Below are 57,671 nucleotides of genomic sequence, written 5' to 3' on the forward strand. Positions count from 1 at the left end.
CGCTGCCCGATCAGTTCGGCGCGGTAGCTGCTGAGGCGCAACACGGCGTAGAGATCGGACATGTGGGTGTCGGCAACGGTGAGCACACCGCGATAGCCGGCGGAGGCCGAGCTGGGGATCTTGACCCAGGCCGCCAGGGTCAGCGCGGCGGCACTGCGTCCGATGCCGGACGCGTTCGCCATGTCCACGTGGGCGGCAGTGCCGTCGAACTGCCAGACCGGACCACGATCCTCCATGTGATCGAAACTCCACCAGGCGGTGGGCGCGGGCAGACTGGCACCGCTACCACCGGAGGTGAGCGCTTCCTGGGTCAGCCCCTCACTTTCGTTATCCGAACCGTCGATCGACGTAAGTCGCAATTGATAGGTGGTGCCCGGCTCGAGACCGGTCAAGGTGTATTGCGTTTCGTTGGTGAGCGACGCGACCGGATTGGCCGAGCCATCGAGGAAGAGCCGATATCCGGCGAGATCTGCGTCCGGATCCTCGGGGGCGGTCCAGCTCAGGTCCAGGCTGGTGTCACCGGGCGTCACGATCAGGTTCTGCGGGTTTGCCGGAGCCGTCACGTCGCGCACGAGCACCGACCGCGTCACGTCGACCCGGTTACCCGCCAGATCGATCGCCGTAAAGGTCACATCCATGGTGCGGTCGCCACCGCCGACCGGCGCCGTCCAGGTCTGTTCCTCGGTCAGGCTTGCCTGGGGCGGATCGAGCGGGTTCACGCGCGTTTCCTCGGCGAAGGTCGTGTGCACTTCGCTCAAAGCGCGGTTGTCGCTGAATTGGACACGGGTCGTCAAGTCCGCGCCGCCGTCCACTTCGGCGTTCTCCAGCGGCGCCTCGATCTGCACTGCCGGCAGCGTCTGGTCGGCGGGCACGACGGACAACGTCAGCGCGGATATCGCCTGGTTGCCGCGCGCATCCACGGCAGTCGCCCTCAGTTCGAACGAGGTCGTCTCCGTCACCGACGGCGCCTGGAGATCGAACACGAAGGGTCCGGCACCGGCCAATTGATGGTCGGACCCATCGAAGTGCAGCGTCAGGCCGGTGACCGCGACGTTGTCGACGGCGGTCACGGTGACCTCGAAGGCCTGGCCGGATTCCACGCTGTTCTCGAAGGCGGGGCGAACCAGGATGTCGCCCGTCACGGGCGGCTCCAGGTCGACCCCCTCGACCACTTGGTAATCACCCTCGGCCGGGAACTGCAACGTCACGCGTGCATGCTGTTGGTACACCGTCGCGATCGGTGCCCGGCCGCGGAAGGACCAACCGGCCGTTGGCACCGGATCGACGGGCCGATCCAGCACGAGCCGGTCGGGTGTCGCTTCCATCACGATGTAGATCGCGCCGTTGCTGTCGTCGATCACCTGGAGACCTTCCACGCCGATGCGCCAATCGGCGTTCGGCACGGCGATCACGCGGGGATCGGCCGAGGCCTCGGCGAGGACGTGGGTTCCGATACCCCAGATCGGCGTATCCAATACCGTCGCGTTGCCCGGATCGCCGTTGACCAGGTACAGGTCGCCGTCGCCGGCGGCGCGGTCGCGCAGGTAGAGCGTGCCCGCGCCGAATTGCCGGTTGTTGCGGATCGGGCTCTTGGCGCTGGGCATCCCGATGAAGTCGTTTTGGTCGTAGTGGATGGCGATGCGTCCCGCCGAGGCGGCGATGCCGTCGGCCGAGCCGCCGTCGGCCAGGATCTGGCCACTGCCGCTCCATTGGCCGATCTCCAGCCAGATGCTGCCGCCCATGAAGCCCGAGGCGTCGATGGTGCCGTCCAATTGAGCCGTTTGCGCGGCCACATGAACGCGCCCGGCACCGCCGAGAAAGCCCGGCGTTTGGGGATGGAAGGCCGACCCATAGGGGTAGCCGCCGTTCTGGTTGTCCGACTCGCCGCCGTGGCCGCGACCGAAGTCGATGCCACTGAGGCCGATCAAGGCCAGATAGTCATCGGGTTTGGAAGCGTAGCCCTTGCCGCGCACATCGATGGCCGAGGTCGCATCCAAGAGGAGCTCCTGCACGGTCAGGTCGATACCCGCGAGGCGGGTGTAGGGCGAGAAGTTGAGCGAGAACAAGGGCGAATGCGTCAACACCGAGCCGTTGGTCAGCTCGAGCCGATCGACCGCGAAGGGTTGGTCGAGCATGAGGCTGGCCCCGTCCAGTTCGATGTCCGTCAGGTTGTGGGTTTCGTCGACCACCAGGCCACCGTGGCGCCCGGCCAGGGTCAGGGTCGTGCTCGGCAGGGTCAAGCGCCGCGCCCACAGGGTGGCGGGGCGGTCGCTGCGATCGCCGAAGGTCAGCGCATCGTGAACCACCAGGTGATCCTCCGTACGGAACTGGGCGAAGCCGTCGAGATGCAACTGGTCCAGGTGCAGCGTCGCGCTGATTTCCACGCCTGGCGTCAGGCTGGGCAACGACTCCGAGACCGTGATCGAGGTCGGCGTGTTGGCCAGGATCTCCAGCTCGCGCTCGCCGGCGCCATCGGGGACCCTCAGGTACAGACCCGCCAGACTGAACGGGAACTGGGCGTCGGGATCGTGCAAGGTGGCGCCGTCGACGGAGGCGTTCGCGCCGAGCGTGTGGCGGCCGAGCGAGACCATCGGCGTGGTGCCGTGGGTGGTGGCTTCGCCGTGACCGTGCACGATCAGGTCGCCATGAGGCTGATCGGGTCGCTTCAGGAAGATCGTGCCCGAACCCGAGACGTAGGTGAATCGGTCGCTGTCGCGATCCTTCAGGCCCAACGCCTCCAGACTTCCCTGCCACTGGGCCATGTCCGTGTAGTAGAGAGCGATGCGGCCGCCGCCGTTGACCTTGCTGGCGTACACGCCGCCGTTGGCCTGAATTGCGCCGGTACCCGACAGGGTTCCGGTCTCGATCCAGAGCGCACCGGCCCGCGGCTGGGTCTCCACGGCGGCAGGCGCCAGCAGGCCGTCGACACGCAATTGAGGCGTTTCGACCTTGAGTCGGCGACGCAGGTAGCCGACCGCGAACGGGCGCTTGAAGTCGCCGTAGGTGGGCGACCAGACATACACCGCGTAACTCTTGGGTTGGCCGATGCCGCCGAAGCTGGTGCCCCAGTCATCGCCGTCCAGGGTCGTGTTCCCCCAGGCCAGGCCCTCGGCCGACTCCGAGAAGCCGGTCAGTTTGCCCGTCGTGTCGATTTCGATCGAGACGTTGGCCTTCAGGTGATCCACTTCCAGAGTGCCGTTCTGGATGTGAACGCGATCGGCGTGAAGCGTTGGCGTGACGCCGTCGGCCGGGCCGGCCACGCTCAGGGTGCCGTCCTCGATGGTGATCTCGCCAATGCGGTTGCCCGCCTCGGTCGCGGCGATCACCAGCGAAGCGCCGTTGCTCAGCGTGACGCGGTCGTAGTCGACCGGCGCCTGGATGGTCATCTGGAAGTTGTCGAGCATCAGGTGGCCGTCGGCCACTTCCGGAGCGCTCGGGAAGGTGCGTTCCCCGTTTTCGAAACGGTGTCCGGCATCGAACTGGCTGTCGTAGATGAAGATCAGGTCGGTCGTATCCAATCGGCAACCGGTACAGAGATCCAACTCGGCCAGTCGAACGGCCAGTTGCACTTGGTCACCGATTTGGATGGTACCGGTTCCCGCCAGGCGGAATACCGCGTCGTCGCCCACGGTCCAATTCGCCAGGATCGGCATACCTTGGGTCCTGTCGTCGTTGACGATCAGCTCGTAACCGCGGAACCAGGGGCCGACCACCAGACCGGGTACGGTCAGTGTGGTTTCGCCCGCAGCGCCGTCCACCTGCACCTCGGTTCCGGCGGGCAGGGTCATCGGCGGGAACGACGGCAGCGGTGTGATGGTCTGGTCGTCGGCGGGCACCTGGTTGTCAATCTCCAGACGACCCAGCGCGGCGTCCTTTTGCTTGAGGAAGACCGTGCCGGAGCTGTAGTGACCCCGACTGTCGAAGGTCAGGTGGGCCGCCGACCGGTCGTCGTAGTGGACCGCGATGCGGCCGCCCCCGGTTTTGATTTGGTCGGCGGTTCGCGCGGCCGAGAGATGGATGTCGCCGGCCAAGGTATCGACGTCGAGCCAAATGGAACCGGCCGCCCCGCTCTCCGAATCGGCGTGGAAGGCGCCGCCATCCACGCGATTGGCGCGCAGGTAGATGCGGCCGCCGACCTTGGAACCACTGCCCGGCATGTCGGGGTGGAACAAGGAACCGTACACCTCGCTGTTTTCCACGTCGTTGAGGCCGCCGTGGCTGATTTGCCCGGCCCGATCATGAGGCACCCAGAAAGTCTCGATGCCCGTGACATCGAAGCGCGAGGAGGCATCCATGATCACGTGATCGGCTTCCACGTGCAGCCAGGGCAGGTAGGCCACCGAGGACTTCACATAGGTGGGCGTGTGCCGCAACCGGCTGTTGGTCAGGGTCACGTCGCCGAAGCGAATCGGCTTGTCCAGGTAGAGCACGCTGTCGGTCAGACTCAGGTCGAGCCCGTCGAGGCCAGGTTCGTCGAGCGTCAGGCGCAGGTTCTGTCCCGTCAGGGTGAGCGTCTCACCCAAACCGTGGATGTCCTGGGCCCAAATACTGTTGACCGCCTCGCCGGCTTCCAGGTCGAGTTGGCCCACTTCCAAGATACCGTCGAAGCGGAGCATGGCCCCCCGATTCAGCGCCAGACGGTCCAGCTTGAGCACGAAGTCGAGCCGAGTACCGGCGGGCACGGTCGCGGGCAGGGTGCCCGAGGTCGGCGGTGCCAGAAACAGTGTCGAGTGGCTGTTGTTCACGATCCGCGCCTCGTACGGGGTGGCGTCCACGGTGAACCGCACGAAGAGACCGGCCAGACTGGGCGGCAGATCGAACCAGGTGGCGTCCTTGATCACCAGCGGATCGGGGTCCTCGTCGGCCAGAGCCAGGTTACGCCGGCCGGGCGAGGCCACGCCGGTCAAGGCGTAGCGGTGGGTCAGCCGTTCCTCCTGGCTGACATTGGGGTAGTCGCGTTGGTTCACGATCAGCTCACCGTGGGCCTGCGCGGCGCCTTTGACGAACAGGGTGCCGCTACCGCCCCAGTAGGCGATGTGATTGGTGCCGGTATTGGGGTTGTCGAGGCGAACGGTGAAGCGATCCATGAAGGAGCGATCGTTGCCGTAGTGCACGGCGATGCGGCCGCCCCCGAACTGGTGGTCCTGGCCGGACTGGGCCGAGAGCGTACCGGCACCGGTGATGACGGGCGCGCCCAGCCAGATGGAGCCGCCGGTACCGGGACCCTCACCGTCCGCGCGAATGGTGCCCGCCAAGTCGAGGCTGCCCGCTTCGAGCCGGATCACGCCGCCGCCTTTCACCGAGCCCGGCCACTGCGGGTAGATGGCCGACCCGACGGTGGGCACGTCGGTGTAATGGGCGAAGTCTCCGAACTCGTTTTCGCGAGCGCCGAAACCGCCGTGCGAGCGCAGGTTCAGCGCTTCGTCGGCCCAGATGGGCGCCTGGTGGGTCACGCGGTCCACCCCGGAGGTGGTGATTTCACTGGTGGCGTCCACCACCAGGGCGCCGGTGACTTGGGCCTCGATGGTGTGGGCGGTGAAATCGGCGCGCCGGTCGGCAATGGTCCACGTCGATGCCGAAGTCAGGCTCACCGCGTCGGCCCGCAGGTGGGGATGGCCGGCGTCGACGCCGTCGATCAGGGTCGAACCTTCCAGGGTCAGGGTTTCGACCTGGAGCGGTTGGGTGAAGGTCAGCGAGGAACCGTTGCGCAGCGTGAGGCGTTCGACATCCATCGGGAAGTGTACGATGAGCTGGTAGTTGTCCAGTTCGTAGACGGTGGTGCCGTCGTCGTTGAACAGCTCAGCCGATCCGTCATTCAGCGTTTTGATGGTGGTCGGCGCGACCAGTTCGGTCTCGGCGTTGAGCGTGCCGCCATCGACGATGACCTCGTCGTGGATCAGGAAGGGATCGGGGGAGTAGAGGCTCGCCCCGCCGCGCACTTCCAGGACGTCCAGCACGTGCAGGCCGCTGTAGCTCGCGCCGGCCGCCAACGACGGGAAACTGCCGTCGGCGCTGAGTTGATCTTCGGTGTTGGCGGCAATCGGAATCGGCTCGTGTTCCGGCACCACGACGTGGAGCCCCACCAGGCTGTCGTGGCCGCGGAAATCGCCGCCCTCGATGGTGACGCCGCCCGTGGCTGTCGCAGCGGTGCGCTGTCCCAGCCCTGGCAGCGGCGTGCTGTCCGCGGGCGCGGCGTGACCGCCGTTGTCCACCAACAGCCTGCCCAAGGGCCACTGTTCGGTGCGGAAGAAGATGGTGCCGGCACCGCCCTGGGCGTAGGGATCTACCACGTCGTAGCCGTAGGCCGTGATCGATCCGGTGAAGGATTCGGTACGGTCGACCAGGATAGCGATACGTCCACCACCACTACTGTAGAGGTTGTTGGGGACGCCGAACCTGCCGTTGGCGCGGAGGTGACCGCTACCCGCGAGCTCCTCGCCTTCGAGACGGATCGAGCCGCCCGAAACGTAGCTGCTCGTGCTGCCGACATCGACGAGGCCTTCGATGTTCAACACGCGGGCGGCCAACTCGACGCGACCGCCGCCGAGCGCGATCCCGTTGTCGCCCCCGAAGCTGCGCGCTTCGTAGAAGCTGCCATAGCTGCGATGCAGGTTGGGCGACGCGGTGGTGAGCCCGCCGTGGTGGCCGGCCGCGTAGCCGAGCGCCACCCCGTTGGTGGTGGCCGCCACCTCTCCGTGGACATTCAGCGTGTCCGCTTCGAGCCGCAGCCAAGCGCCGCTCTGGTTGGGCGGTGCGGTCAGGCGGCTCCCGGTCGGAACGGTGAGATCGTGCCCGCGCAGGGTGCCATCGAGGTACAGGGTCTCGCCTTCCCCAACGGTGAAGTCGTGGGCGTGGAAACGTCCGGTCAGGGTGTTGGCGCCCACACGTTGCACCTCGAATCCGTCGAGATCGATCTCGTGCACGCCGCCACTGAGCTTGGCGTCCTCGAGATGGATCGGACCCGGAACGCGGTGCCCGGTCAGGTGGAGCCGGCTCTCGGCGCTGACCTCGATGCGATCGAAATCGAATTGGACGTGAACTACTTCGCCGTCGGCGAAGTCGGGGAAGGATTCGCCCTCCCGCGAAAGCAGGGCCGAGGGCATGCTGGCGCCGATGGGATAGCGCTGACCGGGATCGTTTTCCGGAACCAGCGCGTAGCCGGTGTAGCGCCCCGGCGGCACGAACTGGTTCAGCGCCAGGCGGTCGACGAAACGGCCGTCGATCTGTTCGTTGTGGAAGATCTCGAAGTCGGTGCCGGCCACCAGGCGCAGCTCGGCGACCGGGGTCTTGTTGGCTGGATCTGCCGCGGCGATCTGGGCCACGCGCAGCAGGTCGAAGGTTCCGTCGGGTCGCGCGGGATCGACCTGGCGGATGTAGATGGTGCCGGCACCGGCGTCGTCGCCGCCGAATGCCTCGAGGTTGATGCTTCCGGGATCGCCGTACACGGCGAGCCGTCCACCGCCGCCGCGCAGGGCCGGTCCGGTTTCGAAGGGACCGCTGAAGCCGTTGGCACGCGCGGTGCCGTAGCCGTGGATCGCGGTCCCGGCGAGCAGGATGCTGCCACCGGCGCTGCCGTAGTTGGTGTTGGGACCGTCGGCCGAGACGGTGCCGGACAGCCACAGGTCGGCGGCATCGAGGTCCACGGCGCCACCGCCGTTCATCGCGCCTGGCAAACCGGGGGCGACCACGGAGCCATAACTGTGTTCGGCATCGTCCTCGTCCCGTTCCAGGCCGCCGTGGCTGCCGCTGGTGCCCTGGGGATACTCGAACGGCGCACCGGGATAGCCCTTGCCGTCGACGTCGACGCGACTGCCTGCGTCGACCACCAGGTGGCCGGCCACGCGAAGCTCGGTGAAGGCCACGTCGTTGATGTTGGTGCCGGTTTGGGTTTGGGTCAGCACGGCGCCGTTGACCAGAACGAGGTTCGCGTATTCGTGGCGGCCGTCGATCGTGTGGGTGCCGCCGGCCAGGATGTGGGTGGCGCCGTCGAGGGCCAGGTCGAACCGACTGACCGTCAACGGAGCGGCCTCGTTCCAAACGGTACCGGAAATGTTGTCGATGCGGGCCTCGGCGTCGGCCGCGTTCCCGCCCAGGTCGGTCACCCGCAACGTGGCGGTCAGGCTGGCCTGCTGGCGCATGGACTCGGGAACGTCCACGGCGAACGCCAGCGGGAGCTGGGTCCCGTTGAGCGTCTCACGATACACTTCCTGTCCGTCCAGCAACAGGATGCAGGACTGAAGTCCGTCAGGATCGGTCGCTTCCGCGCGAACCTCGAGCCGGAGTCCCGCTTCGAGGCTCAACGGCAGCGGCATGCCTTCGAGCGGGGACTGCAGCACGAGCGACGGCGCGCCCGAGGTCACCACCGCACGAATGGTCAACGGGTGTTGCACGCTGGTGGCGTTGCCGCGCCGGTCGTAGGCGGTCACCGTGAAATCGAGGATTTCGGCGGCATCCACGGGCGGCGCGGTCATCGTCAATTCGAAGGGCGCATCCGTATCGGTGGCCCAGGTGACGCCCTGATAGGCCAGCTCGACGCGGTCGATCCCGCTGGGATCGTCGGCCGTGACCGCGAAGGTGATCGGTTGGCCCTCGTCGAATGCGGTCTCCGCCGCCGGGCTCTGCACAGTCAGGCTCGGCCCCTGCAAATCCCGCTGCACGGTGAAACTGCCCGTCGCCACATCGGTCTGGTCGCGATGGTCGCTGAGAACCAATTCGTAGTTGAGCACGCTGCCGTCCGGGATGTAGTAGGTCGGCAAACGGTGGGGTCGGTCCGTATCGAGGATGGCACCATCGAGGGCCTCCTCGAACGTCAGGTCCCAGTCGCCGCTGAAGGTCAGCCGATACTCGCCCAGCGCGCGGTCGTCGCGCACCTGCAGGGCGAACCAGCGGTCCAGAAGCGGATCCAGGGGGTTGGGGAATTGGACCAGGTCGATCTCGGGCGGTTGGTCGACCGCCATCGTCAGCGTACCCAATTCCATAGAGGTGCCTTCGACCGTCAGTTCGCGGTACAGGTACTCGCGGGTCGGCAGGTGGTCGCCTTCCAGTTCGAGCGGTCCGTGTGGCACGTCGGCCAGGGTGAAGGATCCGTCGGCGGCGGTCACCGCTTCGGCGTAATCGTGGTTTTTGTCGAAAACGCGGAGCGTGACACCGTTGGCCGGGGAACCGTCCACGTGGTGCAGGACCCCACTCAGGTCGGCCGCGGGCGCCAGGAGAATGTCGCGTTCCAGGACCTGACCGGCCGTGCCGAGCTGGCCCGAGACCAGGCCACGGCGCTTGCTGACCGGTTCATAGGCCTCCAGCTCGAACGGCCAAGTGGCGGTTTGCTCGAACAGGTAGCTGCCATCGCCCTGGGTGAGCGTGGTGCGTTCGAAATAATCGGTCTTGCCGGGAAACGACAGGGTGACCTGGACACCCGGTACCGGCTGAACCCCTTCGTGATCGTAGACCACGCCGCGCAGGGTCCCCTCACCCACGAGGTGGATGTCGGTCCCGTCGAGAATTGCCTGGTTGACCGTCAGCCGAGACATCTGCATGGTGCCGACCATGTCCGCACCCTCGGCGTAGACGCGGTGAAAGCCGAGCGGCAGCAGATCGAACAGGTAGATGCCGTCCGTGTCGCTGATCTCGCGCTCCGCGCCGATCTCGAGCACCACGCCGGAAACGGGCTCGCCGTCCGGACCGTAGACGGTGCCGCGGTAGCCGCCGTGTTGGGTCATTTCCAGACCGAGGTTGTAGGCCGGACGACTCAAATCCGTCTGAACCCGGATGCGGGCCCCCAGCAAGCCGCCGCGCGCCCTGAGCGTGTGGTCGCCAGGCGCGACGTCGTAGAAGATGGCGCGGTCCTGGGCGTCGGTGGCGACCGGCTCGCCCCGATCGAGCGTCACGCTGCCCGCGTAGGGTTGGCCGCCCACCGTGGGCCAGGCCACCACGACGCCGGCGGTCAATTGCACGTCGACGGAAATCTCCGTCGACGCGGTAGCGCCGTCCCGGTTACCGACCTGAATCACCAGGCGGTTGTCGCCCGGGGTCGCGCTGTCGGGCAGCAGGTCCAGCGGCGTGCTCAGGCTGTCGGCACCCGTCGTAAAGAGGTAGCTGATGTCCTCGTCGTTCCACCACACGCGGGTCCGCGCGGGATCGACCGCCGAATCGGCTTCGTTCTCCACCAACGGAAAGGTCAACGGATGCGGCAGGCTGGTGATCTGCACCTGGGCCGGGGCCTGCAGCTCCGGCGCGATGCCGTCGAGGTACAGGGTGCCCAGGTCGATGTCGGCCGTCACCATGCCGAAGTCGAACTCTTTCAGGAGCCGACCGCTCTTCAACACACCGGTGAGCGTGCTGCCCACGGGCACGTGATCGATGAGGAAGTGGCCGCTGGCGTTGAGCTGCACCATACGCCAGAGCCCGTCCTTGATCAGGTACAGGGCCGGCTGTCGGGCGGGCAGGATTTGAAAAATCGCCTGGCCGCTGACTTCCGCGGTGGCCGCGGTTTGAATCGGAAGGTTGTTCAACCCGGCGATCAGGGTAATGTCGTGGTCTTCCTGGATCCAGCCCGCTTCGGCGTACAGCGAGACGCGGTAATTGCCCGGCGTCAGGTTGTCGAACCGGAATTCGCCGTTGGCGTCGATGCTTTCGGTGCCCAGGCGGGCGCCGCCGCTGTCGAACAGGGTCACCCTTCCGGAACTGTAGGGCACCGTGTCGGCATCCACCACGCGACCCAGCAAATTGGATTGGGCCTGAAGCAGGACGTCGAAATCCAAGCGATCGCCGCTGGTCATGTCGAATTCGAATTGGGCCACCAGATCGGCCAGCGGGTCTTTGGCGATCAACCGGTAGGATGCCGGATACACGTGCTGGATCCGGTAATGGCCGTTGCTGTCGGCGGTGGTGGCGTACACTGGGTGGAAGCGGGTCGTGCCGGGTTCGCGACGCCAGAGTTCCACGATCGCGTCGGCGACCCCGCTCAGGTCACCGCGAATCACGTCGCCGGCGAGATCGAAGCTGGGCTGGAACTGGATATCCTGGGTGATCGAGGCGCCGTCTTCGGGGCGCGCCACCTCGAACACCGGACTGGTTTCCGTCAGGTTGGCGTCATAGGCGCTCAGGCGATATTCGCCCTGCGGCACGTGGGTGAAGAAATAGGATCCGTTGGCCATGATGGTGCTGGTGAGCACGGCGCCGAGCTCTTCGACCTCCAAGCGCACATGCCCGGCGCGAACGGGCGTGCCGTCGCTCAGGGTCACGGTGCCGCTCACATTGGCGATCCCGCCGAGGGGCAGCGCGAGGTTGAATCTCGGCTCCAGCGACCCGTTGGGACCTGGCTCGATGTTCAGGGTCTGGGCGGTGCGCCGCGGCGAGAAGCGGTCCTTGGCGAACAGCGTCACCTCGCCCTGAACAAGCGGGTAGAACTGAAAATCGCCGTTGTCGTCCGCCTGGATCTTGATCTTGGTCGGCGTCTCGACCCAAACCTCGGCATAGGGCGCCGGGCTCCCGTCCTGATAGGTCACCTGACCGGTTCCGTGGGTCGTCGCCGTGAGGATCAGGTTCTCCTCGTGGTGCTCTCCCGTGTGGGCGAGGACCACCTCGTAGACACCCGACACGAAGGTTTCGGGGTCGGTCGTCGATACGCGAACGCGCTCATTGAGCGGCACGCCGCTCTTGTAGAACCGACCCTCGGCGTCGGTGGTGATGGACCAGCGTTTGACGCCGATGTCGCCCCAGCCCCAGGTGAAGGTCACGGTCACCGGACGCGAAAGCGTTTCACCCAGGCTGTCGCGTACCTGGCCGCCGATGCTGCCCCAACCCGGAAACCGCACGGTTTGTTCTACCGGCGAGACCGAGGCTTCGCTGATCGAGAAGGAATCGCGCAATTCCAAGCGCAGCTCGGGATGTTCGGCATAGGTGTAGTAGCGACCCTTGATCAAGCCGTTCAGGCGGGCCTGGCCGTTGGCGTCGGTGAAGACGATCTGTTGCAGATGGTTGTCGGTGCCGTCGACGATCAATCGCACATTGTCCGCCGGGGTTTCGTCCGCGTGACGCACCGTGAGCAAGGCCTCGTAGACCGGCTCGTAATGGAGGTCGCGGGTCACGGTCTCGTCGGCGAGCGCCAGGTGCACGCCATCCGCCGCCCGCGCCGGTGTCGACGGGGTCTGGCTGGTCAGTTCGTATTCGCCCAACGCCAGGTTCCGGAAGCGGTAACGCCCCGCGCTGTCGGTACCGGTGACCAGCGAGAAGTCGCCGTTTTCCAGCCGCACCGTGGCGCCGGCCAGGGGTTGACCGTCCCGGTAGACGATGCCCTCAAGGTGTGCCAGCGGATCGAGACGCAGGACTACGTCCGGGTTCGGCAGAAACGGCGACGTGGTCACTTCCATGTGGCTCTCGAACGCGGTGCGCGGATCGGTGCCCTTCAGCCGGTAGGTGCGCATGGGCAGATCTTCGAAGAGGAAACGGCCGGCCTGTTCGCCTTCGTTGCCCGTGACCTTCTGGTGCAGCAGGGATCGCTGTCTGAAGAGTTGGACTTCCGCATCGACCACCGGCAGTTCGTCGTGATCGATGAAGGTCCCGGCAATGCTGGAGGCGGCTTCCAGTTGGACGGTCAGGTCCAGGTCGCCGCCCGCCAGAGGCAGCGAATAGCGCCGCAGCCCGGTCAAGCCGTTTTGACCGAGCGCCTTCACCGTGAACTGGCTGACCGGGAGGTCCGAAAAGTGGGCGATCGGCGCGTCCGGGGTGATTTGGATTTCCCGCTCCACCCAGTTCAGGTTGAAGTGGGCGCCCTCGCCCGTGTCGGGCTGGTACACCACTTCCCGGTAGCGCATTTGGACCACCGCAAAATCGGCCTGGCTGCCGTCGGCGTGCTGCACGCCGATGTGCACGTTGCCCTTGCGCCGCAGGATCATGTCGTGGCGGAAGTGAAGGTCCTGGTGCAGTTGCAGGTTCTCGACGGCGAAGTGGTTGTCGTCCGGGCGGTACGCGGCCAGGTGGATGAAGGTGGGTTCGCTGGTGTTGACCAAGTCCTCGAAATGGTAGAAACCCTCCGGATCGACCGCTACCGTCGCGGTCAGGCCCGTGGAGGCGATACGGGCCATGACGAGCGTGCCCGCCGGCGCCGGTGAGACACCGTCCACATCGAAGATCTTGCCGAACAGGTTGGCCGGATCTTCGTGGGCGAACGCCAGGCTGATTTCCTGGATCGTCCCACCTTGCGGCTGTAATTCGAAAGTCAGCGGTTCGGTTTCGCCGAGCTGCGGGTGCACACCCTTCACGGTGACCGAACCGACCGGAATGCGGTCGAATGTGCGCCTGCCCTCGTGATCGGTCACCAAGCTGTAGAGCAGCTCCTGACTGGGCATGCCCATCGAGTCCAGGTGGATCGAGGGCGCCTGGCCGGTCACTTCCACGGTGCCGATGACGGGGTTGCCCAGACCGTCGGTCAGGGTCACCCGAAACGACGAGAGCGGTTCGTGTTGGACGAGCACGTTGTCCAAACCCTCGAGGCCCACGAACACTTCGGTCATCGCGATGGAGGGCGGCATCGATCCGGTAAAGTAGTTGATGCCGGTTTGGATGCCCTCGCCGGGTTCGGACAGGGGATGGCCGCTGAAATCGGCCAGGGAGCCTTCCCACTCGCCGTTGCCGTTCGTCGTGGCGAATATCTTCGGTTTGCGGCCGTCGTTGTAGGGATTGTAGATGTTGGCGAAGGGAATCGGATCGCCCTCGGCATCGAGGTAGCGGCCGCGCACCGCAACGGGTTGGCGCAGGACCAGGACCACGTTGTCGGCGTGGGGGTTCTGGGCATCCAGGGAGACGGTGGCGGAGCCCTTGAGATCGGTGCCGGGACGGGAACCGAAGAGGCTGATGCCAAAGGCGAAGGGGATCCGTTCGAAGCGAAATTCGCCGTCGGTGTCGGTGATGAAGGTCCCGCCTCCGAGGGTGGTCACGTTCGCGCCCGCGATGGGGTAGCCGTGGGCGTCGACGACCGTGCCGGAGATGGTGCCGCCCTCGCGGCTGCTCTGGTCGTAGTGGAAATCGTAGTTGGCTTCGGCATCGGCGGGCAGTGTGACTTTTTGGTAGCGGTAGACGGCATCCTGGTGCCAGGCGAACAGGACGCCCGTCCCGGCCGGTGCATGTTCCAGACGGAACCGGCCCTGGTCGTCGGCCTGGGTCAGGATGTTGACCGGATAGAGAAAGGGGCCGAGGCGGACCGTGCTGTAGGTTTGCCCTTCCAGGACCCAGCCCACGACGGCCCCGGCCAGGGGTGCCGTGCCGGCATCGGTTTCGACGGTGACCGTGCCCGTCAGGGTGCCGGTGGGTTGGTTCAGTTGTACGTCGATGCGAAGCGGCGACGTCCGTTCGGTAAGATACCCGCTGCCCATGGCGATCAGCCCGTTCCGCGCCCCGACCTTGACCAGGACCTGGCCGACTTCGAGCCCGTCCAGGTGATAGAATCCCGAGGCATCGGTGCGGGTGATGGCCGCGCTGCGTTGGGGGTTGTCCTGGCTGGCGCCGTAGACTTCCACATCGGCGACCGGTTGGCCCGATTCGTCGATCACCTGGCCCCAAATCGAACCGCGTTGCAGAAACGCGAAATCGGCGGCGATTTCGCCACCGACGCCTTGAATCGTGAAATCGCGCGTGTCGTAGCGCCCGTCCTCCAGCAACACGCCCAGCCGGAACTGTTCGAGCAAGGCCTGGGTACTCTCGCCAAACGGATAGAAGGGCACGAAATCGAACCGGTAGCGGCCGTTTTCGTCGAGTTCGACCTCGTCGATCACGCGGTATACGGGTACGTCGGGCGAATTGACGATATCGCGGAGCCAAAGGTACACGCGCCCCTGGGAGAGGTCGGAGCCGTTGCGATCCACCACGGTGCCCGCCACGCTGGTTCCCGTGTAGAAGCTCGATCCGCGAAAGATACCTTCGAGGGTGGGCAACCGCTGTCCGTCGCGGGCTCGGGCGCCGCGGATCTCGTAGCGAATGTCGTGATAGGGACCCAGCGGCTGGCGGGCACCCACCACCAGGAAACGGCCGTCGGTCTGGGCTTGGACCGAGTAAGCGGGCTGCCCGTTGAAGAACAGGTGTTCCTCGATCGGGTCCAGTGACGCGAGATCGACCTCTTTGGAGAACGCGAGCAGAATGTCGCGCCCAAAATCGTCGGCCTGGTGCCAAATCAGGCGGTCCAGTTGCGAAACCGACAGGAGATCGAACGATTTTTTGGGGATCAGGTCGCCGCGGTGCTCGCTGACCTGACCGTTTTGGTGCAGTTGCAGAAGCCCGAGTTCGTGATCGAAACCGAAGCGAACCGGGGTGGCGTCCAACGTCACGGCATCGCTGCCCACCAGGTACTGCGCTCCCGCGGAGGTCTGAGGCAGCACGACCTGCGTGCGAACCTGCAGCGGCTCGCTGTCGCCCTGGTCGCGTGCGAAGGTCAGGGTCGGCGTGGTTTCGCCACCACCGTACCAAATCAAGGTGCGCCGATCGGAAAGCGGGAACCAGCTCGCAAAAGGCAACTTGCGTTCGGTGATACGGTTGCCCAGTGCGCGGCCCGCGCCATCCTCCAGTCTCCAGGAGAACGGCCGATCCGCATCGAGTATCGCCATGAACAAGCCAGGCGTCGCCTCGTTTTCCTGGGCCAGGAGGCGGAGCAGGCTCGCGTCGTCCATCCCGGCGAAGACCGCGGCGAGGCGGTCTCCCCAGGCCTGTTCCAGATCCAGGCTCTCCTGCTCGATGAACCGGCGACGCAACAGGTCGATGGGTTCATGGTCGGCGCCGCTGCGCATGAAGTGGGTCAACAGTTGGGCGTGACTCTGGCGATCGGTGAGGCCCAGTTCCAGGTTGCGGGCGGCCTGGGCCATACCGGTGTTGAACGTCTTGACCGCGGTCGGCGTCACGGGCAGCACCCCTTCCGGCAGTTCGCTCTCGGCCGTCTGCGAAAAATCGAGCAGCTTTTTGCCCATGCGCTTCAACTCGGCGCTCAGGGAAGTGCCGAAGGCGGTTTCGAAGGCCGGCGGGAAATGCAGGACGAAGGGCGAAAGCCGTTCACCGGTTTCGGCGACACCGACACCCAGGGACAGATTGCTGGGCGAGCCATCTTCCAATTTGTAATAGGACGCCACGACGGTGCCGGTCACGCGCGACACGAAACGGTAATGGATGGTGCCCTCACCGCCGGCTGGAATGGTGGGCAGACTTTGGATGGGGTTCCAGCCGTCCTCCAATTGGGTGCCGATCAATTTGAACGGGTCCAGCTCCACGCTCAGCCCTTGGAGCGGCACGCCACCGCGATTGGTGAAGTGCATGTAAAAGTCGTAGGCCTCGCTCTCGGCCACGGTGTCGGGGTGCTCGTAGGTTACCGAGAAATCGGGGCTGCGCACGTACACCATGCCGGTCGCGGAGGCGCTGACAGGGCGGGTGCCCTGGGGAAGATCGGCCTCACCCGTGATCGAGACGGCGACCTCGTACATGCCTTCCACGTCCCCGATGAGCAGGAACTCGGCCGACGCCTCCTCGCCGGGATCGATGTAGTCGGCGTCGTCGCCCGTGCCAGGTAGTCCGTCGACACCGGTCGCGGTCATCGGTTTCTCGACGGAGGACGCACTGTCCTGCTGGGAAAGGCGCAGCGGCACACCGTAGCGGGTGGCCTCGGGCAGGGCGATGCGGGCCTTGAGGTTGCGAACCTGGACCTGATAGCCCTCGGGCGCCGCGTTGAGCACGATGCCGGTCACGCTGAAATGGCTCTTGAGGTAGTTGAAATTGCCTGGCACCGCCAGCAGGCTGAGGATGTGGTAGCGGTCGGTTTCGGGCTCGGGGTATTCCCGGTCGGCGTAGGGCATGCCGCCGGCGGAATTGCCCAGGCCCTCCGGCACCCACATGAAATGAACGTAGGGTTGGAAGGGGTCGCGAATGATCTGGGGTTGGATCATGCGGCTGCGTTTCTTGGGGAGTAGGACCGGCACTTCCACGTCGACCTGCTTGGCGCCCATGACCAGCGACATGTTGAAGGCCACCGATTCGAAGTCGTCCTCGCTGAACAGGTAGCCGCGTCGCTGCAGCTCGCCCATGTCCAGTTCGCGCACCTCGACCCGCGTCACCACCAGATCGCGGACCACCTCGATTTCGGCCTGTTGCGGTTGGGCGTAGGCCAGCACGCGCCCATCCTGTTCCAGGCGGACATCGGTCAGGCGGTAGGTGCCCTCGCTTTCGAAGACGGTTCGATCCAATTGGATCGTCAACCCGTCGGCGGCGGCCTGGTCGACGGCGATCGGCGTCGTGATGCCGGGACCCTGGAGTTCCGCGCGCAGGCGGGTCGCCTGGTTCATGTCGCCGTCGTAAAAGAGTTGGAATTCCACATGGGGTTCGGGATGACCCAGCAACAGGATCTGTTGCGCGGGCTCGAGGCGCAGGCCCAGCCGTTTCATTTCGAATAGGGTGTCCGAGGCCAGGGCCGAAAGCGTGAGGCCCAGCCAGAGCGGGGCGAGCAATCCAACGAGTTTCCGGGTCATGGTGTCCTTCCTTCGAATCGCGATGGTGGTGGCAGGAAGGCGGCTGGCGGTGCGGGGCCGGCCGGACCTTCCGCGGAGACGGAGTGCTCCGCTTGATGGGGATCGCAAAAACGAAGGGTCGAACCATCAACCCAATTTCAAAAAAACGCATTTTTTTCGAGAACGCGGATCTGACAGGCGTTCAGGGGGACAACAAAGCGATGCCGGGCCCTAGGTTCGGCTTGGGCCACGCAACGCTTGGGCATTTTTTTGGAAGAGAACTTTTTGCCCACGAATCACACGAATTGACACGAATCAACACAGTGCCACCCGGCTGTCTCCCCAGCACGGCGGGAAGTTCAAGACTACGCAGTGGCGGCTCAGGTCAGAAGCTCGTCAACTCGAGTCGACTCGGAGAGCCCGAACGCGTGCAAGAGACGTATAGCCTGTAGGTTGGCCCGCTGGGCCGACTCGTCGAAGCGACCCAAGCAACGGCAGTGAGTTACCCCAAAGAGCGAAGCCGACCATTTCCCTCACGACCCCAATCGAAAGCCGTGAAACCCAAAGTCCCCGCATCGTGAGAGGGGCGTCGGGCCTGTAGGTTGGGCTGCCAGCCATACCGGCCGTGCCCGACCAATCGAAACAACCCAAGCAGCGACAATTATTTGCGCCAAATAGCGAAGCACGGAGCCTCCCTCGGGACCCCAATCCGAAGCCGCAAAGTCAAAGTCCCCGCATCGTGAGAGGGGCGTCGGGCCTGTAGGTGCCGGGCCCGCCCAGGGCGCTGGCCCGACGCTTCGAAACAACGTGTGCAACAGAAGAGAGTGACACCAAAGAGCGAAGCCGATTCTTTCCCTCGCCGCGCGCAATCGAAGCGACACAGATCGAAATAAATCATCGAGAGATCTGGAGGCCGGACTTATCTGCTTCGCTCTTTTACGATTCGATCTTTCGAAGCCTGGGCTGCTCCGAGGTGTCGGCAGGGCTGGCTAGCCGCCCTGTCATACCTGCCATAAAACACCTCAACGAGGTCCGGGCCTGCCGATTTCACTGCGCTTGCGGTGCATCGCTACCTATGGCCGGGATCGTTTTGGTCGAGTGACAATTGGCCGGAGATCGAATCTTCCAAAGAGAGGTATCCGGTCGAGGATTCGGAACCCTCGAGGGAAATCCAACCGCCTTCTCCCGCGCCCTCACGTGCCTGAATCTTGCGAATGGCCTGATCGATATCTCGCTTCATCCCCTGCCTGGCCACATCTCTGGCCTTGGCCAGGGGCTCGATCGCAGTGAACGACCCACCGACGCCAAGACTTTTTACGGCGATCTGGCGCTCTTCCCAGGTGTCGGCCTCGAGCCGTTCCAATAAAAACGCCTGCACGCGGGCGTCGACCCTTCGCCCCAGATATCGCAGGATATCCAATCGGTTCGCGGCTGCCGGATAGGCAGTGATGAGGTGGGGCACGACTTGCGCATCCTCCACCGATTCCAAAAGCCGCAATGCGGAATGGGCCACCTTGGGATCGACCACGAGTTGAAGCGCGATCAAGGTCCGATCCTCGGATTCCAGGTTGGCCACGACCCGAAAAAAGGCACTGAGGAAGGCCGGCGTGTCGCGCTCGGGCCCTGACAGCAGGTTCGGCAACGGGTCGAGTCGCCCGGTGGCGATCGCCAACAGTTCGACTTCCGGATAACTGGAGCTTTCCATCGCTTGGGTCACCGACGGTACCGACCGCAGCGCGGTGATATCGTCCAGGAGAAATACCAAGCTTTTCTGCCGCACGTTTTCGTTCGGATCCTGGGCCACGAGTTTAACTAAATTGTCGATCTCGTCATCCACATCACCGCCACGGAGCAGAAAACGCCTGACAATCTCTTCGCCCTCGCGGATGCGGTCGCGTAGGTCTTCCAATTTCAGGGAACCGACGTTTGCGCCCGCGAAAAGGGTCATGCGAAGCCCTTCCCTGGTGAGCTTCATTTCGTGGCCATCGAGGAACCGCCGCATGCCCGCATTCATCATCGAGAACAAAGCACGTTCGTTCCCCTTGTAAAAATAGTGACCGTCGAAATACGAATCTCCGGTCACGAGCTTCTTCATCTGTTTGTCGCGATCGCGGCGTCGGGTGACCGAAAAGGGAAGTTCGCGGGGCTCCTCGAACCGAACCTCCAAATGAACATCGACCTTGTTGGGATGTTTTGGTTCGAATTGGAGGGTCCCGATCAGCCCATCCCCCATGTCGTAGGGGTGTCCCGGCTTTTTGCGCTCCCCGGTTTCCAAGGCGTGGGCCAGCGTCCGAAGCATTCGGCGATGTCTCAGGGGATTGACCACCACCAAAACAAATCCCACGATTCCGAAGGTTACCACCACCATCTCCATGAAGCCCCCTAGCGCGCAGTACCTTCCCCGGGTTCAACCAGGGAGGTTCGAGCACGTGATCCCGGCTGGATCGTTCGCTGAGTCGGTTCTACCACCATCAGCGTATTCCAGTGGAAAAAGGGGCTTCTTTTTCTCCACTTTCCCACCTTCACACGGAAGCGGAGCACGGGTCCTAAGGCACCCGTTCGAAGCGGAATGTGCCCAGGGGAACCAAGGTCCCGCCGACGTCGAAGGGACTTTCGGTAAGGCGCGCGATCGGTTCTTGCGGCTGGGTATCCATGTTGGGCGACGTGTACTCGGGACCGCTGTCGGTGCCCGCGTCGTAGGCATAGAGCGTGACGGTCCGTTCCTCCAGCCAGCGACCCCCTTCGAAAAGCAGCAGGCCGTGGACGCCGAGAAACCAATCGGGACTGGGCGCGATCATGGTCACCAAGGTGACGCGGGGAAAACGGCGATCCACTTGAAATAAAAAGTCGGTATCGCCAGGCGAATCGATGGCGCCCCCTTGCATCAGGTCCCCCGCCGTTTCGGCGTCGATGGCGCTTTGAATCTCGCCTGCCAAGAGACTGGTCGCGCCGGTTTCCGCCATACTTTCCATGCCGGGAGTCGCCAGCCCGCCTGGCTCCCATATGACCAGGTTGCCGTGATGGTTCGCGCCGATCAACGGCGAGAAATGGGCACCGCCGGGAAAACCTTCGGGATGGGTGTCGGCGCTCCAATCCGCTTGAAACGTCACTTGATAGGTCACCGATTGATTGCCGTTTTCGGCAAGCGACACCAGACCCAGGGTATTTTCCACTTCGGGCCAATAGGCGAGTCGCTCGAAGAAGACCGGATCCAACCCGGCAAAAAGCGGGGCGCTCGCCCAGATCATCATGCAACGCAGGCCCATGGAGATCCATTCATTCATATGTACCTCGATAACTGTTTGGTTTTTCTTCCGTTACAGGAACGTCCACCGACCTCGCTTTCTTCCCGAGAAAAAATCGATGCTCCTTTTTCTTTAAGCTACCGAGGCGGGGTGCGGCCACACGGCGATTTCAATCGGGCTCCTGGCGGTGTGGCCGTCAGCAAACTGATTCGGTTCCAAGTGATGCGCCCGGCTTCGGAGGGCTGGTGCGGCGCCGACGTCAACGCGGACAACAGCACCGATGTTCGCGATCTCGTCACCTTGGTCAGCGATCGCGATGACTGCGTGGTTCCGTGCGCGGGCGATTTGGATGCCAACGGCGCCACCGACGAAGCCGACTTCACTCTGGCGGAATCAGGGAGAGTTCGAACTCGGCGGCCTAACGCCAACTGGTTTTGCCAGGGTGCGAGAGATGCCATGCAACAGGGAACCACAAAACCGCCGCGAAAAAATGCTATTATATATCCCAATAATGACATTATTTAGGCTCTCGGAACGCGAAAAAGAGGTAGTTGACATGGTAAAGTCGGTAAGTTTCACACTTGGTGAGCACGATCGTAATTTCATTTCGAACATGGTGAGCAGCGGGAGATTCGGCAATAAAACGGAAGTGGTTCGGGCTGGGCTTCGGATGTTGGAAGACTACGAAAACAAGCAAAAAGCACTTCGTTCGTTAATCGATCTCGGTTTTGAAGATATCAAAGCGGGCCGAACGACAGAGTACGAGAGTGCCGAGTCCTTGCTTAACGACATCATGGAAGATTAGGGCCGGCGATCATAAAACCGTTTCGTCTCATTATCACGGACACCGCAAAAGCGGATTTACGGAACATCCGCCGACATTTTGCGAAAGATAATCCAGATGCCGCCCGAGCCTTCATGTCTGACCTGGTCAATAAGCTGCATAACTTGGCCGCCATAGGTATGGTCGGATCACCTCGTGACCACATCAGAAAGGGTTTACGCGGCTTCCCCTATCGTGGCCGGTGCTTTTATTGGTATATCGAAGGCGGAAACATGTATGTCATCCGGGTACTGCACGGGAAGCAGGACATTGCACAGCAAGATTTTCGTTTCGGAACCGGTAGACCGGGCTCCCCTTGAAGATAGAGAGGCGGCCAACCCGGATTTTCCTTTCCTCGAATGGGACTCGACGCGCAGCCTCGTGTGGTGGTGACCGTACCCGGTCGGTGGTAACTGGGTCGAGCCCCTATCGTATTGCGCGTATGCCGACGCCGGATCGGCTCTTTTTGTTTCACTTCATTTAATGTGGGTGATTGGTTTTCGTTTCCTCTGCACTTTGACGCTCGAAATAGCCTGCGAACTCCCGGAAATAAAAGTGACTGGGGAAATCGCGGAGCGCACGTTCACAGGCGATTCGACCTCGTTGATTATTCCGGTTTTCGTAGCATAGTTTCACAAGGGCGTAGTGAACCGTCAATCGGTGTTTCGGACGGGATTCCCGATCGAAAAAGGCTTCAGCCAAGGAGATTGTGCGAGTTGGTTCGAAGTGGTAGTCGGCCGCCCACTCAATAAATTCACTCAAGCTGGAGGCACGATCCAACCACCCCTCTACCTGGGTTTGTTGATAAAGGGTCCAGGCCTCATCACTTTGTCCATGTTGGGAATATGCAGCAGCCAACATTCGGTGTGCCAAGGTTTTCCCGTCTTCATCAACTCCTTCTACATGGGCCCGAGCTAACCCAACGAGCCCACCCGGTGGCTCGATTTTCCGGGAGAGGGCCCAATACAGGAGTCTGGCCCGTCGCGTATTGGGGTTCGTGTAGTAACTGTCCAGGTACTGCCAAGCATCCTCTAGCCGCGCTTCGGCAATCAGGTACTCCACGTGCTGCAACATCCACAAAAAACGATAATTGGGCTCGATATTCTTTGGATCAATACCGTTGACCTGGGTCCAAAACGGCTGCATAACCGCACGGCGTCGATATGAGGGAGTTAACCAAAAAACCCGATCTATGAGCCATACGCGATCTGCAGGCGTTGGTCGGTCGGTTTTCAGACCTGCTTGCACCTTCCGCGTCCAGTCGGTAATGGACACCGAACCTGGGTCATAGATGAGGTCGCTTTCCAGGCTCAACACGCGAATCCAACCCCTTCCGTCCGGGTCCAGCGATTCGGCTTTTTTGTAAAAAGACAGGGCCCGTTCCATATCTCCCAGTTTTCGGAAGGCCTCCGCAATGTCGAGAGCCATGCTCGCGGATGGCGCGCGCTCAAATTCGGCGAGCTTGAGGGCGATGACCTCCTGATCCATGCGTTTGGCCATTGACGACTTCCCTCCTAGAAAGTCGTTCACATTTGATACAAATAGTTTCTTATCCCAGGAAGACCATTCGACCCCTACGGAAAAATCGGGCTTCAAAAGCTTGAATGTGGGAGTTGGAGCCACATTGCACAAATCATCGAACGGGGAACCCTGCAGAGACCCGCAATCAACGACAAAGAGAATCGTTTTAGCCAATGCGGCTTTCACCGTCGCGTCGTGTGAAAATGCCCGTACGGTTCGCTGGCAAAAGGAACAACTGTCCCTGTGCAGATACACCAAGATCGGCTTGCCGGTTTCCTGAGCCTGGGTTTTGGCTTGGCTGTAGGTAATTCTAACGGGAAGCGGGGAGGATACCGCGACCTCGAACCCGAAAACTGGGAGTAGCAGCCAAAGCATGGAGATTCTGACGAGCGAGGCAAAAATGTGTTTCTGCATCCGGTGATTCACGCAACTCAATTATAGACCTCCTCCCACCTGACTCCCTCGATGCGGTTTTTGCCTTGCGCAAGCTATGGATACGAAATCACTTGTAAAGCCGATAAAACGGAAAGGCTTCGGCCACTCTTGCCGGGGCTTGAACGCAATTGCAACCTCTTGATTATCCAATGCCGATTCCGAGAGGACAATATGGCCTTCAAACATTTTTTCCCGCCAGTTTTTTTCTCATTTACACAGCAAATGGCCTTTCGAAAGGGCCCGACAAGCCAGATTTTGACTTCCGTCTAAAAGACTTCGCTCTAGGATCCTTCCCGAAGCATGGTCTCGAAGTTCTGCCCGCCGTAAAAGATACCAATAATCGAAATCAAATCGGCTTCCACTTTAAAAGCGATCACGACGCGCTTTTTATAGTTGGTGACTCGCAGGTTTGGCCGGATGTCATCTCGCTTTGTTCCCCGATGTGGGAAGGTGCGAAGGCTTTCACAATAGCTGACGATGGCCTCGGTGTATCGCATGGCTACATCGTGGGAGGCTTCGGTGGCGAGGAAGCGATACAGAGCCTCGAGCTGGTCCCCTGCCTCAGGTGAGAAAACGACGCGGTAGTTCATCGCCCCTTCGCATGTTGGGCGGCGAGGCGGGCGCGCACTTGATCGGCGGAGAGAGCCCGGGACGGATCAGCCTTCAGGGCATCGTAGGCCGGACCTACTTCACCCAGGAGCCAGTTTTCAACAGCACGGTCACGCGCTATCAGGGCACGGAGCCCGTCACGAATAACCTCGCTCTCACTCGCGTATTCACCAGTCTCAACCTTAGCTTTCACCATTTTGGCCATATCGTTTGGCAACGTAATGCTCAGTTGTTGTGTTGTGCGCATTGAATACCTCCACTCGATCAAAGAGTAGGATTTAATCCTACTCCTACAAACCAAAAACGTCTACATGGAGAGCCTCAAATCACTTGTAACGCCGTTAAAATCGGAAAGGATTCGACCATCCGTCTCTGGGCATGCCGGGGAGAATCGGCACTCCGCTCCCTTTGTTATTCTACATTCAAGCGTGTTGCTTCGATTGATCGACCACGCTGCCTTCGCGGCCCGGCTCAACCTGATGATTCCCCCGACGCCTCTCCCCTGGAGGGCAGCTATTACGGCCGCTGGTACATCCGCGATCCCGGCGCCACGGCCGGTGTGGCCGTCAGCAAACTGATTCGGTTCCAAATGATGCGCCCGGCTTCGGAGGACTGGTGCGGCGCCGACGTCAATGCGGACAACAGCACCGGTATTCGCGATCTCGTTACCTTGGTCAGCGATCGCGGTAACTGCGTGGTTCCCTGCGCGGGTGACTTGGATGCCAACGGCGCCACCGACCAAGTCGACTTCGATTTGGCGGTACCGCGCTGGCACGGCTGCAGATAGTCAGGTGTCAAATTTCGGCTAGACGCGGGCCATTCAGGGCGCGCGTCTAGCCGTTTGCCTGCAAGTTCGAGAACACGTTCTCCTAACGGCGTAATTCGTCAAACTCAAGAGTCCATCGAGAATCGTCCGGAATTATTTCGTTAAAACCCAAAGTGTGCGATCCGGGTGGATGCAATCGTGCAAGATGCTGAAGCGAAACGCGTTGGGAAAAGCGTGGTCCGGCATTCCGGAGGCGTAATTGGAAAGTACGTTGAGCATTTTCACGATGCGTTGCAGCCCAGCAGGTTGTGCGAGTGCGCCGCGAAGAATCGCTCAATTTGGGTAAAAGCATTTGCTATTTTTGTATGCTGCCTCGGTCGCCCTTCCACGCCCGGCCATTACTAAGAATAACAGCAGTTTTGCTGTCCAGTACAATTAAAATACACCCCTCATCCTCATATAGAAAGTTGGCCCAATTATTGGTAAAGATTCTCCAATTCGTTTTTACTCCCGTTTCTTTTCCCCAAAAAACGTATAGTGTACTTTCTCCATTTATACCTAGCGTGAATAGGGCTGATTTAAAATTATCATATTTTCCACGATTCCATTCATCTTCCCAGATATACCAGGGTTCAGCAGGCCCTACGACCTTAGCGGGCCATTCATCATCCGCGAGCAACATAAAGTGCCGGTTCTTCTCACTTACATATTCCTGCCAAAGGTTAGAACACTCCCCCTCTTCGAGCACATCAATGCCGTCAAGGTCTGCTTCGCTCATCTCTGGATCATTATAAAAAACACCTGGGATTTCCTTCTTCACTAGATTTCTCCTGCTAAATTACGACAAAAATTTCATGTACCTTACTAACTCTCGATCAGCGCCGCTCGCAGGCCAACAAAAATGAAGAGTCGAGGATCCACTTCAACTCGGAAACACTCAGCCCGCCAGGAGGAAACTGCGTTTCGCTCTTTCTATTTGCCTAAATTAAAACGTGTTGTTTCGATTGCTCGAACATTGCCACGCGACCCGGCTCAACCTACGGGCCGCTACCGCTCGCTTGCGGGCACTGCCAACCTTGTTATTCCTCGGGTAGTGGAGCGATTCGGTTGCGCGGATCAATCGAAGAGGCGCATTTGGTTCAGGTCTTCCACCAGTTCCTGGTACTTGCGGTGGCGCGTCGTCTTGCGCGGCTTCACCGATACGAAGTATTGACGCGCCTCTTCCTGGGCCGCCTGGGAATCGACCAGGCCGTGCTGGAACAGGAAACGTCCGTTCTGCGCTTCGATGAAGGCGCGCTCGCGACGCAGCCGCTCGGCCTCGATGGCCTCGTCGAAACTTTTGGGTAATTCGCGGGGGAAGCTGTTGAGCAGGTCGTCCCAAACGGGATAGAAAGGCCGGGTGGCATCCAACAGGGCGAAACCCCGGCGCCGCTTGTCTTCCATCTTGTCCATGGAACTCCGCAAAAACTGGGACACCACCGTGGAGGCGGTGGGTGCCGTGGCCAGGGTATTCACTTCCCAGGGACGCTCCATTTCGCGGGTGGCGTCTTCCAAGATGAAGTGCTCTTCACCCTCCAGAACCCGCAAGCCATAGCGCATTTCGTAGCGCTCGTAAACGCCCTCGCCCGGGCGCTGCAAGGTGAGGCGAACTTTGCCGATGGGGTTTGCGAGCAACATGGTGACCTCCGCGGTTTCCGAAGCGTGTCCTGTATGTATCTCAAAGCCGGCGAGGCCTTGACTTCCAATTGTTTTCATCTTAACGGCAAGGTCGTCCATCTGTTAACAGGTTTTTTTGATTTAGACAAGAAAAACACGGTTTTGGAAACCATTGCCTGCCTAGGTAGTGCCCATCCAGAAACAGCGGTTTTTTGAAATGGTTCCCCGGAATCGGCAGGTTCCCAATGCAAGCGGCTATCAGCAGTCAGGTATCAGGCGTCAGGTATCAGCAAGATTCTTGTTCATAGGTAATTAGCTGATACCTGATAACTGATACCTGATACCGTGCCCATCCAGCCAAACCACCTAGGAAGTGGCAACCATTCCGTTTCTGGATGCGCACTAGGTAGGACGCGACCCCGTCCTTTTTCGAACGCGCACATCCGAAACACAGGCCGGCGCGGGCCAGGGTGAGGGATCTCACGTTGGCAAGCCGGAAAAATCTCTTCGGCGGGAAATCCTTCGCTCCCACCCCATTTGGGGTTGCCCCTCCATTTTGGGGCCTATATAATCCGAAAGATCGAGGAGTAGGGCCGTGACATCCACCTATGTACACTACCGACTAATGCTTCACCTCCCCACCTGCTATCCCTCTTTTGTGATGTGCGGGCGCTGAGTCCGTTTCCCAGACCCTCGCCACTTTTTTCCGCACAGTTCCGGCCCATCGGGGAGGCCTTCCATGAGTCAGCCATTTAAATCGGTGTTTGCCGTGGCGCCATTTGACGTGCCCGCCAGCGGCTTCGCCCGCCGACACCGTGCGGCCGTGCCACTCGTTCCCCCAGCGAGTCGCGACCGAAATCCGACCTCCACCCCAACCGCCCATCGGGCATCGATGCGTTTCCCCAACCGATAACCCGCACCTCGCGTGCCTCATTCGCGGCTTGTCTTCCCTCCCCCGGAACCACGCCGTCTCCACCCGATTCACTCGCGCCAACGCCACGTTCCCCCGTCGCATGGGCGCTCGGTACCCGGATCCCCGATGTCCCACTTCCCCCGTGAGACCTCGTCACCGGTCACCGAACCGGCTTCCCACCGGAGCATCGGGTTCGTTCCCAGGCGCCTTGCGACGCACGCTTCCCCCCTGTTGCGACGCCCGGCACCACCACACGTCCAAAACCACGGGACGTGACCCCCGGATCGCACCGGGTCTTCTTCCCCAATTTCGAAAGCAGTCGTTCCTATAAGAGGTAGAACATGACCAGAGACTCACAACGCCCGCCTGCCGGCGGCGATTTCGAGCGATGTCGCGTTTCCGAGCCGATTTCCGGCTTCTCCACCCGGGCCATTCACGAGGGCTGCGGGTACCGCGATCAAACGGGCGCGGTCACACCGCCCATCTACGCCACGTCGACCTTCGAATACGGCAACGAAGGCGGCTTCGACTACACCCGCAGCGGCAACCCCAATTTCCGCAACCTGGAAGCCACACTGCGCTCCCTGGAGCACGCGGCCCACGCCACCGTCTTCTCCAGCGGTGTGGCGGCCATCACCGCCGTCGTTTCGTCGCTGAAAAGCGGCGATTTGGTGCTCGCCGAGGAAAACGTCTACGGCTGCACCTTCCGCCTGTTCGACCGCGTGTTCAAGAAATTCGGGGTCACCGTCGAGTACCTGGACTTTTCCCAAGTCAGCCAATTCGAGCAGATCAGGGTGAAAAAACCGAGATTGGTGTGGCTGGAATCACCCACCAATCCCCTGCTCAAGGTGATCGACATCCGCCGCGCGGCGGAAATCTGCCGCACCATCGGCAGTACCCTGTTGGTGGACAACACCTTTGCCAGCGGCTACGTCCAGCAACCGCTGGCCCTGGGCGCCGACCTCTCGCTCTCCTCCACCACGAAGTACATCAACGGCCATTCGGACTGCCTGGGTGGGGTGGTCTGCACCAATTCGGAGGAGTGGGCGGAGAACATGGTGTTCGCCCAAAAGGCCCTGGGCCTCAACCCCTCCCCTTTCGATAGCTGGTTGATTTCCCGCGGCGTCAAGACCCTGGCCCTGCGGATGCAGCAACACCAACGCAACGCCCAGGCCCTCGCCGAGTGGCTGGAAGCCCTGCCAGGCATTGGTTGGGTGCGTTATCCGGGACTCCCCTCCCATCCCGACCACGAACTCGCCAAACGCCAAATGCGCAACGGCGGCTCCGGCATCGTCGTGGCCGATTTCGGCCTGACCCTCGAGAAGACGCGCGATCTCCTGCAGGGCCTGCGCTACTTCAAGCTGGCCGAAAGCCTGGGCGGCGTCGAATCGCTGGTCTGCCACCCGGCGACCATGACCCATGCATCTGTGCCGCGCGAGGTCCGGGAACAGGTGGGCATCACCGACGCGGTGGTGCGCTTCAGCGTCGGCGTCGAGGAGATCGGCGATCTGCTCGAGGATTTGCAGGACGGGTTCAGGAGGGTTGGCTGCTATGCGCGATCTTATCAGCTCACCTAAATGGCAGGGACATCAACTGGGGCTCCCACTCCCGGACGGCGGTCACGCAGTCTCCGTCAGCATGCCGCATTGGCGTCACGTGGTGGGCTACGAAGAAGGCGCCGAAGACATCGTGAACGCATTGCAATGCGGCTATCCGCGCTTCGTGATCCACCCCTTCGTCGTGGCATTGAACAAACACCTGCAAGCGGCCCTGGCGCGTCCGGGCGAGGCCTGTTTCGCGTTCCCGTCCCTGGCCGTCGCGCAACGCGCCAAGGCTTTCCTGCACCGGCGCTCCGGTCTCGAGAGCCGCATCGCCACGACACCCTTCGACTCGGTGTTCGCGTTGTGTTTCCCCGAGTCCGGGTTCGAGACCGCCAAGAGCTTTTGGCAACACACCGGCGAGATCGTATCCTCGCGACAGGCGCAATCGGTAATGGACCGGGAACGATCGGAAACCGGCGAAGGGGCCGAGGCCAAGACAGCCATCCGCGCGATGTTGGCGGAACTCTCCGGCATTCCCAGCGATTGCATCTGGTTGTTTCCCACAGGGATGGCCGCCATCGCGGCCATTCACCGAGTCTGCGGCGAACTCATCCCCGGCCGCCCATCGGTTCAGTTGGGATTCCCCTACGTGGACACGCTCAAGGTCCAGGAGAAACTCGGCAATGGTGCGGTGTTCCTGCCCCACGGCCACGGCGCCGACCTGAAGCGCCTGAACGCCTTGGTTCAAGACGGCGAAGTTTCGGCGGTCTATTGTGAGTGTCCCACCAATCCACTGCTGCAAACCCCGGATCTGGCCAAAATCGCCCACATGACGCGACCAGCCGGGGTCCCGCTGATCGTCGACAATACACTGGACAGCTTCGCCAATATCAATCCCTTCCCCCATGCCGATGTGGCGGTCATCAGTTTGACCAAATATTTTTCCGGGGTGGGCAATGTCATGGGCGGCGCCCTGCTGCTCAACCCCCAATCGGAGCGCTTCGATGCGCTGTGCACCGGCCTCGCCGCAACCTTCGAGGACCTGCTGTGGAGCGAGGACGCCATCGTCCTGGCCGAAAACGGTCGTGACTTTCGGGCACGCCTGACCCGCGTCAACCGGACCGCGGGTGAGTTGTGCCGTTACCTGAAAACGCATCCGGCCGTCACCCGCGTGCACTATCCCGAGTTCGTGTCGCGCGCCAATTACGAGTCCCTGAGCATGTCGTCCGATCCGGGTTTCGGTGGCCTGTTTTCGCTGGAGCTGGTCGATGGGCCCAGCGAGGCGCCGCGCGTCTACGACGCCCTGCGCGTGTGCAAGGGCCCCGGCCTGGGCACCAATTTCACGCTTGCCTGCCCTTACACGCTGCTGGCCCATTACGGAGAACGCGACTGGGCCGCGAGTTGCGGCGTTCGGCCGGATCTGCTTCGCGTCTCGGTGGGATTGGAGGATGCCGACGACCTGATGCGCCGCTTCGAGGACGCGCTGGCGCCCGCGCCGATACGGGGGTGATTCGGGGAGGGGGTTTCTTCGTGGGGGCAGGGTTGTTCATGCGTAAGTTTTTTATTACCACAGAGTCGTTGCCCAGGCCGGGGGCCCGGGTTTCAGGTGGGTAACTAATCGAAGCGAATCGTTTGGGAGTTCCCGCATTTGTGAGAGGGGCGTCGTTGCAGTAAGTTGGCCCGCCGGGCCGACATTTTTCGACGAACTCCCTGCACATCCGCCTTTTTAGGTTTTTATCTTTATCTTCGAGCTTTACTGAGTTTGTTACATAAGAGCCACGCACCAGCGGGCTAACCCGCTCGATTTCGAGAATGAAACAAGGCGAAGTGAGCTAGCATGGTGGTCCCGGCTGCCTGAGTGGGTTGTCATGCCAGGTAGGTGCGACCGCTGGTCGCACATTCCAAAGCTCCTGCTTCTATTGGTGCTTCGCTCTTTGGCGTCTCGCATCTGCGGAGTGTGGATCGCTTCGAAGTGTCGGCCGGGCCGGCCAACCTACTGCCGCGCCGATCCTCAAAGCATGCGGGAACTCTGATCATGGATCGCTTCGACAAGTTCATCCGGCGGATGAACCTACCTGGCACGACGGATCTCTCGGCATCCGGGAACTCCGAGCGACTTTGTTTCAAGAGAGTTCACTGAGACCACAGAGAGAACGACACGGAGTGGCTGAGGAGACACCTTCTCTCGTAACATGGGAAAAACAGCTTGGGTGGTTTTTTCGGTGGAAAACCGCAAGAGGACAGAAAGCACAAACCAATTAATTTCAGACACCTACTATAGTTCTCCTAAATCTGAGGCGATGATGATTACCTAGGGTTGGGCCCAATAAACGTTTCAGCTCAACTGGGGGAGGATCATTCGAGCTGGTACCGAACCAGCCTTGCAATCGAAAAATGCTCCTGCGGCCGCGCTCTAAACCAATGCCCATCCAGAAAAAGATGGTAACTACCAAGTTGGCTCGTCTGGATGGGTACGGTCTCAGGTCTCAGGTCTCAGCAAAATATTTAACACCAGACCATTAGCTAAAACCTGATACCTGAGGGCCAATATCAGTTTGTATGGAAAACCAGGCTGATCCAGAGAACTCGATTCAAAAAACCCCTCCTGGATGAGCTCGTACAAGGCACATAAAAATAATTGATCGATACCTATTTGTACTTCTCCGTTACCTCCGTGCCCTCTGCGGTAAAAAATCCGAGGCCTCCGCTGATTTGGATGGAGACCTACCTTTTTGGTCGGGGTCGGGCTAGACTGGTCCCCATCCAGAAACGACGATTTTTGGAACGACTTGCCGAGATCACCCATGACCGCTGCCGAGAAGCCCTGCCTCGCCATATCCGTTCGCGACCTCGTTTACTTCGCCCTGCGAGGCGGCGATCTCTTCCAACACTACTTCCAAGCGCCGAGCGGCCTGCAGGGAATCCGCGGCCACCAGCGACTTCAGCGCAAGCGCGGTGAAGGCTATCGCGCCGAAGTCTCCGTGAAACTTCACCACGATTGCGGACCCTTCGAGCTGGTCATCGGCGGCAGAATCGACGGCGTCTTCGCGGAACGGGCGCCCGTGGTCATCGAGGAAATCAAGACCACGCTGCTGGAGTTCGACCGCATTCCGCCCCACGCCACGAGTCTCCATCTGGGCCAAGCCAAACTTTACGCCTATATCTATGCCCGCGAACACGAGCTGGATGAGGCAGCGGTTCGCCTGACGTACCTCCACCTCGAGCACGACGAGACTCGGGAAATCGAGTCCATTCTCGATTTCCACGCGCTGACGGTGTTTTTCAACGAAGTGATCGAAACGTATCGCGAGTGGGCCGAAACGCAGTTCGCCTGGCGACAAGAGCGCGATCGCTCGATCGCCGACCTCGAATTCCCGCTCGGCGGGTTTCGGCCCGGGCAGCGGCGCCTCGCCGCCGAGGTGTACCGCGCCGCCCGCGACGGGCGCACCCTCTTTGCCGAGGCCCCGACCGGTACCGGTAAAACCCTCGCCACCCTGTTCCCCGCGATCAAGGCCGTCGCCGAGGGACACGTGGAAAAGGTCTTCTTTCTCACCGCCAAGAACACCGGTCGCGAGGCCGCCCAGCGGGCCCATCGGATCCTGACCGACAGCGGCCTACGGTACAAGGCGCTGACCCTCACGGCCAAAGACGCGATCTGCTTCCACGAAAACGGCCCCTGCCGCATCGAACAATGCGAGTACACCCGCGGCTATTACGATCGCGTGCGCGATGCGCTGACCGACCTGTTCGCTTCGGACGCACTCCATCGCGAAGCGATCGTGGACGTGGCCCGCCGCCACCGCGTCTGCCCGTTCGAGCTCTCGCTGGACATGGCGGTTTGGGCCGATCTGGTCATTTGCGACTACAACTACGCCTTCGACCCAGGCGTCTACCTGCGCCGATTTTTTGGCGAAGATAAATCGACCCACATGCTGCTGATCGACGAGGCACACAACCTGATCGATCGCGCCCGCGGCATGTTCACGGCCGAGCTGTCCAAACGCGAAGTCTTGGAAGTGCGGCGCACCTGGTCGAAACGGGCCCCGATGGTCCGGCGCGCGCTGAATGGGGTGAACCGGCAATTGCTGAAGATGGGGCGCGAGATGGACGCCGCCGGGCTGAAGGAACAAACGCTTACCGAGGCGCCCAAGGCGTTGATCCCCCCGTTGCAGAAGCTCGTCGCCGCCTACAGTCAGTGGCTGACCGAGGCGGAGCCGGGCCTGTTCGGCGAAGAACCACCCGAATTGTTCCGTACCGTACGGCAGTTTCTTCGCTGCGCGGAGCACTATGGCGATCACTTCGCCACCATCTACCGGCGACGCGGCAAGGACCTCGCGGTCAAGGTCTACTGCAAGGATCCGGCGCCGCAGTTGAAGGCGAGGTTGGCCAAAGTCCGCGCGGCAACCTACTTCAGTGCGACCCTGACCCCCTTCGGCTATCACCGCGCCCTGCTCGCCGCGAAAGAGCGGGATCCGCAATTGCGGCTGCCCTCGCCATTCGATCCCAACCATCTGTGCCTGTTGGTGGCGGACGGGATTTCGGTACGCTTCCGCGACCGCGAGCGCACGCTGGGCGACGTGGTCTCGATGATCCGAGCAGTCACTCATTCCAGGTCTGGCAACTATTTAATTTTTCTTCCTTCCTATCGCTATTTAAATTTGATTACCGAAAATTTCGCTCAGAAGCATGACGACGTCGAGATTCTGATCCAGGAACCCGGGATGGACGAAGCGCAACGGATCGCTTTCTTGAAAGAGTTCGAAGAACGCGACGCGTCGACGCTGGTCGGGTTCGCGGTGATGGGCGGCATTTTCGGAGAGGGCATCGACTTGCGCGGCGAACGTCTCATCGGGGTGATCGTGGTCGGCGTGGGGCTGCCCCAGATCTGCATCGAACGGAACCTGATCCGCGAGCATTTCGAAGAGAACGGGTTCGATTTCGCCTATCGGGTGCCAGGCATGCAACGGGTCCTCCAGACCGCAGGCCGGGTGATTCGGACCGAGCGAGATCGGGGGGTCGTCTGTTTGATCGACAGCCGCTTCAGCGAACCCGATTACGCGCGGCTGTTTCCCGCCCACTGGCGCCCGGAACGGGTGAGACACGCCGCCCAAGTCACCGAACGGCTCGCCCGGTTTTGGTCGGCCGAGGCGGACCCGGACGAGCAACCATCCTGACCTGGCGCCGAAGGCGGAAATGATGGCTCGCCATCGCTTTCGGAGCTTGATAGGATGTCCTCAATCCTTGCCCTAGACGTTCAAATCAGCCCTCCGGAGAGCGATCATGAAACATGCGTGGTTTCTGGTATCGGTGTGCCTGTCGATCCTCGTGCCCTCATCCGCCGCGGAATCGGCGGACGTCCTTTCCAGCTACGTGGCCCTGGCCTGGTCGGCCAAAGAAAGTAAAACGATGGCGTTGGCCCGCGCCATCACCTCGTCTTCGCAAACTCCGCCGTCCCTTACGGTCAACGGCAAGGCGGTCACCATGACGGCGAGAGCCAATCCCGACACCACCGCCTTCCCCGTCACGGTTTGGGAAGCGGTCATGCCGATGGGGGCCGAAGCCACGCTCGCGGGAACGGCTTTACCCGTACCGAAAAGCGATCCCCAGTCCGTCGCGATCGTCGGCGACAGCGGCTGCAAATCGGATCAAGGCTGCGACCAGGAGGCCACCTGGCCCTTCCCCGAAATCTGCGCCGAGGCCGCCACCCGTAAACCGGATTTGGTGATTCACGTGGGCGACTACAACTACCGCGGCACGCCCAGCCACTCGCCGCCCGGCAACAAGGCCTGGGTTTACGACGGATGCGGCGACGACTTCCTCAAGCAGGAGACCAAGTCCATGCCCTACGGCGACAATTGGGAGACCTGGAACCTGGATTTCTTCACGCCCGCCAAGCCCCTGTTGGCCTCGTCGCCCTGGGCCATCACGCGCGGCAATCACGAGTTGTGCGCCCGCGCCGGAGTGGGTTGGTTCTACCTGCTCGAACCCTCCTCGCCCCTGCTGGCTACGGACTACACCGCCAATCCCTGCACGGGACGTAATGCCTACACGATGCCGGCCTACGCCCTCGCGTTGGACAACCTCAACCTGCTGATGATCGACACCGCCAACCTTTGCGGCTGGGCGCTCGACGAAAGCGAAGTGCCCACCTACACCAAGGTGTATGCGCGCATGTTGGCGTTGGCCGACACCGACGCCGATTGGCTGGTGGCCCACCGGCCGCTGGTGGTCATGGGCTCGCCGACCGCGGCGCAGCCCGTGCCGGGCATCACCCAGACCGCGTTCGAAGGGAACATCACGATGACCGCGGTGCTGAAGGAACCGGAACTGAAAGGATGGGCCCAGAAGATCGACATGATGGTCAACGGCCACGTCCACCTGTTTCAATACCTGTATGCCCCGCAGGGCCAGATGCCGCCGGAATTCATCGTGGGCAACAGTGGCGTGCGGCTGGACACCTCGACCCTGAACGGCCCGGCGAGCACGACCGATCCGGCGCCAGGCGGGCAAATCTCCCTGCTGGGCAGCGTGCATGCCGAGTTCGGCTACCTCCTGTTGGCGAGCGATCCCAGTCTCCGATGGACGGCCACGCTGCACGCCCCCAACGGCAACATCCTGGAAACCTTCATGCCCTTCGCCCCCGCCGCGAAAAGCGGAAAAACGGCGGGGCATTGACGTGCCACTCCGCCTGCGATTCAACCCGGCGAGATGCTCCCAAACCGAAGCTCCACCTACAGGCTTTGCGCCACTCTTTGGATGCGGACGTTGCCTAGATACGCGCTTCGACGCGTCGGGCTGGCAGCCTTACCGGCCCTACCCAACCTGACGCCCCTCTCACGATATGGGGACTTTGGATTGTGGCACTTCGTTGGCGCGCCGCGAGGGTGATTAACGGCTTCGCTCTTTGGCGTTACCCACTTCTGCTCCATGCGTCGCTTCGATTGGTGGAGCAAGCTGCTCCACCTACAGGCTTTGCATCACTCTCAATATGCGGGCTTCTCGCAGATTGGGGCTTCAATGAACGCGCGGCTGCCAACTTGAGACGCTTCGCTCTTAAAGAGTTTGAAAAGATGGGGTTACGTGGCTTCGATTGGTGGAGCAAGCTGCTCCACCTACTGGCCTTACGCCACTCTCAATATGCGGGCTTCTCGCAGATTGGGGCTTCAATGAACGCGTGGCTGCCAACTTGAGACGCTTCGCTCTTAAAGAGTTCGAAAAGATGGGGTTACGTGGCTTCGATTGGTGGAGCAAGCTGCTCCACCTACAGGCTTTGCGCCACTCTTTGGGATCCGGGATCTGCCGGGATACCTGCTTCGACATGTCGGCCCAGCGGGCTAACTTCGCTTTTTTGTGATGCGGGAGACCCAGGCTCAGTTGGGACGCGTTTCGTCCCGCACCCATACGTAGATTTCCTTGACCAGGTCGATGCCACGCGGGCCCTCTCGCTGCATGACCGAACCGGCGATGGCCAGGTCCAGATCGGGAAAATAATAGGCGAAGGTGTTCCAGAAACCGCGGTGACCCCAACCGCGGTGACCGTCGACGTCGATGGGCTCCAAGCCCATGCGGTAGCCGTCGCCGTCTTTGGCCTCGACCGCGGTCAGCATGGTCTCGAGCGTTTCCGGTCGATCGAAGACCTTCCCGCCAAGCAGGGCGTGGAAAAAGATCGCCAACTCTCCGGCGGTGGAGATCAGGCCGCCGCCCCCGTAGAGATCGAGCGAGGGATCCCAGTCGTGGGTGTCCGTGTCGCCCAGGTACTGGTGGGCTCTAGGGACCGAAAGCTTTCCGGCATCCGGGACTTCCATTCGGGTGACCTCGAGTCCCAAGTCTTTGAATTTGAGCAATTCGGGAAAGGCCTCGGCCAGCGGTTTGCCGCTCACGCGTTCGACGATTTCACCGAGCAGAATGTAGCCCGTATCCGAGTATTGGAAATACTCGCCCGGCTTGCCCTTCGGTTCCCCGAACTCGACACATAGGCCCACCTGTTCTGCGCGCGTCCAGCGCTTGTCGGGGTCGGCCATGATGCGCTCGATGTAGCGCGGGTCGCTGGCGTGGTCGAACATCCCCGAGGTGTGGGTGAGCAGGTGCGTCACGGTGATTTTCGAGAGGGCGTAGCCGTCCGAGCGGAGCGGGTCGACGTAGGCCTTGGGCAGGTATTTTTCGATGGAGGCGCGGATGTCCAATTTCCCGGACTCCGCCAGGCGCAGAATGCTGGCCGCCGTGTAGGTTTTGGTAATGCTTGCGAGGCGAAACGGGTGTTCCGGGCGAAGCGGCCGTCCCGATTCGCGATCGATCACGCCGGCCGTGCCGTCGAATGTCAGGCCCAGCCGCGACGAACTGACGTGGAGAGCAATCGACGGCACGTCGGGGTGCCGACGAATCAAGTTCTCGATGTGTTCCTGTAAACGTGCGACGGGTTCCCCCTTTTCTCGCGGTGCGTCCCGCTCCCCTGCCTCGACGAAGGCAGCCTGCGATCCCATCAATAAAACGATCAACCAAAGAACAACCGCATTCATGGTTCCCTCTCCAAACGGTCGGCAGTCGAGCGATGGCTCAATCCTTCACGCGACATCCCAACGCCATTTGGCTCAGCGACATGGGACGACCGTCTCGATTCCGGTTATATCACAACCCCTTCATGACCCGAACAGAGAGTCCTCGGCAGGACGCTCCCGGCAAAGCCTGAAAACGGTGATCGAACGACCCTGATTACGGTCCGGGTTTCCCGAACTTCCAGGGTTCCCGATTCAATTTCTCCAGGCACCGACCACGTCGCCTACTTCAGGAACCGATGGCCTCCTCGGGAACCGCCCATGCTCGGTCACGGCCGGGAGAGCCGCATGGCCGGTCCGTCCGCGGGAATCTTTTCTTGACCACCAAGGGCTCCTGTGAAAAGCTCGAAGTAATTCCTACCCCCGCAGAAAAAATCAGAGGTCAAGAAAATGGAATCACCGAAGGTTTTTCACCAAAAAGGTGGTCACCGTTTGGGCGGTTGGCTGCCTGGAGACCCCACCCACGTGGACGGGTGGATTCGCAAACTCAAGAAACGCATCGCCGCGCGGCCCCGTGACCTGGTGCCGCCAATCAAGGCGTTCCAGGAAATGGTCTACGCCGATCAGGTCCTGCATCGAACCATGGCGGCCATGTTCGCCGAAGCCTATCTGCGCCGCAAGGAAACGCCGTTGGGCACCCCCGAGGTGCGCAATTTCGAGGAATTTCTGGTGCTGCTCAACGGCATCATGACCACGGCACCCGAGTACTACGAGTGCGAAGAACGGAAGGCGGGCCGAGAAGAGCTGGAGCCGTGCGGGCTGATCGGCTTCCCCATCAACGCCTTGCTCGATTGGCCGATGGGCACCGTATCCGGATATGACGTCTTCGCCAACAGCCTGGTAAACCAACAGTTCAAGAAGATCCTGTCGTACTGGTCGCAGTTCCTGGTGACCCAGGATTCGCGCTACGTGCTGGTGGAGGGCGACCCCGACGGCACGCCGGTGGTCATCCCCTGGCTGAGCGAAACCGCCAAGAAGGAAATGGTCGACGTGGCCTGCTCCGCGGTCGGCGAAGGTGCCGGCTGCACGGGCACCGAAACCTTCCAGGACATCTTCAACTGCAAACCGCAAGACCCCGATTACGGCTTTCAGTCGTGGGACGATTTCTTCACGCGCACCTTCGTCCCTGGCGTGCGGCCCGTCACCGCCCCGAGCGACGATCGCGTGATCGTCAACGCCTGCGAATCGGCCCCCTTCGCGCTGCGCCGCAACGTGTCCGAGTCGGCCAAGTTCTGGATCAAGGGCCAACCCTATTCGCTGGAGAACATGCTGGAGTGGGACCCCTACACGCCCCAATTCGTGGGCGGCACGGTCTACCAGGCCTTTCTCAGCGCCTTGAGCTACCACCGTTGGCACAGCCCAGTAAGCGGCACCGTCAAAAAAGCCTACGTGATCAACGGCTCCTACTATCTCGAAAACATGTACCAGGGCTTCAAGGGCCCAGGAGGAGCCGACGACGCGGCACCCAACGACTCACAGGCCTTTCTGACGGCCGTCGCCACCCGCGCACTGATCTTCATCGAAGCCGACAACCCCGACATCGGATTGATGTGCGTCATGCCGGTGGGCATGGCCGAGGTCTCCAGTTGCCAGATCACGGTCTGCGAGGGGGACCACGTGGTGAAAGGGCAGCAGTTGGGCATGTTCCACTTCGGTGGCTCCACCCACTGCCTGATCTTCCGTCCGGGTGTGGAACTGGACTTCCACCTCTACGGGCAGAAGCCCGGTCCCGATGCAAGTACCAACATCCGTATCAACACCGCCATCGCCACGGTGAAACGCTAATGCGAGCCGGTGGGCGTGAACGGCGGTCAGCACATCGCCGATGACGCCCACCTCGTCTCACGGGTCTCGATCCGAAACGGGAAACGCCGATCAGATTCATTCATGGTTGGCTTCGACCGGAACCTTCTTCACTCAAGGATTGCGGGCGACCTTGATCGCGCCGCGCAATTGGCCCGGCCGATACCCCACCGCACGGTCCACGGGATAGGACTCCGCAATTTTGTCCGCCACCTGGGGAGGCAGGTTCTCTCCGTGGCAGGTGAGACACACCGGTTGAATCAAGAGCGGTTTGTAGACGGCCCCATCCAAACGATACAGCGGCTTCAACGCCTTCTTTTCGAGGTCGGCGCGCATGAGATCCATAAGATCGCGCTCGGATGCGGTGGCCAGGTTTTTCGGGTTGCGGGGTCGATCCGTAATGCGGCTGAGCGTCAGGCCCTGTTCCTTGGAAACCTTGCCGGTGATGGGCATGGCTTCCACGTTGCAAATTCGAATCGCTTCCGCCGGCCCCCCCTCCTGGAGACCCGCTTTCAGGCGGCCGCCCAATTGCTTCATCAACCCGGCAGCGGCGGCCTCCGCCGTTTTGTCGGAAATCGCGTCTTGAAAAAAGAACGCCGAACACACCATCAATACGCAAACATAGAGTTTCATTTCCTAACCTCACCATCTGGAATGACTCAGTTTATCGAAGGAATTTCGATTAAGGGCAACGACAGCACCATCGTCCGTTCGAAGAGGTGTGCGGAGGTTTCAGAACCAGGTGCTCCACCGCACTTCAGGACGAGAGAGCATGTGGCCTAACTGGTTGTGCTGTCGGCATCGAGCGCCAGAACCTGATTCAGACACAGTTTCAATAGCAACAAGCCCAACAGGATTTCGCCTGGGCTTTTTTGAATGGCGCCTCAGGTTGCCTTGTATTTCGTCCAGGAAACCCGTGGTTTCGTGGAGGGAATTTCTTCGAAGGTTCAGGGTTCCTAAGGCATAAACTTTTTAAAACCACAGAGTTCACGAAGAACATGGAGGATGTCGCCGAATGGCTGAGAGGGCGTAGTCTTCCAGAACAGCAAGAAGCTCGGGTGGATTCACCGGAGGCAACGGAGCCAGATCACTTCACACAAATTGTTTAAACACATATGTTTACAGTATAATATTTTCATAAATCTTCTTCAATATGTCCGATGTCCCTCCAAGAAACCACTCGAGCGTTCTGTGGTTCAAGGCTGGTTTTGTCTTTTCAGCCATTCAACGCTTTCCTCCGTGACCTCCGTGAACTCAGTGGTAAAAAAAGACTTAGCGGTTCGACACCCTGAATCTACGGAGAAATCCCTCCAAGAACCGGAACGAATAGTCACACTATTAAAAAACCCGACAACCCAACTTTTCCTGTTTACTTCGCTTAACCGGGCCAGGTAGTATATGGAGCACCAATTCTCATGACAAGAAAATGAAAGCTATTGTGTTCAAGATCGTTTTTGAACCTCACCGCGAAGCTCTTGCCCGTGTAGGCGGTGATGGCTACCCAAAACGTTCAGTTTCGCACAGGTCGCGTCGCCTGCCGGCTCGTTAGACACGCCCACACCGAGGCCGCCCTCCCATTGCGGTAACTTCCTTTGGCCCTTTCGCTCCCGCGAGATCTGAAGAGAACGATTTTCATGTGAATGCCGTCACTTCAGGGAGGCACGAGATGCGTCTTCGGTTCGGTTTCCTCCTGCTACTCTCAGCCCTGGTTGGGCACCCCGATGCGCTCATGTCCCAGTCCGATCCTCTCGCCGAAACGCGATTCGTGTTCGAACGGCAAGGGCTGAGGCTGAGTCCCGAGAACCAGACGATCCTGGTCAACCCGGAGGGTCCGGCGGTGGTGCTGGAAATGCGCTATGACGGTGCCGTCCCCCAGGGTGCCGAGTTCCGCGGTGAACTCAGCGGGCCCGGGCTCGCCGCGCCCGTGGCCCTCAACGCCCCGGCGACGGCTGCCTTTCTCTCGGCAGGCCGCGACCTCTTCGTTGAGAAAGGTCGTTACGAGATTCGCAACGTGCGCCTGACGCTCGGCGAGGAAACCCTGGCCTTTGCCGAGCCACGCCAGGCGATCGTGGAGGCGATCGACGATTTCATCGTCACCGAAGCCGCCGTCCGCCCCCTGACCGCGGAAGACCTCGCCGAGCTGGGGTACCTGTTCAACGAAGACGACTACGAGGTGTTCGAATTCACCTTCAGTCTGTTGACCGGGTCGCGAAGGGAAACGATGGATGTCCAGGCCGCCTTCCCCAAACCCAAGCCGAACAGCGAAAACCCGATCGGATCCCGCCCCTTCAAAATAACCAATCCGTTCAATGAGGCCGGCTTTCGTTTGGCTTTTCCCACCTATCTCGAGGGGGGTGGTTTCACGAGGCCGGCCATCGAGGGCGGTGTGGAACCCGACTCGATCTGGCCGCTCACGCCCGCCCTTATTTTGGTTCCCGGTCATTTCAGTTATCTCAAGGACCATTTCGAAGTGACCGCGCTGGTGATGAACCGCGCACCTCGAGGTGCCAGCGTCCACTTGGAACGCATGATGGCCACGGTCACGCTGCCCGACCCGGACGCGTTCGGCCTACCGCTGACCATTCGACACAGTCGCAGCAAACCCATGGTTCATCCCGGTGCGGACGGGGAAGCGGGCACCGGCGACGACCGCGATCGCATCGGACCGGGTGAAGATGCGGGTACCGGCTTCGTACTGCGGGCGGAACGCGAGGGCAGTTACGAGATCGTGCTGAACATGAGCGGCGAAGTGGATTTCGAGGGCAGCCGAAATCGCTTCGAATCCGAGGCCGAAACCACGGTACACATCAAGTCGCCGGCCTACAGCGTCGTTTTCGACCATCCGGATACGGTCGAAAGCGATCAGCGCTACGAATTGCGGATGCATTTGACCAACGACGCCACGGTACCGCTTTCCGGTTTCAGTGTCACCCTTCCACCGGAATCGCTGGTCGGCTGCGAGCGGGTCGAAGGCGATCCGACCCAGACGTTCTCCACGGTGCCGCCAGGCGCAACGGCTACGGTTGCCTACCGGTTGCGTGCGCTGTACACCGGCTCGGTTCAGGCCGGGTACTTTCGGGTGAAAGACGGTCCTTCCGGCGCGCTGACCCTGCGCGCCGGTGTCGGCGACCCCGATAGCCAGTCGCCCACTTCGCTGGTCTTCCCGCAGACCTTCAATCTGTTCCCGCTCGAACTGCGCCACGACTTGCGCCAACTGGCTCAGGCCGCCCTGAACCTGAGTTTCCAAAGCCCCGAGCGGCTACCCTCCGGCCAGCTCCCGATCAACGCCGCGGCGGCTCAAAGCCTCGCCAGGACCTTCGCCATGGCCGGTTTCGCCCGGGCCGCCGGATCCGAGGAATCCGAAGCCCTGGCGCGTCTGTTCGCGACTTGGGTACGCGCCGGCGGGAACTACCTGCCGATCGACCAATTGCGACGGCGCCGCATCCAACAAGGCATTTCCAGTGCCGAAGCGGCATTCGCGACCGCCTTCAGTCAAGCCTTTCCCGACAACAAGCGCCTGGGCATCGATGCGGTCCGTGCGATCGCGTTGGAAAATGACGAGAGTCCCAACCAATTCGGGTTGCTGGTCAAAAGCGACCAACCCTTCGAACTGTCCGCGCGCAACGAGGCCGGCCAGATCCTCCACAGCGACGGCCGTCGCGATCTCCCGTTCGGGACGATGCTGACGTTTTCCGAGCGCGAACGATTGGTCTGGGTTGCCGTGAACGACGCCACTCCCATCGTGGATATCCATCCCACTCAGGGTGGTCGAATCGAGGTTTCCGGTGTCTTTCCCCGCAACGGCAGTCGCGACCTGTTCACCTTTTCGGCGGCGCCCCAAAACGTCGGGACCCGGCTCCGGCTGAGCTTCGACCCGGACGTCGGCCGAATTCGACTGGAACGGGACGACAACCCCGCCACCACCCTTCCGGCGCAGATCTTGGGCGCGAAGCCATTCGCCCTGCGCCACGTAGCCCAGGCCAGCCCCGAAAACCTGGGGCCGTCCGACCCCTCGGGCAAAAACGTGGTGTTTCATTTTTCCAAGAGCGTCGACCTGGGCTCGATCTACCCGCTGCAGGAACACCTGTTCATCAACGACCAGCCCGTGCACCTCGCCAGGATTCAACCGGATCGCCGCACCATCGTGGCCCGAGCCCAAATGCCATTGGGCCCCTTCGTCCCGATTTCCTATCGCATCGAAGGCATCACCAGTCGCGACGGGGAGCGATTGCACGACTTGGAGGGAACCTTCGACGGTTCCACCTACTACAAAGGGATCCGCGTCATCGGCAGAGTGACCGATCCGGATACGGAAGATTTCAGCGGTGGCATGGCGATCTACCCTCGCACGCAACGAGTCGGATACGATCTCACCACACCCTTGGCGCCCGACGGCAGTTATTCGTTCGATTTCATCCCAGTCAACGTGCGGCGGCTTTTACATGAACAACGCGTTCGCCCGCTGTTTCTTTGGGTGAGATTGGCCGACCGCAGAGGACGCGGCGCTTCGTTCACGCCCCGTAGCAACGGTCAAGTCATCAGGGTCGATTTCGCGTTCGATCGGCAGGCCGACATCACCGGCACGGTGTTTCACAACGGCCGCCCGGCACCCTTCGTCGACGTGTACGCCACCAACCAGGAAACGACGGGCAACGCCGGGCGAACGACGACCGACGCGGAAGGACGTTACCGCATCGACAATCTGAGCGTCGGCCCCATTTTGGTGAAAGCCGGGGGGATCGGTGCCTTGGGCATGACCTCGGGCTACCTGACCGCCCACAACAGCCCACTGACGATCGATGTGGACATCGTCACGGCACCCGCACGGATCTCCGGACAGATCACCTTCGCGGATGGCGCGGGCAACGCCCAACCGTTGGCGGGGGCCCAGGTGTATCACGTGGTCCTCGGTTCTCCCTTTCTCGTCGGCCCCCAGGACATTACCTACAACAGCTTCACCCGAACCGACGCCGACGGATTTTTCCGCCTGGAAGACGCCGTGGCGGGCCAGGGCCTGATCTCGATCCTGCATGGGCACCTGTCGGGACCCGCACGGCTGCCGTTCAACGCCGAGCCGGGAGAAAACACCTTCAATCACACCTTTCCCCATAGCCCGCCGCCGCGATTCGCGGGAACCCTGCGCGGGCGGGTCACCTATGCCGACGGTCGCCCCGCGCGGTACGGTTTGAGCCTTCTTTCGTTCGGCAACATCACCGGTTACACGAACATCGACGGAACCTACGAAATCCGGTTCCTACCGCTCGATACCGACATCAAGGTGTTCTTCGAGCAGCCATCGACGGAATCGGGACCGAGCCTGACCCGAAACGTACGCATTCCGTCCGAAGCCCCTGTCCAGCAGTTGGACGTGGTGTTGCCGGGGACCCAGAGACTTTCCGGCATCCTGCGCAACGGCGCCGGCGAACCGATGGCCTTCGTACCGATCCGAGCGGTCAACCTCACCCCGCCCAACCCACCCTCATTTCGCGTCGAGACAGAGACCGCGATCGACGGCACCTGGTCCGTGGAAACCGATCAGCCGGGCAAGTGGTTGATCGTCGCCGCCGACTGGCCCCGCGTGGCCCAACTGCAGGTGACGGTCACCGACCACCCGATCAGTGGGCTCGCACTGCACCAACGCGGCGTGGGTGGCTTCGCCGTTCGTCTGGTGGACGGCAACGGCGAACCGATCGTGGGCCGCGTCGATATCGAATCGATCCGACCGCGTACCTCGGGCGCCGATTTCGGCAGCCCGACGCTGACCCGATCTCATCGGGTCTACACCGACGCCCAAGGGCAAGCGCGCTTCGACGACCTCAACCACGGGCCCTTCACGGTTCAGGGCTTCCATCATCTTTTGGGTGAAACGGCGGTGTTCGAAGGGGTGTTGGACAACGCCGAACACCGCGACATCGTGCTCAGTTTTCCGTCGGCCGAGCAGGCCGACCTGTTCGGCACCGTCTTCGATTCCGAGGGCCTGCCGGTATCGGGTGCGCTGGTTCAGATTTCCCGAGCGCTCGAAGGTTCGCCGACCCTGCTTTCGGTGCGCACCAACGAAGCCGGCCAATACCGATTCACCGACCTCATCGACCAGCGAGGCCATACCGTTCAATTGATTGGATTGGATACGGATTCGGGGGACTTCACCGCGGTTCAAGCCCTGCTGCCCAGCGGCGTGTCGTTTCGCCAGGACCTGGTGCTGCGTGGGCGATCCAATCTGAACATCCGAGTCGAGGGTGCCGAGGGGAACCCGGTCGATTACGCCACCGTCGGATTGGCCTACGACCAGATTCGAATCGTGGAGGAGGAACCGGGCAATCCCCATGTGTATCTCTTGCCCATGAGTGCCGGGGACCTGGAGATCGGGGTCGTTCGCGCTGGGGAGCCCCATTATCGCGTGGAAGGCGTGCCCACCGGGCGCATTCTGCTTCGGGCGATTGCGGGTAATGGCCTGATCGCCAAACGCAGCTTCGTGGTGCCGGACAGCGGCGAAGAGATCGACCTGACCTTGAACCTCGAATCCGCCTCGAACATTCGCGGCAGCTTTCTGGATGAGAGCGGACAGCCCTTGCCGAACGCCCTCGTCAAACTCTTCCAACGAAGTGCCTTGCTGGAGCAGCAACTGACCCAACCGGACACGGGCGAGACACCCGGTCGCTTCGGCTTCACCGATTGGCCCATGGGCGCCTACCGCTTGCTCGGTATCGATCCGTTCACCGCGCGGCAGGGCTCGCTCGAGGTGCGGACCTCGCCCTACCAGCCCGACCTGGACATCCTCCTGCGTCCGGACGTCACCGCCGATTTGTTCGGTCGCGTGTTGCAGGGAGAAGAGCCGGTTCCCGGCGCGCGTATCACCCTGGTCTCCCAAGACGGTGCGACACTCTACACCGGCACCGATGCCGAAGGCGCCTACCGGCTGCCCGACCTGCGCACGGGTCGCTACGAAATCCAGGCGAGCGACAACCTCACCGGCCGAACCGCTCACGTGTTCCTGACGTTCGACGCCGGCTCCGGGAACCTGGAACGGGATCTACTTTTGGAGCCCCCCATCGATCTGCGGATCCGGCTGCTGGAGCGCGACGAGACTCCGGTCACCGGGGCCCAGGTCACCATCGCTCGCGACATCAGGAACGAGGAGACTTTCATCGAGGGCGGCACCACCGGGTCCACCGACGGCAACGGCGAGCTGCGCCTGCGGGGCATGACCTCCGGCCTCTACGTGCTGCACGGGACGCACCCGGACGGGAGTAGGTTGTACGAGACCTTCGTCCTGGAGCGCGGGGGCGGCGATTCGGTGGCGCTGGATTTCACGTTCCCGGGCTACGGCACCATCAGCGGCCGAATCCTGGACGCCCAGGGTGCACCGCTGGCCGGGGCTCATCGGGTCTACCTGCAGAACCACACCCGGCGATACGGTGATTTCTCCCGGGCGATCAGCACCTTCAATCAGGGCGATTTCCGGTTCACGCGAATTCCGTTGTTCGAGGATTTCGTGGTCGCCACCTACCACCCCGATACCCGCGAGATCGCGTTCGCGGCAGTACGTCTCGAACAGCACAACGAAACCCGGTCGGTCACGCTCCAGTTGGGTCCCACCACCTTCCTCAGCGGCACGGTGCGCGAAGCGAACGGCAGCCCGGCGGCGTTCGCCCACGTTTGGCTGCCCGACCCGCCTACGCGCGCCTACCAGGCCGACAGCCAGGGCCGCTTTTTCATCGAGCCGGTGGAGCGGGGAAGTTTTTCGGTCAGGGCCCGGGAACGGGATGGACCGCGCACCGGACTGGCCCAGGCCACCGTCGAGGTCGACGAAAACGGCGTACCGCAGCCGATTCGCGACCTGGAAATCCGGCTCTCCGGTGGCTCGCGCATCGAGGGCCTCGTCAGCTATGACGACGGTTCGCCGATCACCAGCGGCACCGCCCAGCTCGAGTACCGCAACGTGGCCCGCGGCAATCGACTGGAACGCATCAGCACCGCGATTCAGGCCGACGGTCGCTTCGGTTTCCCCTTCATTCCCTGGCGCACCTATCAGGTTCGGGCCTTCGACGCCAAGTCGAAACGCTACAGCGCGACCACCGAAATCGAGTTGACCCAGGACAACGAGACCCTCGACCTCCAAATCCAATTCCCACCCGATTTCGCGCTTGCGGGCAACCTGTTGGCCACCAACGGTATCGAGCCCATCATCGGCGGCACGGTCGAACTCCATCGCATGGTCGCATTGCCGGGAGCCTACACGGACACGGAATTTTACTACCTGGCCGCATCGACGGAGACCGACAACACCGGTGGCTTCCAACTCGACCGCGTCTTCCCGGGTGAATACCTGCTGAAGGCCTACTCCGCCGGACACACCGGTCGGCTGGAAACCCTGATCGAGATGCCCGCTCGGGACGACCATCGCGAATTACGCCTCACGCCGACCGCGATCGTGGTCGGCACCGTGCGCGACGCCGCCGGCCAGTTGTTCGATCGCGGCACCGTCAGCCTGCACCGTGGCGAGGTTTTCGAAGTAGCCCACATCCAGGCCGACGGCGCCTTCGTGTTCGAGAATCAACCAATCGGGCCGGTTCGCCTCTCGGCCCATGTGTCCACCAACATGCTCCACCACAGCCAGGACCACACCCTCGTCGCGGGGCTGAACCCGATCGACATCGTCACACCACGCGTCATCACGCTTACCGGCAGGGTCGTGGTGGTCGATCCCAACCCGCGCAACGCCACCGTCTCGCTGCGCATGGATCGCGGCACCATCAGCCGTCAACTGGGCAACGACGGCCGATTCGCGCTGGAAGCCATTCCGGCCGGCAGACCGTTCACGCTCTCGGTCTCGGCGGGTGCCGGTTATCGCGAATTCACCTACGAGGGCTTCCAGGAGGATCGCGATCTGGGCGACTTTCACTTCGATCCCAGCCCACCGGAGCTGACCTTTGCGCAGAGCGGCGCCACCATCTCCAGCCTTCCGTTCACCTTGTCGTTCACCACGGCGGAACCGACGGAGTATTCGGAAGTCGATCCCAGCCGGACCTCGATCACGGTCAACGGTCACGACATCACCGGCAGATTCACCCACGATGGCAACGGCGGCTCGGCCACCTTCAACCTGTTGCCCGAGGGCTTCGTCATCGGCAACAACCAGATCACGCTTATCGTGGCCAACACGTCCAAGGTCCGCACGCGCCAAACCCACACCTTGACCCTCGACGTCAGTGAGCGCGGCCTGGTCCTGCGCCTGTTCGACGGGCCCTACCCCGCCGTCGGTCAGGCCCAGGTGGGCAATCGCGCGCCCGTGGCCAGTGACGGCCAGGGCACGGTCGAGATCGGCGGCCTCGCTTCGGGCCGCTATCCGGTCAAGGCCTGGTCCAACGACAACCCGGTCGGGCTGCGGACCACGGTGGAGCTGGGCGAGGAACCGCGGACCGAGGCCCTGCTGCGCATGGCGCCGGTAGCCGGCTACCTGGGTCGGGTGCTCGACTTGGCGGGTGATCCCGTCGCCGCAGCCGAAATCCAGTGGGATGCGTTCGTGGAGCGTAGCGACGCGCAGGGCGCCTACATGATGGACCTGATCCCGCTCGGTAGGCCACAGGATTTGGTGGCTCGCGCGCCAGCCCTGGTGGGTTACGTCCGTGCTCCGGCACTTACCGAGGCCGGTGACACGACGGCCGTGGACATTCAGTTGGAGGCCACCGGTACGGTTGGCGGGCAGGTGCTCGCGTATGGGAGCGACGAACCCGTCGTCGGTGCCGATGTCACCCTCACCCTGCCGGGTCTCCCGGCCATCTTCGAACAAACCGCAGTCAGCGACGAGCAGGGCCGGTTTCGCTTGGTCGAGGTCATGGCGCGAACCTTCGAGGTGGCAGCGCGCGATCCCGTTTCGGGTGCCACCGGTGCCGCCCAAGGCCGCATCTCCACTGCCGGCGAAACCGTCGAAATCACCGTTCGGCTGCAACCCACGGGCACTGTCAGCGGCCTGGTCTCGTTCGACGAAGAACCGGCCACAGGTGCCACCATTTCGGTAAGCGGAACCAGAGCCACCTCCGTCACGGCCGACGCCAACGGTCATTTCGCGCTCGAGGATCTGCCCTATGGACGCTACGAGCTGGTCATCGAGGACCGCACCCGTTTCGGCTACCACGAATCGACGTTCGAGTTAGACCGCGACACGCTCGACTTGGGCGTGCGGCAACTCAGTCTCGATGCGCCTCCGGCGATCGTCGACATCGCGCCCGCCTTCAACCCGGTCGACCCACTGCAGCCCCAACGCATGGTCTTTTCGCTCAGCGACGCCCGTGCGCTGGCCCATTGGCGGCTGACGCTCAGCGGATTGGCCAGCCGCTTCTACAGCGGACAAACCGATCGTACCAGCCTCAACCATCAGGTCTTCCTCAACCTCGGCCCCAACCTGGAGCCCGGCACGGTGGCTTGGCGTTTCGAGGTCGAGGACGCCATCGGTCAGGTTGTCAGTCGAGAAGGCCAATTCACTGTCGCTCTGGATTCGGTGCCACCGACGGTGGCCATTTCGGAACCATTGGATGGTGCGACCCTGTTCGAATCGGAATCCGTCGTGCTGCGCTTCGCGGCCGAGGACCTTTTGGGGCTTTCGGAATTGCATCTCTATGTGAACGACGCGCTGCATACATCGGGCAACGCCAATACCCGCGAGCTTACCTTCTCCCCACCCGACGTCACCGAACCAACCCCGTTCCAGCTCCGCGTCGAAGCCGTGGATCGCCGCGGAAATCGCGGTTCGGCCTCGATTTCGGTCACTGTCGAGCCCATCGACACCGAGGGCGCTCCGGAGCTGAGCCTGATCACCCCGCAAAACAACCAGCCGCTGCCACTGTTCCTTCCCGAAGGATTGAACCTGACTATCCGAGCCAGGCTCAGCGATCCCGACGGACTCGGCGCATGGCGCCTGCTGGTGGAGGACACCGAGGTGGCCAACGGCGTGGCCTCGGGGAGTGAGGCTCAGATCGAGGCCGAAACCACCGTTCCCGAGGCCTGGCGCGACCGCGAAACACTGACGGTTCGCCTGGAAGCATCGGATTTGGGCGGCGCTCGGGGAATCGCCCGCGCCACGCTGGTCAACCTGAACGGCGAAGTCCTTCGCGATCTCGATCTGGGTAGCGGAGATCCCTCCCTGGAGGGCCAATCGGTGATCTTGCTGGGTACGAACAATCTCATCCAGGGTCGGCACTCGTTCGAAAACCTGGTTCTCGTCAACGGCGCCGTGCTTTCGCAACCGCCAACGGATCGCGGTCAAAGCAACGTGGCGCACACGGAGTTGCTGATCGAACGCCATCTGGTCGTCGACGCCTCCAGCCGCATCGACCTCGGCGGCAAGGGCTATCCCACCTGGCCCAACGCCTTGAACCTGAGCGTCGGTCACGCCGGCCACGCCGGTTTGGCCGACGATGTGGACAACGACACCGAGGTCTACGGCTCGCCCATCGAGCCGACCACCGGCGGCAGCCTATTCGGCGGCGGGGCCCTGAAACTGACCGCCGATTCGATCTGGCTCGACGGCGAGATTCGCGCCGATGGCCGCAGCGAATCGGGTGGCGAACCCTTCGGCTCCGGCGGCAGCATTTGGTTGGAAGCCACAACTTGGTCCGGGCAAGGAATGGTCTCGGCCAACGGGTTTCCGGATGACCAGGCCACGGTTCGTGGCGGAAGCGGTGGCCGCATCGCGATACACGGGCCCTTTGAAGGAATCCTGAGCGCCCGCGGCGCCACGGGCTGCGGCCACGGTACCCTGTTCCACAGCGTCGCGGATCCCGGCCAGGCCGACGGCAGACTGAATCGTTTGACCATCGAGGGCGGACCGAGCCGCAGCCAGAGTATTTCCAACCGAACCCTGCTTCCGGGTCAGGCCGGTTTGGTGGTGGGCGAGCAGATCGAGGTGAGCGAGCACGTCGTCGCCAATCAAACTTTTCAAGTGCTGACCCTGGCCGTGACCGAAACGGTCACCGATCCCGAAACCGGGGAGGTCGTCACCCGGCCCCATCGTCTCGCGTTCGGGGCCTACCCCGGCCTGCAAGTCGTCAACCGCGATCGGCCCGCGACCACCGGGTCCATCTACCGACAGGACGGCGACCAGCTCTGGTCACGGCCCGATCAGCCGTTCGGCACCTTTCAGACAGGCGACGTGGTCGATATCGTGCTGCCCATCGATCGCCTGATCGTCCGCCAGGCCGCGCGGGTCGATTTGCGCGGCAACGCACGCTTCGCAATCGCGCTTGAAAACGCATCCCTGCGCGGTCGCCACGGCCGCATCGATACCACGCCAGGACTCGCCCTTGGGGCCGACGCTTCGCTGAGTGGCGACTTGCTGTTCGACAATCTGGTATTGGACGATACCGCCTCGACGCGCTTGACGGGGAATATCCAGGCTCGGACCATCGACTACAGCTCGGGAGATCATGTGCTCAGTGGCACCGTCGCGGTCGACAGCGTCACCATCGGTGCACCCGCGACCGTCGCCACGCCTTCGGATCCCGCATCACCGCTGGACTTTCGAGTTCGCGAGTTCACGCTGGCCGGCACACTGGTGTCCCGCGAGGCCGGCTCGCGTTTCGAGACGTCCGACCCGCGACGACCCAACCACGGCGGGCTGGCTGCCGGCGTAGGCCCCGGCGCCGTCACCCACGGCAGTCTTTATTTCGCCGATTCCTGGGGCTTTGCCGGGCGCATCGCGATCGACGCCGAGGAATCGGTCGCCATCGACGGTCATCTGGATGTGGATCAGCAGGGCCGGGGCGCCGGATCGATCTTCATCCAAACCCCGCTGCTCACGGGCCAGGGCCGGCTCAGCGCCGACGCGACCAGCGGTGGCGCGGGCCGAATCGCCGTACACGCAAGCGATCTGGACGGCTTCACCGGGACCATGAGCGCGCGAGCGACGCAAACCGGCGGCGGTGCCGGCACCGTTTTCCTACGGTCGGCGCGTTGGCCGCTCGGCAAGCTGATCCTCGACAACGGCACGACCGAAGCCGGACCCGGCAGCACGCCGCTTCCCGGCCTGGGCCTCCGCACGGCGACGGATGGCGCGTCGGAGGATCGCATTCGCATCGATCCGGAAGCCGAAACGCCTTTCCCGCAAAGTCTGGCCGGTCTCTACCTGGAGGTGGAAGGCCAGGAACCGGCACTGATTTCCGCCAACACCGAAGCAGCATTGACGCCGGCCACGACGTTCCCCAGCCTCACTCCCGGTCAAAGCTACGGCGGCCTGCACCGCTTCAACGTGGTGGAGTTGCGCAACGGCCACCTGGCCACTCCAGATCGCGTGGAGATCACGGATGAATTGGTACTGCAGGGTGGCTCGATTCGCGCGCGAAACGTGGCTTACCCCACCGGGTTCGCGTTGCGCGACGGCGCACTGGAGATCTTCGAGGACCTGGGCATTCCCGACCTGGTCCTGGAAAACTTCAGGCTCACGAGTCACGTCCCCCTGGATTTGGACAGTTTGACGCTACGCAACGGCGCCGCCCTGGTCTACCACCATCCCGTGCAGGTCGGTTCGGTCACGCTGGACGGTGCCACCCTGACCGCCGCCCTCGCCGACGAGAACCAATCATTGGCGGCCGACTCGGTCACCTTGCGCAACGGTTCGGTGTGGAACGTCGCCGATCGCGATGGCAGCGGTGTGCGCTACGGCCTGCGGGTGGCGATTACCAACGCGCTCAGCGTCGATGCAACCTCGGTCATCACCAGTGGCGGCGCCACCAAGGTCGATCCCACCCCCTTCGCTTGGGCCGGGCAATCACCGTTCAATCGATGGGGTCACGGCGGTTTCGGTCGACTGAGGCAAGACACCGACGGACAATGGATCGATCACCCGGTGTTCGGTTCCTTCGCCGAACCCACCCGAACCGGCGGCGCGAACGGCGGCGGTGCCATTCGCATCCAGGCCGGTAGCCTGGCGTTGAACGGGCGATTGGATGCGGACGGTCACACCAACGGCGCGGGCGGCTCGATATGGTTGACGGCCCCCCAAATTTCGGGAAGCGGCATACTCAGCGTCGCGGGCAACAACGCCGCGGGTGGCCGGATCGCCATCTATCACGGTGGCGACACGACCTTCCTGAATGGGCTTCAGGTCGTGTTGGGCGAGGACAACAGCAGTAGGGTGCGCAACAACCACGGTGCCGGCACGCTGTATCTCAAAGGTCCCGACCAACAATATGGAGACTTGATCGTCGACCAGCGATTTACCGGGGAACCTTTCAACAAAACCGAGCGCCGCCGGTTGACCGGGGTCAGCGGTGGTCCACCAATCATCATGCCCGCCACCGACAGCGACACCGACAACCGGCGCCTGCTCAGGGTGCCCGGGAACCTGCTCCCGCCCGATCTCGCCGGCCTACTCCTGGCCTTTACCCACGAGAACCAGGCGTATCGAACCCGAATCACCGCCAGCGACGACGAAACTCTTACCCTCGCCGGCGATATCCCCAAACCGCTGCCCGCGGGGACCCGGCTCGCTTTTGTCCTGGCACTGGATCGGCTGGAATTGCGCAATGGCGCCCAACTGGGCTTTCCCGGACGCATCGAGGTCGCAGAACTGACGCTCGAGGGCAGCCAGGTCAACAGCATCTGGGCCGAAGATCTAAACATCGTGAGCGAACCCTTCGCGCTACAGCGCCAGAAACTGCGGCTGATTCTCGCAGAACCACAGTGGCAGAGTCGCGACCTGGTGCTCATCGACAGCGACCTGTTGTTCGACCTGCCGATCGAAGTTCGCGACATCACCTTGGAAAACAGCACGTTACGTCATTCATCCATCGAGCGTGCCCATCGGCCCTTTCGCGCCGCGCTGAACGTAACCGCGCGCCGCATTCAGGGAAGCGGTGTTTCGGCGTTCGACGTCAGCGAAACGATCGATTGGTCGTTTGCCGACACCAATCACGGCGGCCTGGGCACAATCAGCCAGGAAACGTACGGCTCGCCGTTGTACCCGGAATCCTATGGTAGCGGCAACGGAGCGGGCGGCGCCCTGCACCTGACGGCGGAAGCCATCGAGGGCGTAGCCTTTCGGGCGGACGGTGACAGCGGCGCCGGTGGCTCGATCTGGATCGAGGCCGGCACCCTCACCGGAGACCTGACCGCCTCGGCCAATGGCGGTTCGGGCGGTGGCGGGCGCATTGCGGTGCGCTACGACCGCCTCGACGACGGCGAGCTGACAACCACGGCGTATGGCAGACGTTCGGCGGGAACCGTGGTCGTGCAGGACCGCACGCACCAAAACCACGGGACGCTGCGCATCGCCAACGACCGTACTCACGCCGATCCCATCACGCCGATTCCCGGCTTCGCGACCCAAACCCTGCCAACCGGCGTTCAGTCCACACCCGGCGGCGACGGCGACCATCTGCTGAACGTGCCCAACCTGACCCTGGCGGAATCACACCGCGGCTACTACCTGGTCGTCAACGGCGACACCGCCCACACGCCGCGCATTCTCACGACCGAACCCTGGCAGAGCGGCACGCGGTTCACTCTCTCTGCCGCGCCACCGACCGCGAACCCAGGCGACCGCATGCAACCCGCATTGCGCTTCGACGCCATCGACATCGACGAGAACTGCCAGGGCTGCACGCTGGCGCCCGGCGATGTGTTGGTCTTGGCCCAGCCGCGCCTGGATCGGGTCGAGGTCGCCCCCTTGGTCGACGGCAAGTTGCTTCCCGGTCAGCCGTTCACAATGAGCGCCGAGGCTTCCGGCAACACCGGGTTGGTCTCGGCGACCGCGACCTTCGAGGGCGTCACGCGCAACATCGAGGGTGCGGGTCCCTACCTCTTCGAATTCGAGGCACCGAGCCCCGGCGAAGAGACCACCCTGACGGCCCAGCTAAGCTTCACCGACGCGGCCGGCGCGATCGGGACCTACCCGGTTTCGGTCACCGTTGCCGCACCGGACCGCCAGCCACCCGAGCTGGCGTTCGCGACACCGGCCGACGGGGCGGACATTTTCAGAGCCGTGCCGTTCACCACCGAGATCCGCGCCGACGACAACCACCTGATCCAACGGATCGAAGCCACCTTCGATGGCGAAACCCAATCGCGGATCTTTGCGGAAGAGGAACAAACGACGTCCGCCCAAGCCTCCTTCACCTGGAACGGCCCCGACCTCGATCAAAACCAGACGTATGCGATCACCGCTCGGGCCTTCGATCCGTCGGGCAACGTGGGCATCGCCGAGATCCGAGTGAACTACCGAAACGAAGACCGCACCGGTCCCAGCGTTCAATTGTCGGCGCCGGTCAACTTCTTCGCCCACGACGGCGAAGGGCTGACGGTGACCGCCGTCGCCGAAGACGCCTCCGGCATGGACCGCGTGGAAATCACCTTCGACGGCCAGACGCGCACGCTCACCACAACGCCCTACACCACGCATTTCACCATCGATGCGGCCGTGAGCGGCGATGCGGTTCAGCGCGAGATCGCCGTGCGCGCCTTCGACAACCTGGGCAACGAGACCCCGTTGACGCACATGCTGACTATCGTTCCGCCGCAACAGTCGTTGTTCAGCGTCCGCCAGGAACTGCCGGTATCCGGCGCGGAGGTGGAGTCCTTCGAGACCGTGCCGTTCCTGTTCCAGGTCTACGCCCTCTACCAGGATTTCGAACTGGGCCTCGGCCGTTGGCGCGACGAAGACCCAACCGGCAACGGTTGGCGCCCCTGGTCGGCGGACCGGGCGGATCCGGGTGAAGGTCAGACCTCGTGGCGCCTGGAGGGCGACCGCGAATACGGTCAATCGCGCCTGGTTAGCGAGGTGTTCACGGTACCGCCGCAAAGCTTCCTGAGGTTCCGGCACTCGGGAAGCTTCGATCGCCGCGACGACGGGCTCATCGTGGAAATCAAACCCGTCGGCAGCGATACCTGGACGATCCTGGGACCGAGGAGCACTTCGGGACCGGCGGATCGCATCACCGATTCCCGTAACCCGATCTACAACCAATACGCCTTCACCGAGTCCTGGTCGTGGCAGGAATACAGCCTCAGTCTCTTCAACTACAGCGGGCAGGTGGTTCAGGTAGCTTGGCATTTCTACGGCGACGCTTCCGTGCGAAGCAGTCCCAACCGCTACCAATTGGACGCTGTCAGGGTCACCTGCGAGGGGGCCTGCGGCGTCACCGAACTGACGCTGGACGACGGCACCCACCCACCGCAAACCCAGCTCTTCAGCGACGACATCCGCTTTCACCAGGTTCCGGGGACGACCAACCGACGCCCATTCACGATCGAGGGCATCGCGACCGGCGCCAACGGCATCACCTCTCGGTTACAGGCGTCCCTGCAATTGGTGCCGGACCGTACCGGTCCAGCCATCGAGATGGTCGCGCCCGTACCGTTCGAGCTGGTCGACTCGGGTGAAGCGCGAACGTTCGAGGCCTCCATCACCGATGTCAGCCCATGGCACCACCCCGTCCAAATCCGCGACGAAATCTGGGTTGCAACCACCCTGTCGGGCAACCCGACGCAGTGCTCCTGGAGCACCTCCGGCAGCGACCGGTGGTACGGACACAAAGGCGAGAGCGAGCCCGACGGCCACGCGGAATTGGTCATCGGTCCGCTCGCGTTGCCGCCGCTCGAAGCGCGGATTCGGTTCCACTCGCTGGTGTCGCGATACAACCCGGCCAACCCCTCCGACAGCGGCGGTTTTCTGGAGATCAGCGTCGATGATGGGGCGACCTGGTTCGAGGCCGCGCCTTATTTGATCGCCGATGCCTACGACGGCCCCTTTACCGGAGCGGACCCCGACTTCCTCGAACGACCCTGTTGGTTCCAAAACAATGTGGAACGGGACCCGACCTTCGATTTGAGCACCTTCAACGGTCGTGACATTCATTTGAAATTCATCGTTCGCGGGACCTCGACCGACGATTTCGACTGGTTCGTCAGCGATCTCACCCTGTTCGGCGCCCTGCCGCACCGGGCCTCGGGTGTGCTCGACGCAGCCTTTTCGATCGGGGGAACCCCGGTCACCCTGACCCAGGCTCCCTATGCCGGTACCCTGGCCGCACCGGTGGTCTCCACCACCTCAGTCACGCCGATGACGGTCACCGCGAGAGACGGTCGCAACAACCGCACGACGCACGAGGTCCCCTTGGTCCTGATCCCCGGTGACGCGGTCCAATCCGACGGTCTGGATCTCGGCGCCGACGACACCGCCATGGAAGACGCGAGCCTGGTGTTGACGTCCGGCGACCACGTGATCGACGGCACGCATCGATTTGCATCGCTGACCCTGCTGCCCGGGGCGACCTTGCGGCAGAGCCCCACCCGGGACGCCGCCCATCCCGCCCTGACCGATCTTCGAGTCGACGGTGCATT

At 62.3% G+C, this 57,671-nt stretch carries 21 protein-coding genes (2 of these 21 only partly in view); 11 read left to right on the top strand and 10 right to left on the bottom strand.

Features of this window, described 5'->3' with window-relative positions; all coding sequences use genetic code 11:
• The 3 genes from J3U87_RS27980 to J3U87_RS27990 form a co-directional block, all read right to left on the bottom strand.
• Positions 1-17,495: the 5' portion of a LamG-like jellyroll fold domain-containing protein gene (locus tag J3U87_RS27980; protein WP_237379086.1), read on the bottom strand. The gene continues 5,389 nt to the left of window position 1, outside the view; 17,495 of the gene's 22,884 nt are visible here — the first part of the coding sequence; the start codon lies at positions 17,493-17,495; the stop codon falls past the left edge of the window.
• Between the two features lie 1,048 nt (positions 17,496-18,543).
• Positions 18,544-19,836, bottom strand: a complete 1,293-nt coding sequence (locus J3U87_RS27985; RefSeq protein WP_237379087.1) for a HEAT repeat domain-containing protein — start codon at positions 19,834-19,836, stop codon at positions 18,544-18,546.
• A gap of 184 nt (positions 19,837-20,020) precedes the next feature.
• On the bottom strand, positions 20,021-20,758 hold the full coding sequence (locus tag J3U87_RS27990) for a spondin domain-containing protein (protein ID WP_237379088.1): 738 nt from the start codon (positions 20,756-20,758) through the stop codon (positions 20,021-20,023).
• Between J3U87_RS27990 and J3U87_RS27995 the strand changes: the two genes are divergently transcribed.
• From J3U87_RS27995 to J3U87_RS35405, 3 genes are read left to right on the top strand one after another with little or no spacing between them, the layout of a single operon-like run.
• Complete coding sequence (locus J3U87_RS27995; protein WP_237379089.1) at positions 20,759-21,244, top strand: hypothetical protein; 486 nt, start codon at positions 20,759-20,761, stop codon at positions 21,242-21,244.
• 31 nt (positions 21,245-21,275) lie between these two features.
• Positions 21,276-21,524 (top strand): type II toxin-antitoxin system ParD family antitoxin, encoded by a 249-nt coding sequence (locus tag J3U87_RS28000; protein WP_237379090.1) that lies wholly within the window; start codon positions 21,276-21,278, stop codon positions 21,522-21,524.
• A gap of 32 nt (positions 21,525-21,556) precedes the next feature.
• Positions 21,557-21,862, top strand: coding sequence for a type II toxin-antitoxin system RelE/ParE family toxin (locus tag J3U87_RS35405; protein WP_420038328.1), 306 nt, complete (start codon positions 21,557-21,559; stop codon positions 21,860-21,862).
• Positions 21,863-22,022: 160 nt separating this feature from the next.
• Here the strand turns inward: J3U87_RS35405 and J3U87_RS28005 are convergent, their stop codons facing one another.
• The 3 genes from J3U87_RS28005 to J3U87_RS28015 all read right to left on the bottom strand — a co-directional run bounded on the left by J3U87_RS28005 (position 22,023) and on the right by J3U87_RS28015 (position 24,354).
• Complete coding sequence (locus J3U87_RS28005; RefSeq protein WP_237384543.1) at positions 22,023-23,489, bottom strand: thioredoxin family protein; 1,467 nt, start codon at positions 23,487-23,489, stop codon at positions 22,023-22,025.
• Between the two features lie 290 nt (positions 23,490-23,779).
• Entirely contained in the window at positions 23,780-24,088 is a 309-nt protein-coding gene (locus tag J3U87_RS28010) for a type II toxin-antitoxin system RelE/ParE family toxin (RefSeq protein WP_237379091.1), read from the bottom strand.
• Entirely contained in the window at positions 24,085-24,354 is a 270-nt protein-coding gene (locus J3U87_RS28015) for a ribbon-helix-helix domain-containing protein (RefSeq protein WP_237379092.1), read from the bottom strand. The genes J3U87_RS28010 and J3U87_RS28015 overlap by 4 nt, the downstream gene beginning before the upstream one ends.
• A 312-nt stretch (positions 24,355-24,666) precedes the next feature.
• Here J3U87_RS28015 and J3U87_RS28020 point away from each other — a divergent pair, with 312 nt between their 5' ends.
• Positions 24,667-24,894, top strand: a complete 228-nt coding sequence (locus J3U87_RS28020) for a hypothetical protein (protein WP_237379093.1) — start codon at positions 24,667-24,669, stop codon at positions 24,892-24,894.
• A 334-nt stretch (positions 24,895-25,228) separates the two neighbouring features.
• On the opposite strand, the gene J3U87_RS28025 is transcribed toward J3U87_RS28020, so the two are convergent.
• Both J3U87_RS28025 and J3U87_RS28030 read right to left on the bottom strand, forming a co-directional pair.
• A complete protein-coding gene (locus J3U87_RS28025) occupies positions 25,229-25,693 on the bottom strand; it encodes a DUF2947 family protein (RefSeq protein ID WP_237379094.1) in 465 nt (154 codons plus the stop codon).
• A 296-nt stretch (positions 25,694-25,989) separates the two neighbouring features.
• Positions 25,990-26,550, bottom strand: coding sequence for a hypothetical protein (locus J3U87_RS28030; protein WP_237379095.1), 561 nt, complete (start codon positions 26,548-26,550; stop codon positions 25,990-25,992).
• A 33-nt stretch (positions 26,551-26,583) separates the two neighbouring features.
• On the opposite strand from J3U87_RS28030, the gene J3U87_RS28035 reads away from it, so the two are divergent.
• From J3U87_RS28035 to J3U87_RS28055, 5 genes are all read left to right on the top strand, one after another.
• Complete coding sequence (locus J3U87_RS28035; protein WP_237379096.1) at positions 26,584-26,745, top strand: hypothetical protein; 162 nt, start codon at positions 26,584-26,586, stop codon at positions 26,743-26,745.
• Positions 26,746-27,783: 1,038 nt separating this feature from the next.
• On the top strand, positions 27,784-29,019 hold the full coding sequence (locus J3U87_RS28040) for a trans-sulfuration enzyme family protein (protein WP_237379097.1): 1,236 nt from the start codon (positions 27,784-27,786) through the stop codon (positions 29,017-29,019).
• On the top strand, positions 28,994-30,493 hold the full coding sequence (locus J3U87_RS28045) for a PLP-dependent transferase (RefSeq protein WP_237379098.1): 1,500 nt from the start codon (positions 28,994-28,996) through the stop codon (positions 30,491-30,493). Before J3U87_RS28040 ends, J3U87_RS28045 begins: the two co-directional genes overlap by 26 nt.
• Positions 30,494-31,787: 1,294 nt before the next feature.
• Entirely contained in the window at positions 31,788-34,157 is a 2,370-nt protein-coding gene (locus J3U87_RS28050) for an ATP-dependent DNA helicase (RefSeq protein ID WP_237379099.1), read from the top strand.
• A 106-nt stretch (positions 34,158-34,263) separates the two neighbouring features.
• The gene (locus J3U87_RS28055) at positions 34,264-35,658 is read left to right on the top strand and encodes a metallophosphoesterase (RefSeq protein WP_237379100.1); all 1,395 of its coding nucleotides are present in this window, start codon (positions 34,264-34,266) and stop codon (positions 35,656-35,658) included.
• Positions 35,659-36,353: 695 nt separating this feature from the next.
• On the opposite strand, the gene J3U87_RS28060 is transcribed toward J3U87_RS28055, so the two are convergent.
• The gene (locus J3U87_RS28060) at positions 36,354-37,499 is read right to left on the bottom strand and encodes a serine hydrolase domain-containing protein (protein ID WP_237379101.1); all 1,146 of its coding nucleotides are present in this window, start codon (positions 37,497-37,499) and stop codon (positions 36,354-36,356) included.
• A 426-nt stretch (positions 37,500-37,925) separates the two neighbouring features.
• Between J3U87_RS28060 and J3U87_RS28065 the strand changes: the two genes are divergently transcribed.
• Entirely contained in the window at positions 37,926-39,320 is a 1,395-nt protein-coding gene (locus J3U87_RS28065; RefSeq protein ID WP_420038227.1) for a phosphatidylserine decarboxylase family protein, read from the top strand.
• Positions 39,321-39,452: 132 nt separating this feature from the next.
• Here J3U87_RS28065 and J3U87_RS28070 read toward each other — a convergent pair whose 3' ends face one another.
• Complete coding sequence (locus tag J3U87_RS28070; RefSeq protein ID WP_237379103.1) at positions 39,453-39,971, bottom strand: Tll0287-like domain-containing protein; 519 nt, start codon at positions 39,969-39,971, stop codon at positions 39,453-39,455.
• A 1,033-nt stretch (positions 39,972-41,004) separates the two neighbouring features.
• Between J3U87_RS28070 and J3U87_RS28075 the strand changes: the two genes are divergently transcribed.
• Positions 41,005-57,671, top strand: partial view of a carboxypeptidase regulatory-like domain-containing protein gene (locus tag J3U87_RS28075; RefSeq protein WP_237379104.1) — the 5' portion only. 4,225 nt of this gene lie beyond the right edge of the window; only the first 16,667 of its 20,892 coding nucleotides appear in the window; the start codon lies at positions 41,005-41,007; its stop codon lies off the right edge, out of view.

Origin of the sequence: Sulfidibacter corallicola (assembly GCF_017498545.1) — a bacterium.
In the GTDB taxonomy this organism is placed as follows: Bacteria; Acidobacteriota; Holophagae; order Acanthopleuribacterales; family Acanthopleuribacteraceae; genus Sulfidibacter; species Sulfidibacter corallicola.

Coding starts and splice junctions, on each gene's coding strand:
- J3U87_RS28065 (WP_420038227.1), top strand. CDS start 37,926: ATGGAATCACCGAAGGTTTTTCACCAAAAAGGTGGTCACCGTTTGGGC.
- J3U87_RS28040 (WP_237379097.1), top strand. CDS start 27,784: ATGACCAGAGACTCACAACGCCCGCCTGCCGGCGGCGATTTCGAGCGA.
- J3U87_RS28035 (WP_237379096.1), top strand. CDS start 26,584: ATGTATCTCAAAGCCGGCGAGGCCTTGACTTCCAATTGTTTTCATCTT.
- J3U87_RS28000 (WP_237379090.1), top strand. CDS start 21,276: ATGGTAAAGTCGGTAAGTTTCACACTTGGTGAGCACGATCGTAATTTC.
- J3U87_RS28060 (WP_237379101.1), bottom strand. CDS start 37,499: ATGAATGCGGTTGTTCTTTGGTTGATCGTTTTATTGATGGGATCGCAG.
- J3U87_RS28050 (WP_237379099.1), top strand. CDS start 31,788: ATGACCGCTGCCGAGAAGCCCTGCCTCGCCATATCCGTTCGCGACCTC.
- J3U87_RS27995 (WP_237379089.1), top strand. CDS start 20,759: ATGTACCTCGATAACTGTTTGGTTTTTCTTCCGTTACAGGAACGTCCA.
- J3U87_RS28070 (WP_237379103.1), bottom strand. CDS start 39,971: ATGAAACTCTATGTTTGCGTATTGATGGTGTGTTCGGCGTTCTTTTTT.
- J3U87_RS28030 (WP_237379095.1), bottom strand. CDS start 26,550: ATGTTGCTCGCAAACCCCATCGGCAAAGTTCGCCTCACCTTGCAGCGC.
- J3U87_RS27990 (WP_237379088.1), bottom strand. CDS start 20,758: ATGAATGAATGGATCTCCATGGGCCTGCGTTGCATGATGATCTGGGCG.
- J3U87_RS28045 (WP_237379098.1), top strand. CDS start 28,994: ATGCGCGATCTTATCAGCTCACCTAAATGGCAGGGACATCAACTGGGG.
- J3U87_RS28055 (WP_237379100.1), top strand. CDS start 34,264: ATGAAACATGCGTGGTTTCTGGTATCGGTGTGCCTGTCGATCCTCGTG.
- J3U87_RS28010 (WP_237379091.1), bottom strand. CDS start 24,088: ATGAACTACCGCGTCGTTTTCTCACCTGAGGCAGGGGACCAGCTCGAG.
- J3U87_RS28015 (WP_237379092.1), bottom strand. CDS start 24,354: ATGCGCACAACACAACAACTGAGCATTACGTTGCCAAACGATATGGCC.